This window comes from Pediococcus acidilactici, from assembly GCF_016127815.1.
GTDB lineage: Bacteria > Bacillota > Bacilli > Lactobacillales > Lactobacillaceae > Pediococcus > Pediococcus acidilactici.
Window position 1 is genome coordinate 1666529 of sequence record NZ_CP066046.1, and the last position, 57671, is coordinate 1724199.

A 57671-nucleotide genomic window follows, 5' to 3' on the forward strand; every position below is an offset into this window, starting at 1 on the left:
ATTCTTACTAACATCGGGCAAATGCTAATAAGAATTTTTAAATTTTTTATTTAAGCGTCAAATCTGCAACCAACGGAACGTGATCTGACGCTGTCGATTTAATAGTATGGATATTAGAAATACTGATATTTTTACTTGTGATGATATTATCAATCGAATTAACGTTCATGGTTGGATCTTCTCCAATAAAGGTATCCCGCCAGATTCCATCTTTACCGTTGGTAATGTTGAAATTCTTCTTGAAAGTTTTCCACTCTGTAGTATTTTGATCAGCATTAAAATCTCCCACCAAAACCTTATAAGGAGTTTTATCCTTCCTCATCGCCTTTGCCAACGCTTTGAACTGCTTTTGCCGAATCTTCGTCGACTCGTAGCTTAAGTGAGTGTTATAAAACGCAATTTTCTTGCCATCTTTTTCAACAACCGAGCGCTGATAGACCCGGGGCTCAACTAATTTTTTACCATATTTGGCAGTTAACTTATTCAAATTTTTCACCGTTGATTTCTTATCTGGATTATATTCACGATAGGCCTTTTTTAGTTTTTGGAGATGTTTCCCAGCCTCACTACTGTATAGCTTTACAGTTTTAGAATCTTTCAGTGGCAAAGCGGATACCGTTGCAATTCCATACCCACCTCCCGCGAAATCAATTGCGTTGCTGTAAAAAATGTTCTTAAAGTAATCATCCTTGAAGTTAGTTAACGTATTATATTTACTTTTACCTGAAAAACGGTGATTTTTATAATTAATCTCTTGAGTACCAGCGATTTCTACTTGATCATTTTCCAACAGGTCTTTTTGTTTATTAGTGTCATTTTTCTTAGGCGCCCTTAAATTATACGTTCCTACCCGGATGGTGGTGTTAGCAGAAATAATATTTTGTCCTAAACTAATTCCACCTAATAATGCTAGTCCCGCGAGTAACAACTTCCACCGTGCTTTTTTCATTGTGCTTCTCCTTTTTAGAAAGCGTTTTCTTTAACCTAAAAGGAATATACCAAGATTGTTAAGGAGAGTCAATTAGCGATTAAGGTATGACCAGAGCTTTTATTTGGCTATTTATTGCAAAATTATCTCCCTAAACTTTCCAGGAGTAAGTTTCTCGCGTGATTTAAAAGTACTAATAAAATAACTATTGGTATTAAATCCCACATTATGTCCAATTTGTTCAACGCTTAAATTGGGTTCTTTTACCAGTAATTCTTTCGATTTTCTAATACGATAGTCTGTTAGCAATTTACGTGGTGAACTATTTAAATGTTCACGGAATATTTCTAAAATATATTGTTGACTATAATTAGTTTGTGCCACAAAATCACGGTTTTTTAAATCTTTTTTGTAATTTTCTTTAATAAAATCAATTATTGGGTTAATAATTTCGATAAACACACGCTGATTTGCGCGATTTCTTATCTGATTCTTTTTAACCAAGGTTAGTAAGCGATATACCATTGCAGATGTTTGATACGAATCCGTAGGCTCTCTTTGGATTTTTTTATAACATTCATCAATAAATTGTCGTAATTCAGAATCGGGGTCTTCTACTTTAACGAAGTTTCTAATATTCAAGGTGGCCAAAATTTCAACAATTAGTTCTCCTCCGAAAGTTAGATATGCTGTAATCCACTTACCTTTGGATGAATGATATGCGTGCGGAACATCCCTATCTATTAAAATTCCTTGCCCTTTATCTAAGGAAAATTCCTTATTATCAATTAAAATTGTTCCCGCTCCTTCTATACACTGTAGCCAATGAACATACGGATAACCTTGATAACGATTAATGTCTTCTTGCTCCCAATAGTTACTTAAACTTTCAATATACAAGGGTAAGGAATAATCAGTTATTCCAAAACTATATCGCATTCTTTAGTTCCTCAGTCTTATTTTAAATAATGTCTTAACAAACTAACGTATTCTGTATAATAGTTGCATTTATCAAATGAGAAATCTTCAATCATGTCACTTAAGTCTTCCCAACTAATATTTTTCAGTAAGGGAATTAATATACTTTCTTGTTGATACCTATAAAGAATCCCTCTAATTCTGAATTGTGATTCATATTCTAGATCTGCGTTGTGATAACCGAACATTTCAGAGATTCCTTCTACAATTTCATTTGCTTGGTTCATTTCTTCATAATGGGTCCATCTTTTGTGTATTTCTTTGACTAAATGCATCCATTTAGAATCTTTATCTGGATGCACTAAGCCCATAAAGCAAGCATCTTTATACGCCCATAAGCACCACGAAACATGTTGTTCTTCAAAAATGTCAATAGTGTCCTTTAATAAATCCATTGAAAACTTGACATTTTCCGGATCAATATCATAACCCGCTTCACCACAAATAAGTGGATAATTAAGATGTTCTGTGGTACTAAGTAATTTTTCTAATCCTTTTGCAAACTCTCTCTTTCGCACTTTATAATCCAAGTCTTTATCCAATAAATTCTGCTTCCATACTGTAGGGTAATAGTGGAAGCTAAGAATAGTTTTATTGTCCTGAACGCTCTCTAGACCTGTAAAGTCCATAGCAAAATGGTTGCTTTCTAAAATAATTGCATGATTTTGATCATACTTTCTTATTGCTTCAGTAGTATTTTTAAAATATTCATTTAGTTGTTTCCAACCTGCCATTGCCGGTTCGTTTAATAAATCATATCCCAGTAAGTAACTGTATTTATCACCAAATCTTTTAGCAATCTCCGTCCAAATGCTAACTAACTGATTACGTAATTGCTTAAATTGCCAAAATTCAGGTACTCCCGTTCTATTATCACTATGCCAATCTGGATTTTGCCCACCCGGTGCAGTGTGCATGTCAAGCATGCAAAAGATTTTATATTTTTCGCAAAAATCCAAAAGTTTTTTAACTTTCAAAAAACCGAAATCATTATACTCAAGTGTATTATCATTCATGAAAAGGCGATGATTAATCGGAACTCTAATGAAATTAATACCTTGTTCCTTCAAAAAAGCAAAATCTTTTTCATTAATGAAAGTATCCACGTATTTATCCAAAAATATTTTTGCCTTTCCAGTGCCATATACTTCATCAATGCTGTTTAAAATCATGCTTTGAGGTCCTGGCAATCCAATCATAAAATGCTCAATATTTAACCAAGTTCCTATTCCCAGCCCTCTTAACTTTAATTCTTTTCCTTTGAAAAAAAGCTGTTTGTTTTTGGTTTCAATAAATTCCATAACTATTCCTCCCAACTGTTAGCTTTAGAAAGGGGCTTAATAATTCCAAACATCAAAACACCCGCTATCACTAATCCCCATCCAAAAAATGCAAATGAATAACCCAAGTCATTAGTATTACCAATTAGCCCCAATACTAAAGGAGTAATAAAAGTACCCACATTACATCCTACAATCATCAATGAAGTAGCTAAATTTAATGATTTTTTTGGAGCAATATCTGGTCCTAAATTAAAAACATATGTAACCACCAGTCCTGATATAGTACTGTCACAAATCACTCCTGCTCCAACTATCCATGGATTAGTAGACATAACAATCATTAGCTGACTTATCCCTGTTAAAATAACCGTTATTGGTAAAAAAGAAAACCTCAATAATTTTAAAAGCTTTCCAAAAAGCAAACCAGTCAGGATACCCCCAAACTGTGCCAGACTAAGTACTACAGCTATTTGTCCTAAAGTCATGTAACCTTTCGTAGTAACTAGTTCCGTAATTCTTGTATACGAAGCGATGATTGGAATCAAATATATTGTGCAAAAAAGCGTCCAAAAAATAACTTTTCCGTTCACTTTTTGACGTTCAGTTTTCTTACTTTGATCATTAATAAATTCATTTTTCATATTATTTGAAGGTTCAGGCACGTATAGTGCAAAGAAAACTGTTAACAAAAACGCTACTCCATAAACCCAAAACGCCGCATGCCAGTTAAAAACCACTAAAAGTTCCCCAGCCATAAAGGTAAATAAACTACTTCCTAATTTTTCACACGATCCTCTGTAGCCCATCATATTGTCTCGCTCTTCACCAGAAAATAACATCCCTATCAAACTAACAGCATAAGAATTAACCAGCCCAAATCCTATTCCTAATAATAATCGCGAAATAAAAAATAAAGCATAGTTAGTTATTAATGCAGGTGTAATTCCAGCAAATCCAGCAATTAATAAACCTAAAATAACCGTCCTCTTTACCCCAATAAGCTTTGCAATCCACGTGCTAATTAAAGTTGCAAAAACTACCGTTATCGAAGGCAACGTTTCTAAAAGTTCAATACTAGCTCTTGGAATATCTGGAAAAGCTTTTAGCCAACTAGGAATTGTTGCTGCAATTGCAGTGCCAGAAGTCAAAATGACAGATATAGATAATAATGATCCCTTCATTAACCGTGAATACTTTTGCTTCGTCGCTTCTATATTTAACGCTTTTTCTTCCATAAGTTTATCCCTTCTTTTTACTAAGAATCAGTACATCAAACGGCCCTAAATTTAAAACGCTTCCAACGTTTTTGCCACCCAGAATATCAAACGATCCTGGTAACGGATTCTTTATAGCCACACTTTTATCTTGGGTATTAATAACAAAGAAATATCGGTGCATACTAGTAATTCGTTCTACCATTTCAACTTGTTCTTTTTTTTCGTTAAAAATGGGTAATCTAACGTTGTCGCAAATGGTATTTACCAAATTTTGTATTCCCTTTCCATCCAAAGAGGCCCCACAGTAATAGCTTCGTCCTTTTCCATAATTATTAACTGTTAAAGTAGAATAATCGCTATAAAAAACTTCATCTGAGTAATGTGCAATTTCTTTAGCCCCTTCTTTAATAACTAAATCACATACGCCGCTTGCTTTCCCGATTGCTTTCCCTTTTTTAATGATTTCTATAGCATCATTAATACTCCTTGTATCTCTTTCATCGATTCGAATACCTAGTACTTCTTTTAAGGGCGCTAGATACCCTCCAACAAATATATTGTCATTTTCATCTACAATTCCTGAAAGATAGGTAGTTAGAAAAGTTCCGCCATTTGCTACATAATGTTTGATATTTTGTGTAAAATTCGAATTCCACATATACATTACAGGGGCTACTACGATTTTATATTGATTTAATTGCGTACTATTTGAAACTATATCTACAGGAATACCATTATCGTAAAAGGGCTTATAAAATTTTTGAACTTCCGATACATAATTAAAATTTGCAACTGGTCCAATTGAATTTTCAATCCCCCAGTAGCTTTTCCAATCAAAAACAATCGCCACTTTTGCTTGGGAACATGTATTTAGCAATTCTTTAGGAAGTTTTTTTAACTCCTCACCTAACTGTTTCGTTTCTCGATAAGTACGAGTTCGATTTTCACTTCCCAGCGTAAGCACTGCACCATGAAACTTCTCTGCTCCGCTTCTAGATTGTTTTAATTGAAAAAAATTAATACTATTAGCGCCGTGGGCAATTGCCTGATAACTTAGCATCCTCATTTCGTTCGGACGCTTAATTTTATTGTAAGAATGCCAACTTTGTTGATTAGGAGTTTGTTCCATTAATATAAATGGCTTCCTTTTTAGACCTCGCATTAGATCATGTTCCATAGCATTCTCACTAGGTTCTGAGTCTGGCTGTGGATAGCTGTCCCAAGAAATAATATCTAATTCAGGTGCCCACTTAAAATAATCAAGATCCTTCTGGCTTCCCATAAAATTAGTAGTTATTGGATGCTTCTTGTCAAGTTTTTTAATGATATTTCTTTCCAATATAAAATTATTTAGTAAACTATCAGTTTGAAACTCTCTATAATCTATTTCTGCTCCACCTAGAACTGATTTCCCATTTGAAAACAAATCTGTTGTCATCATCGGAGGATATATTTCATCCCAATTGTTAATAGTATGACTCCAGAAGTTGCTGTTCCAAGCTTTGTTTAGTTTAGATAAACTATTATATTTTTGCTTAAGCCATTCTCGATATTTTTCCGTACAAATATCGCAATAGCAATATCCTTCGTACTCATTAGAGACATGCCAAGCCACCAAATTTTTTTCATCACTATACCTTTCTGCCAGTTTATAAACTAACTCACCAGCTAACCGGCGAAAAATTGGACTATTAGGGCAAGCGTTGTGCCTTTTACCTTGTACCTGTCTTACTCCATTAACATCTACCCTAGATACTTGTGGATATTTTTTACTAATCCAAAATGGAATTGCGCCAGTTGAAGTTGCAAAAATAATATTAAAATCATTTTTCTTCAAAAGGGATACAATCTTGTCCAGCATCTCAAAATGATACTCTCCTTGCCTTGGCTCTATTATCGACCATGAAAAAACATTAATTGTTGCCGCATTAATATTTGCGGATTTTAGCTTATTTATGTCAGTTTGCCATTCTTCTTCTGGCCATTGTTCTGGATTATAATCACCCCCAAAAATAATTGGCACATTTTCAAACATATCAACATCAACCACCTCTCTGATAAAGAAAACGTTTTCTTGAATTCATTGTATATCCTTATACATTTTTAGTAATTAAACAAAATTCTGTTTAAATAACAGAAAATGAAACTAATTGAAGAAGATTTTATATAGAGCATCCGTTTTTTCACAAAAAAAATCATTGCCAAACCCGTTTAAGGTACGCAATGATTTTTTATTTTTAGTTTCAGTATTGGTAGTGAATCATATCTTGATATTCGTTAAAAAGCTCCCGATTTTTATCATCGCCTCCATCTAAATTTGCTGAATAAAATACTGGCGCATCACCTTTCCCATCATTCACTAGTTGCTGACTAGCTTCTACAATTATTGTGTTGAGGATGCTAGCACCGATTACTGTTGAAGTTGGTCCAACTTTTTGAGGAGCTCCCTTTAATTGGCAAGCTGCATCACCAATATCGCCATGATTATCAATCACTACATCAGACACCTCAAAAAGACGTTTCCCAGAAGAATGCCGGCTAGTTACCGACTTAGAGTATTTAATATTAGTTAAGCCAATAATCTGAACTCCCTTCTGCTTAGCGGCTAATGCGAGATCAATAATAATTGGATTTCGCCCTGAAACAGAGTGTAATATCAAAACATCATCAGGCTTAAAATTAACAGTATTAGCTAATGTTGTTCCATACCCTTCTAGACGTTCCATCTTACTAGTAAATGTAATTGGTTTTCGATCTAGCATCACTTCACGACCAAAGATTGCATTAATTGTTATCATCCCACCAGCACGATAAAACATCTCTTCTGAAAGAATTCCAGCGTGGCTTGCACCAAAACTATATATTGAATTTTTATTTTCGTTTGCTTGTACAATCAATTCAATTGCTTGATTAATATTTTCTTTTTCGCTTGATTCTACTTCGTCTAAAATATTTTTAACTTTATTTATATATTGATACATTTTAAAAACCTCCGATTATCGAAGTAACTAGTTTACTAATAATCGCCCATAATGATAAATCATTACCCCCAAAAATTAATATCCAGTTTTTAATAGTGTCACCCATCATTGCAGCAGAAACACCAACTAATGCAATCATCGCGAATGAAGCTACTGCCGTTCCAATAACGGCTCCTCGAACTCCGCCTTGTCCTTCACCAACGATAGCTGCACCACCACATTCAAAGAAACAAGTAATTACCATCGGTACAACTAATACACCGAACAAATTGGTAGTATTAGCAATTAACACCAAAATAGTTGATGTAATAAATGCTGAAATAAAACCAATAATTACAGCATTCGGTTTGTAGTTAAATAAGATTGGTACATCAAATGCAGGTTTGGCACCGGGCACAAGTTTTTCTGAAATACCCTGAAATGCAGGAATAATTTGGTTAACGAGCAAACGAACTCCGTAAAGCAAAATTAAAAGTCCACCTCCAAATGTTAAGCCCGCGTTCAATGCCACCATAAACAAATTGCCACCTTTAGGGACCAAAGCAGGCGCAATTAGGCCAACTACTATGTCAACTAAGAACATTACCAATCCACCGCTAATAGAAATTTCTCTGAAAAATGATAAACCTTGGGGTACATTAATATTTTCTGTGGAGTGTTCTTTATTACCAACTCGTTTAGCTACAAATCCAGAAATTAGCGATAAAATAGTTGTTGGATGCCCAATTAAGAAAGAGTCATCCCCGGTAGCTGCCCATATATACTTTCGTAAGATCCAAGGGGCAACTGAAAAGTAAAGCGCTGACATAATTGCACTTACAATAATTAATATAGGTCCTCTTAGTCCGCCTTCTACTCCGCCAGCAACAATAACAAATGGTACCCACCATAACATGTGTCCTGTAAGAAAAATAGTTTTTACTGGTGTAAATCTTGCAATAATTAAATGAATGATAAGAGCCAAAAACATTGCCATTCCAACAGCACCGCCATAATCTGCAGTAAATGTCGCATCAGACAATCCTTTAGCCACACTAATACCCATTTTTGCTTGCACAGAGGTGTTAATAGCCGAAACTACTCCGGTAAGCATATTAACTCCCTCAGTTAAAATAACCATCCCGAAGGCTGCCGTAACACTGCCTTTTACAATTTCAGAAATTGGCTTACGTTGCACGATTAAGCCAATCATAGCGATTAGTCCTAATAAAACTGGAGGATCTTGTAATACGTTATTTAAAACAAAATCCATTACAGTTTTCAAAATGTCCATAGTTTAATTTTCCTCCCTTTCTTTTAGATACTCCTTCATTTTTTCCATCACTTCGTTTTTATCCATATAACGTTTAATTGGATATATAGGATTATTTGTTGATTCCTTCAGATCTGGTGCTAATTCTGCACTCGTGAAATATACATCTGCATTAGTGGCCTTTGCGGTAGCAATATCTGTATTAGTCACCTCAGCATCAATACCCAGATCTTTAACTACCTTATCCAAGGTCATTTTTAATACCATTGAACTACCTACACCAAAACCACAAACAGCTAAAATTTTCATTTCTATTCCTCCTTCTCCTTAAATAAAGAAATAATTTTTTCTTTTCTCCCATTTAAAATAATTTGATATGATTCCTCATCCATAAAAACAGACATGATACGTTGTAAACTCTCTAAATGGCTTTTATTATCAATTGCTGCCATTACAAAGAAAATTTTGACTGGCTTACCAGATAAATCCACTGGCCTTTTTACAACCAATAAGCTCATTCCCAATTTATTAACACCAAACCCTGGGCGCGCATGCATTAAAGCAAAATAGTCCGCTAGCACCATATATGGTCCATTCTTTTTTACACTAGCAATCATATTTTCCACATATTCAGTAGTAATTGCTCCTGAATTTAACAATGGTTCGCTTGCTTTTTTTATTGCACCTTGCCAATCATTTACCGAATCAACAACTTGAATATTTTCTTCATTCAAAAAACTGTCAATCAATCTCACTTTGCCTCCATCATTTTATTAATAAACCACTTTTTGTTTTTTATCCCTTTCATAACAAGATTCATAAATGGTTTTAGAATTTGTTTATCTTCGTTACGAATCATCAATAAAGAAATTACATCAACTTTATTATTTCCCCAATCGATCGGCTTATCTAAAATCAGTACTGAAATAGCGCTATGTGCCACCAGTTTAGGATCACCATGCGGAATAGCAAACCCATTTCCTAAATAAGTCGATTGCAACCGCTCACGATTGTGTACAGACTGACAGTATTTATTTCTAGCCTCTTTAGAAGGCCAATTGTTAGTTTTTAATAAATAATCAATTGCTATCGTCTTAGAAGAAACATTCTTAAAGTGAACATGTCCCTTTATGTTTTCTAACGCATAACCAATTTCAGCTGTTTCAGTGCTTGTAATTGAATTACTCATAGTGATTTCAAGATACTGATTCACAATAGTTTTCATATCTTCTAAAGTTAGCATAGGCGATATTTTAGCGACTGGAACTGACATTTTTGGCAAGGAAACTGTCGAAATGATTAAATCGACATCATCTAGGTTTTGTTGCGCTAATTCCGCAGTTGAAACTACTTCAATCATCGTTACACTAGGCAAAATTCGATGCATTTTTGCAGAAATTAAGGAGCTAGTCCCTATTCCATTTGGACACACAAACAATATTCTTTTAATATTTTTAAGCCGTTCAATAGCTGCTTGAAAATGAATAGTTACAAAGGCAACCTCATCGTCTGAAATTGTTAATTTATTAGTACTTCCAAATTCACGCAATGCGTACCATACGACACCGTATAAGCGTGCGTAATTATGTTTAATCTCGTTTAACAGCGGATTAATAACTGTCATCCCCGCTTTCAATCGTAAAACCATTTGATAAAGGTGTAATAGTAAATCTGACTCTAGTTTAGTTTCTTGTGTAAAATCAATTCCTATATCAGCACCAACATTAGCAATTAACTTTTTTACCTCATTTTGAAAATTCTTAGGAATAGAGGCATTTTTCATAAAAATTTTGAAGCCATTACCTAAAACAATATATGACAAGTAACGCAACTCATCTGCAGAAAACTGATATATACCTTCTTTTTCTACTGTAGTTAGTAACTCATAGACCAATGGATATTTTTCAAATTGAAAGAATATATTGCCTAATTGGTTTCTATCATTTTGTTGAAGATGAAAACCTCTGGCACCGCGACTTACTACAATAGACGTTGAAATTACGATGTCATCTAAATAATTTTCTGGAATTTCTAACGACCATTCTTTAGTTTTTCGTTCAAAAGCTTTTTTGATTTTCCGGAATGTATTAGTATCAATAAATTTTTCTATAATCCGATTATTTGAATTAGTTTCCCTCATAAAGTTCGTAACAATTCGCTTTAAAATTTTCTGCTTACTTTGCTCATCTCCTCTTATATACGTCCCTTCATTATCAAAGTCTAGCGGCACATTATCCTTTGAAAGTAATTCCTTAACAAAAGTTATATCGTTTGCAATACTGCTACGCGACACAAAATAAGTGTCAGCTAATTGCTGATAACTCACATGTTCTCCGTCTAGAAGTCTTGCTAATATAAAATATTTTCGTTCTTTACTTGTTGGAATTTCATTTGCACTCAAGTCATCACCTTCAACTTTAATTTTAAGTAACCGCATACATGCGCAGAAGACCAATTATTTAACAGGAAAATAGCAAAAAAACTGAACACCTTTTTATCAAAATGATAATTTTAGACATTGTACATTTAAAAGGATTCCTCGACTATTTTTCAGCTTAGTACTGGCTTTAATATTGTTTTGAGACAAATAAAAAAGACGTCTTTAAGGACGCCTTTTTATTTGTACATAGTAAATATAGATTTATCTCAATAAAATCATTCCCTTACAACAACTGTCCCCTCCAAGGATCCATCCCTTGGTAAAGATCAGCTTTATCAAGCGAGTCAAAGAGTTCATTTTTGTGATGTACTACTTCTTTAGCTGCTTCAATTGCCTTAGGGAACAAATTATTTGGATCCCAGCCATCATCTTCTTTGAGAATTTTACGTGCTTCTTTAAAGAATGCATATTTGTAATCCGATGAAATGTTAACTTTTGAAATACCATTGTGTACGGCATCAGCAATTTGACTATCTGGGTTTGAAGATCCTCCATGCAAAACTAAAGGTATATCAACAACATCCGTAATTTGCTTTAGAATATCGATTCTGATTTTAGGCTCAACATCAGTAGGATAAATTCCATGTGCCGTTCCGATTCCCACCGCGAGGGTATCTACTCCTGTTTCATCTACGAAGCGTTCTGCATCTTCTGGCTTAGTATAGATTCCATTTTGCAAATGTTCTTTAATATGATTTCCAGTTTGTCCGATCGTACCCAATTCTGCTTCTACTGATACTCCAACTAAATGACACATATCAACTGTTTTTCTTGTAATATCAACGTTATTTTGCCATTCTTCTAATGAAGCATCAATCATTACTGAACTAAAACCATTGTGAATCGCTCTTGCTACATTTTCTAAAGTATCACCATGATCCAAATGTAATACAAATGGTATTTTACTATTTCTAATTCGTTGTAATACGTATGCAAAGAAGTCATCTTTTGCATAGGCCATTTCTGTTGGATGTACGGCTATAATTGCTGGAGCATTATCTGCTTCACATTGCTCAACAGCAGATTTTAATAATTCCGCATTAGACACATTGTAAGCTCCTACAGCAAAATTGTTTTTCTTAGCTACTGATAATAATTGATTCATATTAATTAACATAAAATTTTTCCTCCAATTTTTGTTACAAACTTTAAATTTATAAAGTTACTGATGTCTTATTAGTTGAGCCAACAACATCGATATATTCATCAACAGCCTTTTCAGCTTCGGTCATCGTTATCTGCAGTAAATCTACATAGTCCATATATCTATCCTCTTGTTGTACATAGACAGCTTCCGATTGTGCTTTTAAAATGTCTGACCCTACGTTAACTTTATTTATTCCCACTGAAACGGCTTTTGCAATATTGTCTTTTCCGCATCCTGATCCACCATGCATAACGAGCGGAATTCCCGTTGCCTTCTTAATTTCTTTGACGATATCAAAGTTAAACTTTGGAATAAAATCCTTAGGCATCACACCATGGGATGAGCCAAACGATATCGCTAAAGCGGTTACATTTGTTCGCCTAATAAATTTGATTGCTTCCTTTGGATCGGTATACATCTCCTGCTTTGTAAATTGGTCGTTCTTCACGGCTCCCATATTACCGACTTCAGCTTCCACACCAATATTTTTAGGTAGGGCACAGTCCATAATCTCTTTTGTAATTCGAACATTATCTTTAAAATTTCTTTCTGACTGGTCAATCATAACGCCTGTAAATCCATCTACTATGCACTCTTTTACGTAATCTACCGATTTACCATGGTCAAGATTAATTGCTACGTCTACGGTAGCCAGTTTTGCCATCTTCACCACTGAAGGTAATAATATTTCTTTCGCAATATGCTTTTCCATATGTTCTTGCAGTAAATCAATAATGATGGGCGATCGTCTTTTTTCAGCTGCTTTGACCGTTGCACAAGCGCTTTCCAAATTAAAGCAGTTTATAGCTAGTACCGCATATTTTCCTCGATTAGCAGCACTTAGTATATCTTTCATCGAAACGAGCATCACTTTCCTCCATTCAATTAATTTTAATATCGTCTAAGTCAATATTTTCTTCTTCCTCTGCAACAGTTGTCTCAGATTTCTGAGTTTTTATATTCTTCTTGAGAAGAATTAGCAAGCTAGCAGTAACTACTGAACCGATTAACAACGCCAGTATAAATAGCAAAGGTTTATTCATCGCCGGTACAATGAACATCCCACCAGATGGAACAGGACTTTTAATACCCCATGACATTGATAAACCTCCACCAACTGCAGCACCAAAGCTACAACTTAGTATCATTCGAAAAAGATCTACTGCTGCAATGGGGATTACTCCTTCTGTAATCATGACAATTCCCATTGGAAAAGCGATTTTAATATTGTCAATTTCTTGGGTTGTATAAATATTTTTGTGAATAAGCTTAGATAGTACCCATGATAACGTCACTCCAAAAGGAGGAATCATTGATGCCATTACCTTTACTGCTTCTGGTTGTTGAACGCCTTGTAACAGCATCCCATCTGCAAATAGCGATGCAACTTTATTAACCGGTCCTCCAAAATCAAAGGCTGCCATTCCACCTAAGATAAATCCAAAAATGAAGCGTGCTGAGCCTTCCATACTATTAAGAAACTCCGTTAAAGCATTTGTTGCTAGTACAATGGGCTGTCCTACTATATAAAACATTAAGATTGCCATAATTACTGATGAAATTAGTGGTATCACCATCATTGGTTTCAAGCCTTCTGCCCATTTTGGTACTTTTATATATTTCACCAGAAGCAACACAATCCATCCGGCAATAAATCCGCCCAACATTCCGCCTAAAAATCCTGCACCGATTTTATAAGCAATCATTCCACTCAATAAACCTGGAGCAATCCCCGGACGATCAGCAATTGAATAGGCAATTGCTGCCGAAATCACTGGTGCAAGCAATCCCATCCCCAAAACGCCTAGCGTTGTTAAGGCAGATGGAATACCATAACTACCATTAAAATTAGTTAATTCATGTCCTCCAGTTAAATTTCCAATAGCGATTAATAAACCCGAAGCCACCACAAGAGGAAGCATATATGAAATCGCAGTCATTGCATGCTTTTTAAGTTGCAACTTTTTCATAGCTTTATCCTCCGTTAAGGCCTAACTTCTCAACAATTGTTTTCAATAATTTGGTAGGTGCTTTTATTGCTGTATTTGTAGGTACTTCAACAACTTTTTTACCAGTAAACCGTTCTTTTCCGTTAACCTTAATATCCACGGCTAGTAAAACAAAGTCTGCTTCCTTAATATCTGTAGCTGTTAACTCATCTTCCGTACCGATTGTTCCTTGAGTTTCCATGTGAATCTCATATCCTAATTTTTGAGCTGCCTTTACTATTTTTTCTCTAGCAATGTAAGTGTGGGCAATTCCCGACGTACATGCTGCTACACCAACAATTTTCATTAACTATCCATCCCCTTCCTTTGAATTTTTTAGTAATTTCAAAAGATCGTCTTTAGTTTCTGCGTTGTGTAAATCATTAATAAAATCATCGTCTGATAAGAATCTGGCGACATTTTGGAGCAACTTAATATGAACAGTGCTTGCATCAGTATCCCGAACTGCGAACAGGATCACCACTCGGATAGGCGTTTCATCTAACGTTTCCCATGGAATATCATGTTCACTTTTACCAATCGCAATCGTGGTATTAATAACTGACTTCGACTTACCATGGGGAATAGCAACTCCTTGTCCAAGTCCAGTAATTCCTTCCTTTTCACGTAATAAGACGTCTTCTACAAATACTTCTAAATCATTTATATTTCCCTGTTCATATAATCTTTTCGATAATTCTCTTATTACCCCCTCTTTCGTATTTGATTTCAAATTCATTTCAATTAATTTTTCATCAATCACTTGGTTTAAAATTGTCTTTTCCATTTTTCTGGCTTAACCTTTCAATTAACTTTTCAACTCTTATTTTGTCCGTTTTCGTAAACATTGCATTCACTAATACAATTGGTTTATCAATAACCTTTTCGTTGGTTGCAATTGTAGTTAAAATCAAATCCACTTTACGATTCCACTTTTCTTTATTTTTCTCGTACATTCTAAAAGAAATCACATCTTCAATAACCAAATTAGGAAGCTCTTTTTCTATTTTTACTTTCAACAGCTCAGAAGTGCCTATACCACTGGAACACATTATTAGCGCCTTCATATTATGTCCGTGTTGCTCAATAAATTTTGCAATGTATATAGCAACAAAACCAATTTCATCATCAGAAACGTTGCTACTATAGTATTCTCGGAATATTTTTTTCATTACCATCTCGGTAGCTTGAAAAATATTTGGATATTCCAATTTAATATCTTCTAAAATAGGATTTTTAATCTCTATACCATTTATAATTCGCTTAAACATTGGCTCTACATGAAGCGATAAATCTTCCTCAATGCCATCTCCTTGAATGGTTATCTTTAAAATTTCAGAAATGTTTTTAAGAAGTAGCCTAGTTAAATTAATGAACTTTAATTCTTTATCTTTAGATTCGGAGATTAACCTTGCAGAATTCAAATATTGAAAAATGTAATATTTTTCAATCGGAGGCATTTTTACACTAATATAATCTTCCAAAGTATCAACAATGTGCCCAGCTACTGCCGATAACTTTTGGTTGTTTTCTAGCATTTCTTTTTCTACGGTGCTAATTGGTTCTCCAAATTCAAACTTTATATTTTTACTTTTATATCGTTTGATTAAAATACATAAATGATAGAAAAGATTCACGTTATACGGGAAAGAAATCGGAGACTGCAGTTTATGTTCGATATAATCCATTTGTCCAACAACGAAATCCCGATCTCGTTTAGCTAAATTTGGTATTTCTGTCCCAATTGAACTATAATCATCCACCTCCCATTTATTAACTAGTCGAATTATTAATTTTCGGATTGTCGATTCGTTTCCCTGTACCCTTAGCGTTCGGTCTCTGTTAATCAACAGCACTCCTTTTTTATTTAGCTGTTGCTTTAATATCGCTATATCAGTACTAATAACAGATTCACTAATATAAAAGTTTTCAAATAATGTGTTAATTCCAATTTTTTCCGGCGATTTAAACAGCAGTTTTAATAAAACTTCTTTTCTTCGTTCTATAGGAGAATACGCTTTAAAATTTTTCAATATATGCGCATTTCTTAAAAATGCTTCGTAATTAAGTTTGTATCCGCGTCCTTTCTTAGAACGTACTAATTCTCCTCCCGTATTTGAGTTTATTCTTTTAATCATTCTAATTATCGATCGATTTGATACATGAAGTAACGAAGCAAGTTGGTTTGATGTCACATATGCGTCACTTTTAGCTAGCGAATAAATTATTTGTGTTTCTTTTTTATCCACCCGTTTCACCTTCTTCATGGCCACAACCATATTATTTCATTTGGAACATGTCCGTGCTTATTACTAACTGTCACCTGTAGATGACAATTTATGATATATAAAAAGACTTCAAAGCGTCACCGCCTTGAAGTCTCTGAATCTAAGAGTTCATCACTATTATTTGTTTAGAATATCTTTTAGGTTCACTTTTTCATTTTGTGGCATAATTTGGATAAATGCGTCTACGCCTTTTTCAATTAAACGCTTAAAGGATTCATTTTCTTCTGCATTAGTTGAAATAGTATGATAAAGTCGTTCACGCCCCTCCTTGGCTCCCATACCACCTAAATCAATTTCATCAATGTTAATGCCGTTATCAACCATATATTCTAGCGTTTGGGGAGTTTTAGCCAAAATAATTGTGGGTGCTTCTAATGGTTCTGAGAAAAAAGTTACCGCGTCTTCTTTAGAAAAGATTCCAATTGCAATATTATCAGGTACCGCATTTTCTAAAACATTAATCATAAAGTCATCCTTGGCTACTCCATCATCAACAATTACTACTTGATCCGCACCTTTGTTCTTAATCCATGCAGTCATTACTTGCCCATGAATTAACCGATCATCAATTCTTGTTAATACTAAGTTTTCCATGTTTTCTTCCTCCTTGTTTAAAATTCAAATTTACATTTTCAATATTTGTGGACTCTGAACTTGTAGCTAACGTCGCTAACTCATCTAATGATGTTTCGGCAGTTCTCGTCGTGACTAAGGTAATCACCATTGGTACGTTCATTCCGGTAATCAACTTCATTTTAAATTTTTGACTTAAATATGCTGCTGAATTGTATGGCGTTCCACCCTTTAAATCGCAGAGCACTAAAACTCCATTAGTTGCATCGTAATTTTCAGATAAACTTTCTTGTAACCGATTTCGAAACTCCTCAGGATTCTCTCCACGCTCTAAAGATAGAGATGTAATGCCTTCTTGAGGTCCAGCAATCATTTCAATGCTTTCTAAAAGTCCTTTACTAAATGGTCCATGACTAATTAAAAATATTTTTACCATAATTTCCTCACTTAACTACTCCTAAAAGATTTAGGTATGAAAGAGCAATACCAATTATAAAAATTCCAAGAATTATCCACGTTGGGTTAACTTTTTTGGCAACCAATCGCCAAACGATTAAAGTAATTGCTAACGGTATTAATCCCGGAGCCAGCGTATTCAAAATCTCTTGTAACTTCATCGTGCTTTTTCCGATTGACCAAACTAACGGAGTATCCACCGTTATCCGGGTTGCTGCCATAGTCCCCACTACCATTAAACCTACAATACTGAAAGCATTTGTAACCTTATCGATGATTCCATTCTTCAAAATGGTAATTACAGAGCTTTTCCCTTTCTTATAGCCAAACATAAACATCAGGTAACCAATCGTGTAAATAATTGCTTCAAAAACTACCGTAAAGAAGACCGGGCCAATAAAGTTATGATCCAAAGCCATTGTTGCACCAATACTAGCTAAAATCGGAAAAATAATTCCTTGTTGGACTGTATCACCAATCCCTGCCGCTGGTCCCATTAGTCCAGTTCTAACGCCGTTGATATCCTCTGCGCTAACGTTTTGTCCATTTGCTCGAGCTTCTTCCATTGATAAAGCCACTCCGTGAATAATTGGGCCAACCATGTGTGGTTCTGTATTAAAAAACACCATGTACTTTTTCAATTCTTCTGCTTGCTTTTGAGGATCACTGTAAAGTTTTCGAATCGGATACAACATCATGTTAGTAAGTCCTAAAGCTTGCAAACGTTCATAATTATAAGCAGCTTCATCTGATTGTTGCCATAACCACGTCTTGATCAAATCCCGTTTATTCAATTGAACTTTGTAATCGTCAGTAGTAATCACACCTGCGTTATCCGTGGAGTTAGCAGCTGGTTGAACTGCTTCAGTAGCTCCTTTTCGATTATTCAACGTCAAGCGTTTTACCTTCTTTTCTTTAGGGCTATCTTCCTTCTTTTTTGCTGTTTGACTAACAAAAATCAAAAAGGCAATTGCTGCTGAAAAGATTGCTACTGCCGTTGTATCAAGTTTTAGATAAACTGCTAGGAAAAATCCAATAAAGAAATATGCATTTAAACTCTTCTTCCCTAAATAGCTTAATAGCATTGCGATTCCAAGTGCCGGCATTAGACCACCAACAACTTCTAAAGCTGTGGTTAAGCTTTCAGGAATCGCATTGATTAGTGCTGTCGCCCAGCCTTTACCAAACAATACCAAGCAAAATGCTGGCAATCCATATACCAATAAAGACACAATAAATGATGGAACAAAATTTAAAAATCGAATTTGATTTACGTTACCTTCGGCCAGTGCTTTATCTGCTCTATGTACCCAAAATGAGTTTAGCGTTTGATAAATTTGGACCATTAGTAACCCTAGTAAGCTAAACGGAATTGCAAACGTAACTGCCAACTTTGGGCTAGCACTAGATAAAATTGTTAGCGCCGTCCCATATATACCAGCTACCATAGTGTTGCTAGGCATCACACCCCCGGCGTTAATCCATCCTAGATATACTAATTGAATATTTGCTCCTGCTAGCATCCCTAACATAGGGTGGCCCATAAATATTCCAACTAAAATACCAGTAGTTAGCGGATACGTCATGCATCGCGTAATGGGTGCAAAAAACCACCATTGCGAAATTGTCGCAAGAATTGCAACTAAAATAGCGGACAAGATCATATTTGTTTTCCTCCTTTAGTCCAGCTTAAATAATTGAAAATCCCAAATCTTTTACATCGTTATTAAAACCTTGAACAGTTTCTAAGGATAATTTCTTTAAGTCTTTTCCTACCATGCCTAATTTTTTTAATACAGGAGTTGTCACCGTAATGATATCTACTCCTAAATCAGCTGCTTGTTTAATGTTTAGTACTTCTCGACAACTAGCCCACAATAGCTTAGTGTTTCCTTTGCTTTCTTTAACCACTTGTACAGACTCTTTCATTAAATTTGTTGGATCAACGCCTGTATCAGCGACTCTCCCAGCGAAGACGGAAACAATGTTTGTAGTATTTTCACTAAATGCGGGAACTACTTCTTTAACTTGATCTATTGTTAAGATAGCGGTAACGTTGATTGAAACACCCTGCTCTGACAGCTCTTTAATTAGAGGAACTGATGATTCACCCTTGGTATTGGTAATCGGAATTTTCACAAAAACATTTTTTCCTAATTCCGCTAATTTAAGCGCTTCCATTTTCATGGTTTTAAAATCGTCAGAAAATACTTCAAATGATATTGGAAGATCACCAACTGTACTCATAACTTTTCTGGCAAACTTCATGTAATCAGTTATTCCAGCTTTTTTCATCAAACTAGGATTAGTGGTAAATCCCTTAACGTTTAATCGTTCTTTAGCTTCTACCATATCGTCTACAACTGCACCATCTGCGTAAATATCAATATCAAATAAGTCCATAATTTTACTCCTCAACTTGGGGATACCGTTCCCCCTAAAAAGATTTTTAAATAAGTGATATTATTATACGTATAATATTGTTTAATTAAGGTTACCGGTAACCTTAATTTCAGGATAAGTGTAACAGCCATCTATAATGTTTGTCAATATTTTTTTGGAGGTATTTTATAACCATGAAAAATAAAGTGTCCATTCAAGACATTGCTAACCGAGCTGGGGTTTCTAAAACTACCGTTTCCAAGGTCATTAATAATACTGGTAACATTAGCATTGCTACCAGAAATAAAATTCATGCCATAATGGACGAGCTAGATTATCAGCCCAATCGGCTTGCTTCCACGTTAAAAACCGGACATACAAAATTAATCGGAATTTTAGTGCCTGATATAAGAAATGAATTCTATTCAAAAATAGTTAAAAAATGTGAAGGACTTTTATTTAAAGCGGGATACACAACCATTATTTGTAATACCGAGCGGGATTATTTTCAGGAAGAAAATTATCTAAAAGTTCTAAAAGAATTGATGGTAGAGGGAATAATTATCATTTCAGCTACTGACAGCATTAACGCTGATTTAGCCAGCCAAAATAAAAATATTGTCTACATCGATCGAGCTCCTCAATCTGATAACGAAAACATCATTAAATCTGATCACTATGCGGGAGCACAAAAAGCCACCAATGAAATCATCACAGATGGACGAGATCCCTATTTGATTTTGTCAAAAACAAATTACTCACCAACTAGAGAGCGGACTCACGGTTTTATCGACACCCTTAAAAAGAAAACTAATATTAAAAATCCCGAAAAGCATGTTTTTAGGTTGAATGTGTCTTCAAATCAATATTTAGAAGAAAATACATTGTTGGAAGAATTCTTAATCGAACATTCTTCTGACCCACAACCCTTAGGAATCTTCGCAATTAATGATTACATTGCTTTTATGGTTGTTAAAGCAGCTGCTAAATTACACATTGCAGTCCCCCAAAAACTTAGCGTAATTGGTTTCGATGACGCTTCAATCGCCAATATTGCAACGCCAACCATAACAACTATCCACCAAAACACAACATTACTAGCTGAACAAGCTGTTGACATTCTATTACAAAACATAGGGCAAAGTACTCCCACAGAGCCGCAAAAAATCATTGCCCCGATTGCAATGGTTTATCGTGAATCTTTTTTAAAAAATTAAAATCCGACAAAATAAGAGGTTGAAATTCAAATTAGAATTCAACCTCTTATTAATTAGTAATTTATCAACCTATAAATTTGAAATATTTTACATTAATTTTGTATTTCCTGATTTTGAGCTGCTAGCAATGCTTTTCTTAATTCATCATCAACGGCATAAATATAAAGCCCGTTAACTCCCCTAGTTAACAACACATTTAGCTCGTTAGGTAATAGCTGATTATATACCTTCACTTTGCTTCCATCACTTAACGTGCGATTTGATACCGCATTTTTATTCGCACTAGCACTAGGATCGTAAACGATTTTACCATCACGATATTTGACTGACGGACCAATAATTACACCACTGTAATTCAAGTCGAACCCTTGGATTGTGTAGGTAGACCCTACTTCATTAATTGTTTCTGGTCGTTCAGCCCAGGATAAATTCTTATCTTTGCTTTTGGTTTGTAGATTCCACGGCAAGCTAAAATCTTCTACCGTTACTTGATATAAATCGTGATTTTTGTCCCGTTTTTCTTTAAATTCCCAGTCAAACGTAGCCAACATTCGGGAAAGCCCCTTACTTTGGTCTCGATTTTTTTCTTTGATTGCCTTATACATTTCACCTGGGCTCTTAAAGATTTTCAGTTCGTAATCTTTATCATCCTTTGGTAAATTAGTTATTCTATTTCCATAGACTAACATTTTAATCCATTTCACAGTATCTTTTGCTGCGTTCATTCTCAATTGATTACTTAATTTAATTAAATGGCCATTCTTCTTAGCCCGGTTCTCTAATTTTTTTAACGTTTGCCCTTCAATATATTGTTGAGTTCTAAGCATTTGATGCGGATCTAAAACTGCTATAGTAATTTTAGCACGATCCATAATATCGTTAAGCTGGTTTTTCCCTTGATAAGACTGCTTTCCTTGCGTCCACAAAAGATGAGCTTCGTCAATTAAAGCAATATCCGCCTTGTCTGTAAAATTATTGATAAACTTTGTAGGCTTCATTACTTTTTCATCAAACTTCTTTTGGATACCTAGTTTTTTAGCGATATTGTTATAGACCTTCACTTGCTGATCATGATTCACTAACATGTAGGCACTTTTCCCTTTAAATTCTTCATCTTGTCCACTAAGCAAATAAAATAATGAACTTAGTAACACTGTTTTCCCTGAACCTGCTGACCCTTCCACTAGAATTAACTGATTCTCTTTTTCTTCGTTAAGCGCTTGCTTTATATGATCCAGAATAGTGATTTCAGCATTCATTTGCTCTTCTGTCAACTTGTGAAAAGGGGAAGCTTTAAATAGCGCATTTTCTTCAATTACCTTCTCAACCGGAAATAATTGATTGTTTTCTCTATGTAACTGACGCCATATTTTTGAAAAAATAGCGTTCATCTCTTCTACAGGAAAATATTTATACTGCGGGTTAGCCCGCTTGTTGGATAAATTTTTAACGGCTTTACTACCAGTCATGTAGAGCATTAACTTGTTTTCTATATCCAGTGTTAATGATTTATTGAAATGTTCATGTCCAACCACAAACATTTTGGATCTTTTAGCATAGCGCATCTCTTGAAAATGTTCTCTTGTTCGCTGCTTAATATTATTCGTCTCTCCAACATAAACGCTATAACTATCTTTGTTTTCTGCATAAATAATGTAAACAGTTGGGTAGTCTAATAAAAGCTGTTCATTTCTTTCATCTAACAATCGTAACCCGTTTTTATTAAATGAAATTTTTTCTACAACTGGATCATTTACGTTAGCCATTTTTACACCTGCAATTAATTTTTACTAATTGTATTATACATTTTCTTTTAAACAGGTGGGCTTAACATCTAAAATTCGCAAATTCTCCCCACAAAAAAACGCCCACCCCAAGGCAGACGCTAAAATAAAGCCCAATTCTTCCTAACCAATATAACAAAACTCACAGAACCCGCGAAGAACATCCCAGAAATATTCCGACGTGGTTTCTAACCGACCTCCGCCTGTCCCAGCATCTTTCGCACTGAAACCACGCTTTTAGCGCGGTGGTCGCCCAGTCTTTTTAACGGTTGTTGGGCAACAATTAATCGATGATTTTTCATATCGATGGTTTTTAAATCTGACACCGCTGGACTCTGCCGTCGCACGTGCGGGTTCTTGTTCATCACTAGGTTACGCACATTGTCATAAGTGATCACTAGCCCATCATGACTTTGCAAAAGCAGTTGGTCGGCAGTGACCGTGAACGTTCCTTCATCAATAATAAATTTAGCTGGTTGTTGGTTAGCCTCGCTAACCTTAGTCCGGTTTAAAATATATCGCCCACTTTTCCCTAAAAACAATACGTTGCTGCTTTGTGGTTCTTTATAAAAGAAGGTGCTTAGGTAAAAGTATCGTCGCTCTTGATAGATTTTAATTGCCATACCTCCAGCGATCATCGCGATTACGATCACCGCTATTCCAATGGTATCCATATTTAACAACCTCTCCAATTTAATACTTTTTCAATCATCACGTTCTCGTTTTTAAGCGTTGGTACACAGAGCATTTTAAACCAACCCATTTCAAAAATGTCGCTCCATCGAGCTTCCGAGTTCTCCCCGCTAAATCCCATCATCCGAGTCCGCATTTCGGCTAACCGGAGCATTTGGATCAAACCTTTTGATACTTGCGTGACTGGTGCTAATTAGGGCGTTAGCCAACTGATGCGCGTTCCCAAACGTTTGGAACATGGTTTCCATCAACGAAGCCAAATTACATCCCGCAACCACTTGCAGTTGCGCCACGTCTGCTGCCAATGTAGCCGCCACGTTGTACGGCGTTCCGCCAGCTAAATCAGTAAAAAACACGGTTTCCTCAAAAGGTGCAGCACCTAAGGCTTGGACGAATTCTTGATGTAATTCTTGGTCGCTCATCCCGGTCGTGAAATCAATAAATTGCCAATTTTCCGGCACCTTAATCAGTAAACTTAGGGCCGCTTGAATTCCAGACGCAAATCCGCCGTGGCCACTCACAATTACTTTAATCTCGTTCATCAATTATCTCCGTTTTATTCACTAATCACATCCAGCCAATTGCCGCCATAACAATTGACAAAGCAAAGGTCACCACAATCAACCAAATCGGGCTAATGTTCTTCCGCAACAGCCAAAACAGTAAGAATACGAAAGCAAATGGCAAAATGTTAGGAAAAATCTTGTCTAAAAGTTGCTTTTGCAGGTCAATAACGGTGTTCCCGGCCCCAATTTTAATGGTCAACTGCATCTTTACGTACGACGCAATTAGGGAACCAATTACGGTCAATCCCAGAATAGAAGCAACGTGCGAAATGACCGTCGAATTTTCTTGGATTACGTCAATAGCCTTGGTTCCCAGGTTATATCCAAGATGAGCCAGGGGCGCCCGGGACCAGAAGAGGAAGAGGTAAACCACGAAGAAGAGGATGGGGCCAAAGACGTTTCCGTTTTTAGCAATTGAGGCGCTAATCCCGCCCACAATCGGCATAATGGTAAACCAGAAAATTGCATCCCCGATTCCAGCCATCGGTCCGAACAACGCGTTCTTCAATCCTTTAATGGTGATCGAATCAACGTGTTCTTCTTCCATGGTCAATAATAATCCCATGAGGATGGGGTATAACGGTGGCGAGCTATTAATAAATTCCATGTTGTCAGTCATTACCCGCTTTAACCCCTCGGGATCGTCACGATAAATCTTCTCCCAATAGGGCAGCTGTGCCCACGTCCATCCTGGTGAATGCATTCGTTCGTAAGAAAACGAAGCCTGTACTAAGTTAGAACGAATACCGAGCATTGAAATTTCATGATTGCTGAAAATGGATTTTTTATTCTTAGATACCATCGTCCATGCCACCTCCTTGCGAACGTGCAGAAAGGTCCTTAATTTGGGCCTTTAATTCCATATTTTCCCGGGTCCGGAAGTATTCAATCGCGGCAAAAACGCCCCCGACCAATGCTACCGGCAATACGTTTGAAAATGGAATCATGCTGGCCATTACGAATCCCAAGACTAAGTACGGCATGTATTTAGGTTTCAGCATTACCTTAAGCAGCATTGCAAAACCAACCGCTGGTAAGATCCCACCAGCCAATTCAAAGCCGTGGGTCAACCAATGCGGCATCGAATTTACTAAAGCGTGCATTGGAGTTTGCGCAGCGTAGGCACTGAGGAAAGCTACCACGCCAAACGAAACAATGACAATCGTTAGCGGAATAAAATTAAGCCGTTTGAAATCACGGGCATTGCCTTCCGCTGCGTATTGGTCAAATTTAGACATGAATAGGGAAAATGATGAGTAGAAGAACAGTAAAATATACTGCATGAGCATCGCAAATGGCAACGATAAGCCAATCGCGGTGGTAGGGTTAGTATTATTCGTGGCCGCAATTACTACGGTCATGATCCCGCATAAAACTGTGTTAGGCGGTTGAGTTCCTCCCGCCGGGGTTAGTCCAGCAAAGGCTAATTCGGTCAGCCCGCCGGCAATGACCCCCAATTGTAAATCCCCTAAAATCAAACCAGTAATCGTGCAGACAATGATGGGCCGGAAAATGAAGAAAGCTTGCAGCCAAGCATCAAGGCCAGAAATCATTGCCCAAATCGCAATTAAAATACCTTGTGTGAGAGTAACCGACATTTATTTTCACCTCTCTTGATAAGCAGCGCGCAGTAGCTGAATCGTCAGGTATGTTTAAAACTAATTGGCTAAGCCCGAATACTCAAGTTACTGAGCACGTTTAGCGACATTGTTATAAAATTGGGGGGGCTAAAATCACTTCCTTTACACTAACTAGATGTTATTTCAACAATTGTTCGGTAATCGGATATTGTTTTTCACCAGGATAGTCTTGAATAAAAATTTCAATTCCCCGATTAGCTACTGCGAGGAGGTCGTGAACGTCTTGATCGTCAACGTAAACTTTTTTGGTGATTTCCCGTTTACCTTGCGCGAAATGCATGTTACCCACGTTAACTTTATTAACCGGCACGCCGCCTTCCACTAATTTAAGTAAGTCACCAGGCGTTTTTACCACCAAAAAAATGTGTTGTCGATCCGCAGCCTTGTTGATCACGTTAATCGTCTTTTCAATCGTAAAGAACCGAATATCCGCCCCGGAAGAATCCGCGGTGGTGGCCATCAACTTTTGTTGCAGTTCGTCATTGGCCGCGTCGTCATTAGCCACCACGATTAAGTTGGCCTTTACCGCCCTGGTCCAGGTCACCCCGACTTGTCCATGTACCAAACGATTATCAACTCGCGTCATTAAAATATTCGCTGCCATTACATCCATCTCCTCATCAGATAAATCCCATCTAACTTCAACAAGTGTAAACGTTTACAAATAAAGTATAACCTTTATCTAACCAAAGACAATCGTTAAATTGCCATTTTTTAATTAAAAATAGTTTGCGCTAACAACCTTATCTCTACACAATTTTTATCACCTTTAAGATGTATATACCAATTCTTGAACTTGAAAGTTTTACCAACTAAAAAAGTGCTTCTTCAGAACTTAAAAATCCTCAAGAAGCACTTTTGATGCTAATAAAGTCAGCACACCCAAATGATTTTATATTTTTTCCATCCTTCGGGTAGTGCTTAAACTACTAATCTTTACGGCCTTGACCAGCCAGCAAACTCATACAAATCCTGCGTTTAATCTTCCCGTTGAACTTCCACGACCGCCGGATTCTTCGCAATTTTCATTAAAACTGAGTCAATATCCTGCTTGTCAGTTAAAATTCCTTCCAATTCCACCGTAATCCGCTCGGTGGTTACGTTGCTGATGGAAAATGTATTCCGAGTGAACCCCACGTCATGAAAAATTGCGTGGATCGTCGATAAAGTCGTAGCGTCGTTTTTCAATAGAATCTGGCAGTGAAAATGTTTGTGCCGTAATAAATATTTTAAAACTAAATTGTCCCGGAACAAGGACTGCGAGGCCACAATCAGGAGGGCGGCCGCGATTCCGATGAAGTACAATCCCGAGCCAATTGCCATCCCGACCGCGGCAGTGGCCCACACCCCGGCGGCGGTAGTTAGGCCGTTAACACCGGCGCCCCGCACTAGGATGGTTCCGGCACCGATAAAACTAATCCCACTAATGATTTGCGCCGCAATCCGGGAAGGGTCTAACCCAATTCCAGGATGTTGCAACAAATCGTAGAAACCATATTTAGAGATTAACATGGCTAAGGCAGCTCCTAAAGCTACGATAATGTGCGTCCGAATTCCAGCATTTTTCAGCCGGGCCGACCGTTCGTAGCCAATAAAACCACCACAAATTGCCGCCACTACGAGCCGAAAACACCAGTCTAAATCCATGGCTTGCATTGTTTAACCCCCTTATAGCAATTAAGATCGTCCAAATTCTTCGCTTCAATTTTACCACTCTAAATAAAAACACGGTTCCCAGTAGCCTTTTGCCACCAAGAATCGTGTTTGGTTCGTTTAGAAATTGCTTTTAATAATCCTGCGAGACTTCGTCAACTGATCTACGTTATCTTCAAAATGTAATTTTAAAAAGGAGTAGTAGAGTAGATCAACCACGTACAGTTGGGCCATTAGCGAGGTCGTCGCCGCGCTTCGCAGTTGGTTACCTTCCCCGCTATCACTATGGGCAAGGACCACCGTGCTTTGTCGGGCCAGAGGACTGCTCAGTACCCGGGTAATCGCCACTACGGGCAAATCTAACGCCCGGGCTGCACTTAGTAATTGTAACGTCTCTTTAGTTTCTCCCGAGTTAGAGATCAGCACAACCACCCCACGGCCTTTGGACATCCCCGCTGCCAACAGGTGTACGTCTTGGGTTTGGGCGACTGGTTTCCCCAGCCGCACGAACTTCTGTTGCAAATCATCCGCTACTAAATGGGACGCACCCATCCCAAAAGTGTAAACCACGTCGGCTTGATCCACCAGTTTGGCTGCATTCCGGACTGCACCGCCCTTAACCGTTCGATTGGTTTGCTCGATGGTGTGGTTAATCCGGTATTCCATCTTTTGTTTCATCACTTCAAGTGTATCTGCCGGATCGATTTCTTCAAAGAACTTGTCGTTAACCATCGTTTCGTTTTTCAGGCGTTCTTTCAGCTCGGGTAACCCGTTTTTACAAACTCGTTTGGCTAAACGAATTACCGTTGCAGCGCTCGTTCCCACTTGATCAGCAACCTGTTTGGCATTGGAATCAATTACCGCTTGCGGATACTTAATGATAAAGCGGGCAACCTGCTTTTCCTTTTTGGTAAAATCACCCAACTGATTTTTCAAGGTAAATACAACACTTTTCATCGACACCCCTCCTCACGCTGGCGTAATGAATAAGTGGCTAGCGTTGATTCTCCATTAAAATTGACGTAGCTTGGACATCGGTTTGTCCAATTTTTTTATCAACTTGATAATCACCCGAATTGGTGATGATTGTCAAGGTCACTGGTGCAAGTTGTGCTTCCCGAATTACGGACCAATCGACCTTACCAATTACGTCACCTTGGTGCACTTGGTCACCAGCTTGAACGTTAATTTCAAAGCCTTTGCCATTTAACTTCACGGTATCTACTCCGATGTGGACGAGGACTTCTTCACCAATCTCATCTTGGAAACCAACCGCGTGCTTAGTGTCAGCAACCATAGTAACTTTTCCATCTACCGGAGCGTAAATTTGGGGATCAGTTTCGTCAGGCATTACCGCTACCGATTTTCCCATCACTTCTTGGGCCATCATTGGATCAGGAACTTGATCAAGCTCGACTATTTTACCGCTAACGGGAGTTGTCACGGTCGCTGAACCGCTACGCACAGCTGTCGCGCTGCTTGGCACGTCGTTTTGAACTTCATCTTGAACTTCAGCGTTAACTTCAGCATCGCCAACGAGGGCATCTTTAGGGATTCCAAAGAAGTAGGTTGCCACGAATCCGCCGGCATATCCAGCTAAGAGTCCGAGGACGTAGGCGTAAATGTGGCCGTTAGTGATTAACGGAATTAAAGCCACTCCGGAAGGGCCGATTGCAATTGCGCCCACGTGACCGAGGCCGCCAACTACGGCACCACCGATCCCACCACCGATACATGCGGTGATGAACGGTCGTCCTAGTGGCAACGTTACCCCGTAAATTAAGGGTTCGCCAATTCCCAGAATTCCAACTGGCAGAGCTCCTTTAATTAAGTTAGTCAATTGGCGGTTCCGCCGGCATTTAATCCAGAGGGCAAAGGCCGCGCCGACTTGTCCAGCACCCGCCATGGCAAGAATTGGCAATAACGGAGTCGCCCCCGTTTTGTTAATCATTTCAATATGGATCGGGGTTAGAATTTGGTGCAAACCAAACATTACCATTGGGAGGAATAAGGCTCCCAACGCAAATCCAGAAAACGCGCCGCCAATGTTTAAAATCCAGTTAATTGCACCAACTAGGGAACTTGAAATTACGCCAGCAATTGGCATCACTAGGAAAATGGTAAATATTCCAATAACTAATAACGTAATCGTTGGGGTCACAATAATATCAATTGAATCTGGTACCCAGCGATGAAGTTGCTTTTCGACTAAGGATAGTACCCAAACGGCAAAAATCACCCCAATGATTCCACCTTGGCCAGCACTCATGGGTTGCCCGTTAAAAATGTTGTGCAACGGAGCTTCGGGAGTCATCCCGTTTAACAAGGTTACCGCCCCGATTACACCCCCTAAACCAGGAGTCGCGCCGAACTCGGTCGCACTATTAATACCAACGTAAACGGAAAGGTAGGCAAACACCCCATTTTTAATGATGTTCAGTACTAAAATTAAATCCGTCCAACTCTTACTGATATCCCCAGCCACGAGTAAGTTGGAGAGCACCGCGGCAATCCCCCCAATTAATCCAGCCCCGACAAAGGCCGGAATCAACGGAATGAAGATGTTCGAAATCGATTTCAAAACTCGTTTTACGGGAGTTTGCTTTTGCTTAGCCTTTTGGGCCGCCTTCACTTGAGTAGCCTTGGCTTCCACAATCTCCTTGTCGGTCATCTTACTTGTATCCATCACCGTTTCAGGAAAAGGATCGCCCAGTTTTACTCCAACTTCGCGGACCATTTCTTCGGCAACTTTGTTAACCGTACCCGGACCCACGATTACTTGTAAAGTATCGTCGTCCACGACTCCCATCACACCGTCAATTTGTTTTAACCCGGCCATGTTAACCAAGCTAGGATCCTTAATGGTCATGCGCACCCGCGTCATACAATGGATCAGTTTGGCTACGTTGCCGGGACCGCCCACGTTAGCGTAAATTGCCTGCGCGATTTGCTTTACTTTTGCATCCGTCATTACTTTTTCCTCCTAATCAATCGTCTTTCTAACAAAACCGTGGGCTTCTTGAAGCCGCTTTTGAGCTTCCGCTTCGTCAACCCCCGTCAAAATCATCACGATGGCAACCTTAACGTTTTGGTGGGCCTTTTCAAACACTGTGGCTGCGGTCTCGTAATCTGCATCGGTGGCTTGCATAATAATGCGTTTAGAACGTTCCACCAATTTAGCGTTAGTTGGTTTAACGTCGACCATCAAATTCTTATAAACTTTTCCAATTCCGATCATCGAAACCGTTGAAAGCATGTTTAACACTAATTTCTGCGCGGTCCCCGATTTTAACCGGGTGGAACCGGTCAAGACTTCGGGACCCACCGGCACTTCAATCGCAATTTCGGCATGTTGACTAATTTCTGCATCCGCGTTGCAGGCCAAACTAATCGTGGCAGCGTGCATTTCTCGCGCGTAGTCTAATCCGCCAATTACGTACGGTGTCCGACCGCTAGCGGCGATTCCCACTACCGTGTCTTTATCCGTTAAGCGTCGTTTTTTTAAATCTGCCGGTCCTAAAGTCAAGGAATCTTCCGCGCCTTCTACCGCCACGGTCATCGCCTTTTCGTCTCCAGCAATTAGTCCTTGAACCATTTCCGGATCAGTACCAAACGTGGGCACGCATTCGGCAGCATCCAACACGCCTAACCGGCCGCTGGTTCCTGCACCCATATAAAAAAGCCGTCCGCCTTGCTTAAAGTTTTTGACAATTTGGTCCACCGCTTGAGTAATCTGCGGGAGCGCTTTTTGTACGCTTTGCGCCACGGTTTGGTCCTCGTGGTTCATAATTTCGAGGACTTCTGCCGTTGATAATTCATCCAACCGCATCGTCTGCGGATTACGGGTTTCCGTCGTTAACCGACTTAAATCTAACATTATTCTGCACCTCCATGTATTCGCTTTCATTTGAGTTGCTTAATTGTACCGCTTTTGAAATGCCATTTCAATAAAATTTGCAAATTTATTCAAAAATATGAAACCACATTTCATTTAAAAACGAATGTGTCTGCTAAGTTACCGGTTAATGGGCAAAATGGGCTTATTTTGCCTTAAATACTTGTTAGCGTGATAGCGCTTTGATAATATTCAAATGCAAAAAAATATTGATTAGTAATCATTTCGGAGGAGATTATTTTAATATGGAAGTCAAACTGAACTACTATGATGAATTTCAGCAGCTCAGCTCAAGTCAAGTTTTTTCGGATCAGAATCGGGATATTAATTTACCATTCATCAAAGATGCACGAATTTTTAGTGATACCACCCTTTATTTGCAAGATATTAGCCATTGGCGCTGCCCCGGTTCTACCTTGATTATTGACACCGAACGACCTCCCCATATTACTAATCAATCAACTCGAAAACTTATCCGTAACTTTTTACGCGACCAGCCCTGTTGCGACATCTTTTTACGCGTGGTAACCGATTATTTAGGTATTAAGCAAGCCCGCCCGGTGGTTTTAGGTACCCAACGGGTAGTACCGCTAAACGGAACTACCCGGCGGCCCGCAAATTGGATCTTTGCCCACCACCTCAGTGATTTTTATACGGACCAGCACCATCCGCACTCTTCGTTCTTGAATTTTGATTGTAACGGCAAGTGTCTCCAACTCCAGGTGCCGTTTAAAGAAACGTACATTCGGAATAAGTTACTGATGGCCCAGCAAATGGCCGAATTAACTTACCTAATAATGAAAGGCCTTTCAGAAACGTTCGGGATGGCAGTTATCAAACCGCGAAAAGAAGTTTTCGCGCGCATGGACCATTACCTTCAAAAACCTGCTTTACCAGCTAAGCCCCTAGACGAAACCTTTATTGGATTGTCCGCGCGTTTATTTGTCACGCTTAGCGAGTCATTTTTCGACGAATCGCTCATGTCCATGGAAGAAGCCACACATAAACTCAAAAAAATGAGCAATAATTTAGAGTTAATGTAATGTTTTTTGCCCTAATTTCTTAAAACAAAGTATAATAAAATTAGTTATAATTCGTACTTTAATTTAACTAAATTTAAACGTGTTGGCTGACACCTTGGGGGATTAGTTTTTATGAACGAAACACTAAATAGATGGATAAAGAAATTCAAGCACTGGATCAATCCGCGCGATCCGTACCAAAACGAATTTGTCGAAGACGACCTGTATCGGGGGCGGCGGTCCGCTAAACGACGGCATCGGCGCTTAGTGATGCGACGTTGGTCAATTTTAATTGGTAGCATTATTTTAGTGTGCGCCGTGCTTTTTGGCGGCGGATGGGGAATCAGCAAAACGCTCTACGCTAGCAAAGTTGACCGGCTACAGACCCGGATCGACCGCTTGTACGTCGATTCCCAACATTCGGATCTAAAAAAGAACGTCACCAAGCAACAAATTACTACGCTTAAGCATGACGTCGCTCAGTTAAAAGACCGGCCGAAGAAACAAACGTTACAAAAGGCCCAAAACCAAGCTGCCAACGCTTACCAAGTTCGGCAAGATTACCAACATTTGTTCAACCGGCAAAACCGGGTCGACTTGAAGGTGACTACTAAAAAAGTCAACCACCAAATGCAGACTTTGTCGGCAAACAGCGTTCCGCAAGCTTTCGATAAAAAGTATCAACAGCGTCTACAAAAAGTACGCCAAATTGTCCAAACGGCGGATAAACTTAGTCGCCGCTACAACACCATTATTAAAGCTCACCAACAAAACCAAAAAATTAGCGTTTCCACTATTGATGGGTTAATTAAGGACATGCGGAAGAATCAGCAGTCTCAACGGACCGTCGACGAACAAACTAAGTTAATTAGTTTGCGTTCAATCGTCAATAAGGAAAATAAAGCGGCCGAAAAAGCGGCACGAGAAGCAGCCATCGCAGCCCAAAAAGAAGCTGAAGAAGAAGCCGCACGCAAAGCAGCCGAAGAATCTGCTTCTAAAGAAGCTTCTAAATCAGCTTCCAAGGCGGCGGAAGCTAGTTCTAAGGCCGCGGCAGAGTCCAGTTCCAAGGCAGCCGAAGAAAGCGCAGCTGCCGCATCTTCAGCGGAAGAAGAAAGTTCTAGCTATGATAGTAGTTATACTGATGGGACTTACACTCCCGCATATGATGGTAATTATTCATCAAATAGTTACACTAACCCTGCTTATTACAATTACACGGACAGCGAATCTGACAATGGTTCCACCCAAAGTTAATATCAAAAACACGTAGTGGAAACAAAAGCTGACTAGCTAGTCTATGAAAATTAAAAGCAGCTGAAAAAACTAGTTTATTCCGCTTAATCAAAAACAAGAGTGGGACAAAAGTCGGGTAGTTTGCGAGCATTAACCAATAATTGACTTTTGGTACACGTTTTGGCTCTGTTGAAGTCAAAAAACCAAAATAAAAACGGTTCATGAGGAAGTTTCACTTCATGAACCGTTTTTTTGATTAGAGCCTTTTGTCACAGCCCCTTTTGGATTAATACTCACAAGCTACTCGACTTTTGTCGCACTTGCTTTTTACAATTTTTAGTGACCACCTAATCTTCAGGGTGATCCTGGTCCCATTTTTCTGCTTGGCTGATGGCAATCGGGATTGCCCGGTCTTCATCATAACCTTCTTGTAACAAAGCATTTGCAATTTCAATTGCTTTGTTACGCACCCGTTCCTTGAGATTTTTCATGGAGCTGGGATAATCTTTTTTTGTCCAAGGCATCGCCATTCCTCCTTAAAGGTTGATTGGTTCGCCACCAGTTACGCCGTAGATTTGGGAAGTTACGTAACTAGCTAAGTTGGACGCTAGGAAGACGTATGCTGGGGCTAATTCAGCTGGTTGTCCAGCCCGGCCCATCGGTGAATCTTGCCCAAATTCAGGGATCGAGGATTCTGGTTGACCATGATCCAATTGGATTGGAGTCCAAATTGGTCCTGGAGCCACGCCGTTAACCCGCACCCCTTGTTCAATCAGTTGTTGCCCCAAGTTAATCGTCATGTTCGCGATTGCTGCTTTAGTTGCGGCGTAATCTAACAATTGGGTGCTTGGGTTAAACGCTTGAATCGAGGTGGTGGTAACGATCGCGCCGCCAGCCGGAAGGTGCGGTTTGGCTGCCTTCACCATGGCTAACATGGCAACCACGTTCACGTCAAAACTATCCTTAATTTGTTGGATCGGCAGGTCGTCGATTTTTTCGTGCGCAATTTGTTGGGACGCGTTTAAAATTAACGTGTCGAGTGCACCAAATTCATCGACCACCCGTTGGATAATTTCTTCGGGAGCATTTGAATCGCGTAAATCAGCCGGGAGTAAGAGCGCTTGACGCCCTGCGGAAGTGATGTAGTGTTCCACTTCTTGCGCATCGGCTTCTTCACCTGGTAAAAATTGGATGGCTACGTCGGCGCCTTCCCGGGCAAATGCGATGGCCACCGCGCGACCAATTCCGGAATCACCCCCGGTTACAAGCACCTTTCGGTTTAACAGCAAGTCGTGACCTACGTAACTAGTTTCACCACAGTCGGGTACGGGGGTCATCTTCCCTTGGATCGCTGGGGTGTCCTGTTGTTGCGCCGGAAATTTATCCGTGTGGTACAGCGTACGGGGATCCTTTAAATCTGGTTGATTCATGTGCATACAACTCCTTTCTTTTGTAATTAGCATTTTAATATAATAGAATATTTTTAAAAAGAAAAAGGCTCACGTTATGTAAACGTTTAGCGAGAAAGGAGTTTCGGCATGCCTAATCACCACGTCCAGCTCAAAATTGAAACTTTCACCAGTGTTGATTCTCTCAACAATTTAATCCAAAAACATCAATGGCCGGCAACCATTACGGCAGGCCTGCAAACTCCCGAGGTCTTTCCCCGAACCATGCGTTTCAAGCATGGTGAAGACGAAATTGCCTATTTGATCGCGGTCTGTAACCTCGCGCCTACCGATAACATCCTTGACTCCCAGGTATTGTTAGACCCTTTAATCATCGTTTCAGAGCCGGAACAACTAACCTTTTTGGTCCACGAAGAATCGGCGAGCGCCACTGAAATTCAACAGCTTTACGAAACCACCCTGTTTAATTCCAACGAAGGCCTGATTGCCTGCTTCCTCTTAAAAATTTACTCCAACTATCGCGTAAAACTCGCGCATATTAAAGAGCAGCTCGAAGAAATTGAAGCACAGTCTACGGAAACCACCAAAAATGAATATCTCATCGAAATCAAAAATATCAAAAAAGAGGCCGTCATCTTAGAGCACACCCTTGATACCCAACATCAAGCGTTAGAACGGCTTTTTAAGTTAGCGGAATTTACCGATAATTTGGCGGACGAAGCAATGATTTACAACATAAAAACCGCTGAACGCCAAATCACGAAGTTAATTGCCATTTATCGTGACTTAATTGAAGCGATCAGCGGTTTATTTACCGACATTATGAGTAATCATTTGAACCACTTGATGAAGTATTTAGATTCCGCCGCCCTGGTCATTTCGGTCCCCTCGTTAATTGCCGGACTATGGGGAATGAACACCGGCGGGCTGCCTGGTGAACACACTAAATTCGGCTTTTTAATGATGATTATCGTCAGTTTGGTGCTCGCCTTGATTACTTGGCGAATTTTACGTTCCAAAAAGTATAACGACTAGTTGTCGTCGTTTTGCAAGAGAAATTTCAAATCGTCAATTTGGCGCTTAAGTTCCATTCCGATAGTCGTATCGGCAATGTTGCGCCGGGGAAGGTCCCGGTCGATCACCCGTTTCAAGGTTGCTGAGCCAGTCGTCGAATTATACAACTCGGCCACTCCCAAAAACGGCGTATGGGTAACGATTTGGAACCCGTATGAATTGTTGATCAGCGTATAACCGGCAATTCCAGTCGCCTTCTGATAGGCCTTCGATAAGCCGCCGTCAATTACTAAAATTTGACCACCGCCCTTGATTGGCGACTCGCCGTTGCCCACCTTTACCGGAGTGTGTCCATTAATAATGTAACTGGAGCGCTCGTCCAACCCGAATTTATCTAGAATATAGTGCGCCGTGGAAAGCCGGTCGCGAAGCATGAAGTACGGATTATCGCCTTCGCGGTGGGTCTTTTTGTTGTCAATAAAGTAGCGTTCAAACGTGGTCATGGCCGTCCGCCCGAAAAGCGGTGATTTTTTACCGATCCAGCAGTACCACATTAAGTCAGTATCATCGGTTTCGGTAAAATCAGTTTTGCTGGTGGCGGCCCGGATGCGCTGTTCAAAGAAATCAAGTAATTTTCGACCGGCATACCGGTGGCCCCGGTATTCAAACTCGTCAAAGTCGCCGTCCTCGGTTAACGGAATGCAACCGTGATACAACAAGTTATTATTGTAAATTAGGTACATGCTCCCCTTTCGCAAAATAAAGTCCATGTGGGCCTTAATTTGCGGGGCATGCCGAAACGAATACCCTAAACTTTGGATAACTTCCTGCTCTTCCGCGGTCAGTTCGTAGGGGTGTTGCGGATCCACCGTTTGAAAACACCCGTGGCTTAAAGGATAGGTCCGACCGCCAATTTCAACTGCGCCGGTGACCGCTTGTTGCAAAAACAGGCGGTTTTCCATTTCAAAGTCGGGTTGCCGGGCGATAATTTGGCCTTCTAGCTTGAATTGGATAATGGTCAAGGCTTGGTGAACCTTGGACAACAAATCCGCGTTTTGCTGGTTAAATTCTCCAGCTTTCGGGTAGAAAAATGGGTCGGCTTCGTAATGTTGGTCGGCAAAGGTAAACAACGCCCGTAAATTGATTCCGTATTCCCGTTCTAAATCAAAAATGTATCCGTACCGGGTTGCAATCCGGAAAAGGGTTGCGATGCAGGCCTGCGAACCGGCGTAACCGCCCAACCAGAGGACGTCGTGGTTTCCCCACTGAAAATCCAGGGAGTGGGCATTTTCCAACAGTTCCAAAACCTGGTTAGACTTTTGGCCCCGGTCAAAAACGTCGCCCACAATGTGAATGTGATCGATTACCAGCTTTTGAATTGTAGCAGCCAAGCTTTGAACGAAATCCTGCGCCCGGTTCAATTCAATGACCTTGTTAATGATTTGTGCGTAGTACTTCTGCTTATTTTTCGGACTGCCTTCTACGTACAGCAACTCTTCAATAATGTACGCATACTTCTTGGGCAACGTCTTCCGGACCTTTGAACGTGAATATTTGCTAGCGCAATATTGGGTGACCTCAATCATCCGTGGAATAATGGTGGTATACCACTGAATTAACTCGTCGGCACTTTTACCCTGTTGCACTTTTTCAATCATGAATTTAGGGTAGGCCACCACAAAGTTTAATTCCTTTTTATCAGCCGCCGCCATTTCAGGAAAACGGAGGTTGATTTTTTCACTAATGATCCCCGCTCCAGTCTTTAAAATGTGGTTGAGTCCGTCGTATTCGCCGTGAATGTCACTGATAAAATACTCGGTCCCTTTGGGCAAATTTAAAATCGCCTCCAGGTTGACGATCTCGGTTACAATCTCATCTTCGTTATTAAATTCTTTTTTTAGCTCTTCAAAGTATTTTTCTTTATACATTGGTATATACCCTTTTACGTTTAATTATTTATTTGATACTTTGATGATAACACAAAAATAAGCGCTTACAAGTTTAATTTATTAAACACCCTCCCCGTTATGGCAAAATTGGTAAACAGCAGTTATTTCCAATGATTTTTTAGTAATTTACTATTTTTCACTAAAAAATAACCCCTCCCATCCGCAACTTCATTGTTTGCGGACGGCAAGGGGTTATATTATTTTTACGTAACTTTACTAAATCTGATCCATTTTTACTACTGCTAGGCCAGCTACCGTGGCAACTAAAACGATGGCGAGGTAAACCATGTTTTGTGCACTGCCGACCGGGTTAGCAGAAAAGGCCATCCCGTAAAGTACGGGTCCTAAAGCCGCGATGAGGTAACCACCAGCTTGAGACATGCCGGATAGTTGCGCTGTTTGATATGGCGAAGCCGTCTTCATGGCAAACATGGTCATCACGAAAACAAAGAAGAGGTTTACCGAATAACCAATTAACAAGGCTTCAATTAACCAAAACCAAGTAGCGGCGGTATTTTGCACGAAGAGCATTCCGGCTGCCCCGAGGCCCACGATCCCTGCGGATAGAATCAACCCAACCTGAGTTTGCCGACTCACCCGGGTCAAGGTTTGGGGTAAAAATACCGAGACTGGTAAGCCGATCAACGAAAAGCACGCCATGATTGCTCCAATGATGCCCGAGCCAACGTGATGGTAGGCCATTAACGACGGCATCCACGCCGTAAAAGTGTACATCATTACCGATTGACAACCGAATACCAATAGAAAGCACCACGCCCGCTTATTTTGCCAAATCACCGTTTTAGTTGGGGCTTGATTGTCCGTCGGCGTTGGCACCCGTCCGTCCATCTCTTCTGGTAAATGGGGCACGATCAACCCCCACGTTAGCAAGGTCAGTACTGGCACCACCGTTAAAATCAATAACATCGTCCACCATCCGGTCAATTTAACGATTGGCGCGGTAATCAAGTTAAAAATTGCGCTACCCATCATCATTGAAAAAGTGTAGAGCGTGGTGTATAACCCAATCCGTTGCGGAAAATAGGCCGCCACAAACGACGGCATAAAAACGTTTAGGTAGGCGATTGCCACCCCGATTAAAATTGTACCGCCAATCATCGTGGGCATCGTTACAACCATTCGTAGCGCTGATCCAAGCACTAAAATGGCTAACGCCAGCAATAGTGACCGTTTAAAGCCCATCCGTTTTAAAATTTGTGAAGCAAAATTTGAAAACACCATGAACATCACTAATGGCACAGTGGTTAAAATCCCTAAGCTTCCCTGGGCCACTCGCAAACTTTGCGCTAAATTGCCCAAAATCAAGGGAATCGTAGTAATTGGGGTGCGCATCATCGACCCCACCAAAATCACCATCACCACTAAAACCATGGCAAAAATGCCCATTTTACTTTTTCTCCAGTTCATGCGTACCCTTCCTCACCTTAAATAATCATAGTTTTATTGTACCAGAGTATTTTAGGATTCTTCGGAAGTCCTTTAGTTTTGTCTAATCAGCTCTAAGGAAGCGCTCACAAAAAAACGAGACCGGAATTTCCGAATCTCGTTTTTGGCTTTAACTAACGCTGATTTTAGAAGGGATCCTTAACCGGAAATTCTTCTAACTGGCGTTTAATCATTGCCCGATGCAATTCTTCTTGCCGTTCAATTTCTGCCTTTTGTTCGGCAGTTAATTTTTCTTCATCGACATTGCAATCCATTTTAATGGCCTCCTCTAATCTTGAATCGGGCGAACCTGAACCAATGGCCCCTTAACCCCCGGCAAGATTCCGGCTTTGACCTTATCAGTCCGCGTCACGTGCGCCAACTGGAATTTATTTTTCTTCACTAGCATGGGGGTATGGGTTTTAAATGAACTTGGGAGAGATTCATTCGTACCATTCAATACAACCACCACCGCTTTAAATCCTGCTGGCGTAACCTCAATGGGGCTATAATGCAACGTGTCACTAAACATTTCAAAGACGGTCCCTTGCGGAATGTAGAAAATTTGCGCGTCGTCAACGGCGTGGAATTCGTAATTCCGTAAATCTCGTCGCTTTCCTAACACCATAATCACGTCGGTAAAGGTGATGTTCACTTCGCTACCTTGGTGAAATTCAACGGCTGAAAAGGCATCACAGTGGCCCACACACTGGCCTGCTGAAAGTGCCATTCCGCCAAAAACATCCCTGCTGATTTCATGGATCACGCTCATTTGTTCAATTGCAGGATTTTTCGGTACGTACTGGTTTGCAGCGGTAACTGCCACCCTAGCCATGTAATCGTTAATTTCCGTTAAATCAAATTGCTTATATACGATTCCATAATCCCGAAATTGTTCGTCACCCACCTGATAAATCGTTAACTGAGGGTTCGCCTTTTGGATTTTTTCATAGTTCGTCATCTTCTGGGCCTTTTCAAATTATTTTTGTACCTTTTCAAACCAAGGGGTCGCACTCTTTGCCAAAACCTTGTTCAAGTCTTCAATGTTCTTCTTACCTTGGGTTTGCAGCCACTTGCGACCAACTTCTTCGCTTTCGCCAGCAAATGGTTCAATTGCACCGCGCCAAGTTGCCCGGCCACAAAGGACCCCATTGAATTTTGAACCCGCATCGTGCGCAAATTGGAGTTCTTCTTGGAATAATTCTGCAGAAACACCAGCACTCAAGAAGATGAATGGTAAGTCGGTAGCGTCGCTTTGTTCCTTGTAGTACTTCGCAGCTTCTTCCTTGCTGTAAACTACGTCGGCGTCATTTTCCGCAAAACCTTCTACGTAAGCTTGGTTAACTGGTACTTCCAGTTTCAAAACGTCGACGCCGTATTCGGGTTTAGAAAATTCCTTAGTCATTTCGATAACCTTGTGCGGTTTAACCTTAGCGTATTCCTTACCCTTTACGTCATCATTGTTAGCATCGTACGAAACTAGTTCCAGGAAGAACGGAATGTCTTCAGCCTTGCATTCGTCGCCGAGCCGTTGAATGAAGGCGTGCTTACGTCCGTTGATTTCTTCACCTTCGTCAACATCGTAATACAACAAGAATTTGATGGCGTCCGCACCTAATTCCTTAAGTTTACGTACTGACCATTGATCAAGGATGTCTGGAAAACGGCCTGGTTCAGTTGCGTCATAACCAGTCTTTTCATAAGCCGTTAGTAGGCCAGCGTTTTCGTCGCGAACTCGTGCTGCGGGAATGCCGTATTCTGGGTCAAGCAAAATTCCGCTTGCGTATGGAGTCAATTCGGAAGAAATCGCCACCTTAAAGTCTTCGATTTCTTTTTGACTAGCTTCGTGTCCGCTTGCCGCGCTAATCATCTTTTTCAACGAACCGCGTTGGTCGATTGCCAAAGCGCTGATTACGCCGTTTTCATCTGATAAAGCCTTCAGTCCCCGTAGTTTTCCTTCTGTCAATGTTTTCATAGTGTCCAACTTCCCCTTTTCGTTTAAAAAAATATTTTTGAATGCCCTTTCAGGTACCGCTTACAATTTTAACAAAAATTTGCACAAATTGATAATCGACCTAATTAATCGTGGTAAAATCCTTCAGCCCACTTTTCGTTTTCTTCGTCAAAGAAGTGTGGATTATCCTTTTGATCTGGGTTTGGTGTAGCAATGTGATCAATTTTGTCGATCAACTTCTTGTTTTCTTCGGTTTCCTTGTATTCTGAATCCAAGAACACCTTAATAATGTCTTCGCAGAGGTGTTCGCCAACGGTTGCGCCGCCAAAACCAATTACGTTAGCGTTAAGTTCTTCCTTAGCGTAACGTGCGGCAACTAGGTTAGAAACTAACGCAGCCCGGACACCTTCGTTCTTATCGGCCGCGGTACTAATCCCGATTCCGGTTCCACAAAGTACCACGCCAAGGTCTGCACGACCATCCGCCACGTCTTCAGCAACCCGTTTCCCGTAAATTGGGTAGTGGGTCCGGGTGGTGTCGTAAGTTCCTTCATCAATTACTTCGTGACCTAAGGATTTCAAAAAATTTGATAATTGAATTTTTACGTCTGTAACGATATGGTCGTTTCCAATTGAAATAATCATTCTATGCTTCCTCCCTAATTAAATCATTTTGTTAAGCATGTCTAAGCGGATTTGATGACGACCCCCGGCATACTCAGTATCTAGGTAATATTGCACAATGTTGTAAGCCAATTTTTCACCAACGACGCCGGCACCGATGGCAATGGCTTTGGCACCGTTATGCATGGCGGTCATGTGAGCGGTGTTTTCTTCGACTACGTTAGCCGTGACCATGCCCTTGACCTTGTTGCTAGCCATTGCTGAACCAACCCCGTATTCGTCAAACATGATAGCCTTTTCAATTTTGTCGTTCAAAACCTTATCCGTAACGGCTAAGGAAGAGTCTACGAAGTCCGCTTGGGGAGTTTCACTAACGTCAACCACTTCGTAATCATGTTCTTTAAGGTAAGTCTTTACCTTTTCCTTCAAGTCAAAACCTGCTTTATCTGCACCTACTACAACTTTCATGTTCACTGCTCCTTTTCTTATTCAATCTTTTTAGCAACGTGGACGGCGGTAATTTGCTGGTAACGTCGTAAGATTGCTGGTTTAACGCCCGCATCGGTAATCAAACCGTTAACGTTACTTAAATCATAGAAATTATAGAAATCATCGTGATCTAACTTATGGTGGTCAGCCACAATATACTTATTCTGCGATTGCTCCAAAGCAACCCGTTGCGACGCGCCTTCATCGGTATCTGCATTCATCACGCTTGTGTTCGAGATTCCGTTAACCCCCACAAATGCCTTATGCATTTTAATGTTGCGTAAAAATTCTTCCGCTAAACTCCCCACAAACGCACCGCTCCGGCGTCGGTAGGTTCCCCCAACTAAGCAAAGGTCAAAGTCGTGCTCATCTGAAAAACGTTGAAAAACTGGCAAACTGTTGGTCACGATTCGTAAATCATCGATTTCCAAATACTTGGAAACCAATTCATTCGTCGACCCCGGACCAAGAAAAACAGTTTCGTTAGGTTTAATCATACTTGCCACTGCTTTAGCGATTTCATTTTTTTCAGCTAAATGAATTTTACGTTTTTGAATATATGAGGGTTCGGTTTGCGACACTAAGTTAACGCTTTGAGCCCCGCCGAAAACTCGCACAATTTTCTCCTGCTTCTCGAGTTCGTCGAGGTCCCGCCGAATAGTCATTGACGAAACTGACAGCTTATCGACCAAATCGTTAACCGTGATCGTTCCTTTACTATTAACTGCGTTCAAAATTTTCATCATTCGTTCATTTTTTAGCACTCGCACCCCTCCTTTTTACTTTTTAAATGTTTGTTTTTGTTCATTTGTGTTACAAACTAAGAATAATATTTGCATTCCCGAATGTCAACGCTTTAATTAATCCAAGCCCAACCAAAAAAACTGGTTGACAATATGAAAGCGCTTAATTAGAATGTAGCTGTAATCAAAAATAAACAAAGGCAAACATAAATAAACTTTACCTTGCCAATGTTTGAAAGAGGTGATCTGTATATGAGCGAAACAGCAATCGAATCTCTATTTGATCCAAAGATTGTCTATGTTAGTTCAGGTACAACCAGACAGGCCGTTTTCAAGGAAGTCGCCGACGACTTAGTTGAAAAGGGATACGTTAAGGATAACTTTCTCGACAATCTGAATAGCAGAGAAGATGCTTATCCGACGGGCATGGATTTATCGGTGGTGGGATCCCAATATCCAAACGTCGCCATTCCTCATACGGAAGCCAACTTTGTTTATAAGCGCCGGATTGTTCCCGTAAAGCTCGCACATCCCGTCGAGTTTCATAACATGATCAATCCCACGCAAACCATGACCGTCCGCTTTTTATTCATGATTTTGAATAACGACCCGGAAGGTCAAGCTAACGTGCTTGCTGAAATCATGGAGTTTTTGACTCACACCCCGTGGGATAGCCTGCAACACCTGTTTGCAAGTGATTCCCCGGAAGAGATCTTTGATTTCTTGTCGACTAACTTTGATGAAAAATAATTAAATTACTTATGTGGAGGTATTTATTATGATTAAAATGTTAACTGCTTGTGGTGCTGGTGTTAATTCAAGTCATCAAATTAAGGATGCTGTCGAAGAAGAAATGAAGAACCGTGGTTACGACGTTTCTGTTGACGCAGAAATGATCAAAGACGTTACTCCTGAAAAGATGGAAGGCGTTCAAATTTTCTTACCAATCAACCATCCTGACCTTGGCTTTGACATTGATATTCCTGAAATCGATGCTGGGGCAATTCTTTACCGGATGCCCGCAATGGCTAAACCTGTTTACGACCAAATCGAAGCAGAAATCAAGAAAATCCAAGGCTAATTAACTGCTTAAACAAAGGGGAATCCCCAATTGGCTCGGATTCCCCTTATTTAATACCATTCAAGTAAGCGCCTTCATTGTTTTAGACGGCGTTCCCCATGGCTGCTCATTTTAAGCGGTCATTAATCAATCTGGTTTCAATTTTATAAATCATAACTACAACTAAATAAAGGAGTGAGATTATATGAATGGAATCATTCATTTTGCCAACCTGATTTTCAAGCCAATCATTGACTTGGGGGCTGCCCCAATCATGCTGATTGTTTTAACTTTATTGGCTTGGGCATTAGGCGTTAAGTTTTCCAAAGCCTTGGAAGGCGGTATTAAGCTCGCGATTGCTTTAACCGGGATTAGTGCCATTATTAATATTTTAACCACCGCTTACCAAGCTCCTTTGGCCGCTTTTGTTAAGTCGACAGGGATTAATCTGTCGGTTACCGACGTTGGTTGGGCTCCATTGGCTACCATCACCTGGGGCTCGCCATACACCCTGTTCTTCTTACTTTTGATGGTAATTTTGAACTTGATTATGTTGGCTTTGAAATGGACCAACACTTTGGACGTCGACGTGTTTGACATCTGGCACATTTCATTTACGGCATTGATGGCAATGTACTTTGGTGCCAATTTATTAATTGCAATTATTTTGATTTTAATTATCGGTATTCTAAAGATTATCAACTCCGACTTAATGAAGCCCACGTTTAACGATTTATTAAACGCGCCAGATGATAACCCAATGACTACTACCCATTTAAACTACATGATGAACCCGATAATCATGCTGTTCGACAAGATTTTTGACAAAATTTTCCCATGGTTAGATAAGTACGACTTTGACTCTGCTGAATTAAACAAACGGATTGGATTCTGGGGCAGCCACTTTGCCATTGGTTGCTACCTAGGGGTCTTTATCGGTCTAGTTGCTCGGCAAGATCCAAAAGAAATTTTGACTTTAGCCTTTACCGGCGGGGTCTGCTTGCAGTTATTCTCCCAAATTGGAGCTTGGTTCATCGCTGCTGTTGAACCACTTTCCCAAGGGGTTACTGACTTAGCTAACAAGCACCCTCACGGACGGAAGTTAAACATTGGTTTGGACTGGCCATTTATCGCAGGACGTGCTGAAATCTGGGCAGCTGCTAACGTTTTAGCACCAGTGATGTTGCTTGAAGCCTTAGTATTGCCTGGCAACCACATCCTTCCACTTGGTGGAATCATCGCGATGGGAGTTACTCCCGCGCTGTTGGTGGTTACCCGCGGTAAGATTATTCGGATGATCGTCATCGGGGCTATTGAAATGCCAATCTTCCTTTGGGCCGGTACTTTAAGTGCTCCATTCATTACCAACGTTGCTAAACAAGTGGGGGCTTTCCCAGCAGGTTTGAGCGCTGGTACTAAGATTGCTGAATCAACCAAGGAAGGACCAATCGAACAATTCTTAGCTTACTTAGTTGGTAAAGCTTCGACTGGTGAAATCACCTTCATGATTTACGCGTTGTTAGCACTCGCTGCTTACGTCCTCCTCTTCTGGTGGTACGCAAAACAAATGAAGAAACGCAATGCTGCTTACGCTGCTGAAAAAGCCGCTAACGCAAAATAATTTTTAACCGAAAGGAACCTGCATTATGATAAAACCAGAGCATCAAACTAAAATGTCCAGAATCATTGCTTGGGCCATGGTGGTGGTCGCCGCATCTACGGTTCCTGCCCTTTTCGGTCGTAACGTTTGGACCTTTGGTTTTCAAGCGTTGATGTGCGTGATCGCCTTCACCCAAATCTCAAAGAAACATCCCGCTGCTCCTAAAAAGTAGCCGGATAGAATTTCCCCCTTTTAATTAGATTAGCAAACCCGTCAAGTTGGTAAGGCCAACCTGGCGGGTTTTTGCTAACTACTCTATTATCGTGGACGTCGGTAGACAAACCAGCTTACGCAAGCTACCAACCCTAACGTCACTAAACCAAACTTAATTACTAGTTGGTGATCATCGCCGGCTAAAACCGTGTCTAACCGCAGCGGAAGGGGCTGACGAGCATCGTCATCTCGCAAACTCACTCCACGGATTTCTCCTAGTCTGCTTCCGGTCCCCGAAGCCTGCTTTACGGGCGTCTTACCGGTATTTTTTTCGTTGAGATTAACCCCGGTTAACTGCGCTTGGTGTTTAAAACACCGGGCCATTGAATTAGTTGCCCGTGTTTCAAAATCAATCAAGTTGGCACCATTCAAGTCACCCAACGCCACCGCAAACCGTAGTTGGCTATACTGGGTAATTCGTTTTGGCGAGCGACTTGCCAAAACTTTAAACTTGCGACCGCTCCGATCAAATTTAACCTTTTTGACCCTGATCGAATCCGGGACTAACTGTTGGTTTATCCCGACCAAGTCCGTGTACGTTACTTGTCGGAGCGGTTGCTTTGCATAATTAAGGCGTACTCGCCAATGAATTAATTGAGGATCCTTAGTATCATACCAACCCCATGAATACACCGTTTCTCGGGAATTAGGTCCCCGATGCGGTAAAATTTTATATTTTTCGGTTCGTAAACGTGGCCAACTGACAGCTACGGTGGAAGCAGGTTTGACCCGGTCGTAGTCCCATAAAAGTCCTAATTTAAAGTTGCCGTAAATGCCACCGTCATGTTGCGTAACGTAGCGCGCTAACCGCACCGTGATTTTACCGCTCCCGCGTTGTGCATCTACCCGTCCAATCACTTGCCCATGCCGGTCTTTCAGGTTGAATTGGGCGTTGCTGACCAGTCTTAAATTTCGGGGGACTTTAAAAGTGAGTTGGTCTTGCGCCTTGACCGGTACGTTGGCAGGAATTTTAAATTCCCATTTTCCAACCAGCTTATCGTACAAACCAAAACTAGTACGATCGTCGTGTTGCGCATCTCCCAAACTTACGTTAGTAATAAATTGGTCGCCCCAATCAGTGGATGAGTACGCAATGGTTTGATTGCTTTCCCAAAAATAAATAATTGCGATCACTAATCCAAGTAGCCATCTTTTCCTCACACTAATCTCCTTTTAAAACTTAACTATTCCCAAGTTGGGTCAAAATGCGTCCGGGCCCACATACTCCGTAGGATGGTTCCCACCGCTAAAATAGCAAAGAATATCGAAACGATGGCCAACCCATGATACAGGCCGTTCCAGCTAAATCCAATCCATAACATTCCGTTTTTTTGTACGTTGGTATACATTTTTATGCCTCCTTTGATTGATCAGTATTTAAGTGGTTCCAAGTCCCCGTTGACCCCTGGAGCAATTGAAGCAACGCGCCTAAGTAAGCCAGTTGTAAAAACAAGCTATACATTAGTTCCGGCAGCATCATAAGGGCAAAAAACTTAGCCTGGAAATCTTGGTCCCAAATGGTCACCACCCGCTCGGTAGCAAAAATCACGCCAATTACAAACCACAGCAAACTAAAAATCATTAAATTTTCGAGCATCAGGTACGTGGTGAACACAATCAATCCTAAAAAAGCGAACACCGAAATTAATAACATCAACTGTTGGAAAACATACGGCAACATCATTTTGTCCCAACGTCGGCGAGTCACCTGCTGAAGCGCTCCTAAATACCAGCGGCGCCGTTGTAAATATAGCAAGCGCCACGTTGGCATAATCTCAGTCGTGCAATAACACGACAATGGCGAAATCATTTTGGCCCCCGCTGCTTTTAAATCTAGCGTTAGAGCAAAATCTTCGGTAATCGAATCCTCGCGGTAAAAGGTCCCAATTCGTTGTCGAACCTTTTGCAGCGTTTCTGCTCGGATCAACGACGCGGTCCCGGTTAAGACGAAAACTTTCTTACTACGGCGAACTTGATTGGCGTAGCGATACCACTCCAACTGCTGGCAAAACTCAATCAGCTTATTGCGGTTAGCCGTTCCGTAAAAGACGGAGCCAACTGCATCATAATCTCCCTGGACAATTACTCGCTTAGCGTGTTCAATCCAGTCTTCCGTAATCACGGTATCTGCATCACAGATAAACAAATACTGGTCCGGTCGCTGCCAATCTACGTAATTCTCCAGCGCTTGGTTCAGCGCCCCCGCCTTTCGACCTTCATTTTGCACAGTTTCAAATGCGCGGGCCCCTGCCTGTTGAGCGCGTTGGTATGTATCATCATCACAACGGTCACAAACCACAATTACTTTATCAACCTGTCTTTTTAGCGCTCGGACCGCGCGTTTAATATTTCCAGCTTCGTTGTGCGCCGGAACAATTGCCGTTACGTACATAATTTTTCATTTCTCCCCCAAGTAAAAGTATCCGCAGCTACCCTCGTTAATATGAATTCCCGCCCAAATAAGGGGTCTGGTTAATTAACGAATAAATGCTGTTTGCTAATTTCATCGTGGTTTCTCGACCACGCCGGTTACCTAACAAAACGACCGCCGTTCCCGCCGAGCGATTGAAAATAATCGATGGCTCGTATCCACGTAAAATCCCATGTCCGCGGTAATATAGCCGATTTTGATAAACTCCCCCAGCATAGACGCTTTGGGTAGAAGTTTTAAAAAGCTGCTTAACCACCTTAAGCGGGATGATCTGACCGTTCACCAGTGCCGCAAAATACCGGTACAGGTCGCCTGCGGTCATAAAAAAACTTCCGGTACCAACCTCGTTACGATAAATGTAAGCCGGGTTAAGATATGCCCGACCGTTTTTGTGGTAACTTTTTGCCACGTGCGGATTTTTAAAATTGGGCATGCTCATAATTTTAATGGGCCGCCGTAATTTAATCAGCTGTTGGAAACTGTCCTGATAGTTTAGGTGAGTAAGTTGGGTAATCACACCTACCAACAAGTGAAAATTCACCGCGTCATAATCCCAACCTTTTCGCGGGTCCACCGCCAAATGGTGCACGTAATAGTTTGTAAGCTGTTTTTCGTTTAGTGCCCGTTCCGGATCACTACTTGCTTCCAATCCCGAAGTCATCGTTAACATATCGCGGATGGTAATATTTTTAGCATTAGGAATTGTCGGATAAAAACGGGCTAGCTTTGTATCAAAAGACAACTTTCCTAACTGCACCAATTTCGCCACCATGATTGAAGTCATACTCTTTTCAATCGAGGCAATGTTATATAACGTTTTTACATCGTTAGCATGGGTGGCATCTTACTTACCATAACCCTTATGTAACAACACTTTATGATCTTTAACGATTAAAGCCGTTCCGCTAAAACGATTTTTCGTTAAAGTATAGTCCACGTTGGTAACCACATCGCCACGGGCTTTTACCACGTAACGAGTGGCCCAGCGGTCACTGAAGTAGGTGTCGTGTACCATTTTTGCTACAAATAGTACTTGTAACCCAATTATTATCCAAAACCAATATCGCTTTTTAATTGCAGCGCGACCACCTTTCTAAATTAAAATGGGTAGGGATTTAGCGAAAGCCGGCTTCGCTTTTAGTTCTTGAACTGGCCAGTGAGGGACTATCCTTTTTGACCTGAATAATTGCCATATAAACACGCAGAGGCCAGAAAAAACGATTAGTTTCTTCCAGCCTCCCGTTGTCCCCATATCCTAAGCTGCTAGGATATTCAAAATGATCCCCCCTGTACTAATTCAACGATTAGTACTTTTTCATCATATAATCCGACCCCTTGACAGTAAAGACTCCTGACGTTTCACATTTTGAAATTGATTTGAAAAACTTGAGAGAATCTGTCACTACCGGGTATCAACGCGGTTCCTTTTTTAGCCAAAATTAGAATAATATTTTAAGCAAAGGCCGGGTAGTTTGTGAGGCATAACTAAAAATCGACCATTATGCTCGAATCTGGCATAATGATCGATTAGGGTTAAACAAACTGACTTTTGGCATACGTTTTGGCTCTATTAAAGCCAATATAGCAAACGATTTATTAACTCTTTCAGCCTTTTCAGTTCAAAAATCTAATTTTTTAGCAACGTGCTCCTGGACCCCGTTCCCTCCGGTTAATAAAATCCCGCCGTCAATCGCCTAAATCGCGATTAACGGCGGGATTCAATTAATCCTCGAGAACTATCCGGGTCCTTCCGCACTCTGATTCTTAATCCTCACAATCATATCTCCCAACTGCTCCCAATCCGCCGCTAACGGTGGCGACTCCCATATCATTTGTTCACAATCTAGTTCCGCAAACGATTGGTCCGAGAGGAAGATATCCGTTTCTTCCGTTAGTTCCATCATAATTTCAATATTTAGCGGTGCAAACTGCTGCAACTGCGCCACAATATACTTCGTAAAGATTGGTCCATTCGAAAAATCTACCGTAATCTTAACCGTTCGGCTTAAAAATTTCACCGGCAAATGTTCCAATAAAATCAGCATGTACGTGTAGTACAACTGGGTTAACACGTCCTGATCGATGTATAGCTGGCGGCGTTTAGCCACCTCACCCAACAACTGCTTTACCACCGCGTCAATTGCGGGGTAAGTTTCGTTAAAAAAGGGCATTTTTGTGGGATCGACGAACGTTTCACTAAAGTAAAACGGCGAGAACACCTTTGCATTCGTTTGAGTTAAGGCTCGTTTAATTCGGCCAATCGCCTTTTCCAAACTTGCGTCCGCAAAAGTGCTGTATAAAAGTTCCGTTTGACTATCCACCAAATCCTGTAAACATTCTTGTAGCTGCGGTCCACAACATTGATCAATTGAAAAATCCAGCAGCTCGTTTACTCGACAATAAATCGTTAAGTACTGTTTTTCCCGACGCAAATCCTCGTCCTCCAGCCCCCAAAACTGATTAAGGGGACCAAAATCAGGACCATCGTCATCAGCAGCCACCGGACTTAAATCGGATAACTCTGTAAGTACGTGCCCCTGTCGAATTCTTTGAGCTTGTACAAAAGCAAAATTAACCAGTCGCTTCCGTTCGGTGTATTTAAGACACATCCCACAATCCGTACAAATTTGTTCCAAAACGGTTGGTATTTCCATTCGGTATTCACCAGGGAGCCCGTCAATTCCGTTAAAAAAATGGTGAATCACACTAAACAATACCTGTCGCAACCTTGCTTCCGTCAACGAACGATAGTTGAAAATTTCTTCGGTGAAGAGTTGCCGGATTCCCATAATATTGCGATAATAAGTTGCTCGGCTTATCCCAAAACGTTTCGTGAATTGGGCTTGAGTCCCGTAAATTCCTAATTGGGAATTAATAAAAACATTTAGACGGATCGACCTTAGCGCCATTTCTTCCAAAAGCTGTTTAAGCAATGACGTCGTCAAGCCATACATGGCAATGATCCCCTTCCCATCGTAGGCCAAGTCGATGTTTTTCAGGTTAAGTGACGCAACGGTATCTTTCAGCAAATCAAAGGCCATTAGCACTTGGTGACGGCTAACGCCTAATTCACTTTGTAGATAGCTAATTGATAGCTTCTTTTCTGGATCGTGGATGTAAAGTTCGGCCATTTGGAGCACCAATTGTTGTTCGTCGTCCAATAAACGGTTAAACTTTTCGATCATAAATAAAAACTCCTTAAGATGATTTGTTGAAGATATTTTTAAAGATCCAACTCTAAAAATATGTCTGGAGGGTTCATCATCTTGGGAACAAATCACTACCAACGGTTCTATAATTACGGTCGTAAATGGTTCATCACTAGCTTAGTCGGTGTGACCATTGGACTAAACGTTATGTTGTCCCCCATTTCCGTAGCTGCTAGTGATCAAGTATCCAAATCAACTTATCCGGCATCATCTCCTCAAATTGCACCGCAAGAGGCCGCAAGCCGGCCGCCGAGGTTAGATTACTGGGGATCATCTGCTAGTGCGATCGCCTCATCATCAGCCGATCCGCACCATTATTTTTGGGGAAATAAGCACCATCACCATCATTGGCATCACCATTGCCATGCAACGGTTAGCGTACGGTACGTTGACCAGTCCGGCCATTTGCTAGGAACCGGGCAAGCGTACTATCCGCACGGCCCCCACGTTGGCGAGCCTTACGTTAGTCAGCCCCGGTCCATTAAAAATTACCGGCTAGTCGGTACTGCGCCTGATAGTCTTCCAACTCGGGGAAGACTTAACAAAGATGGCGACAACGGTATGGTTACTTATATTTACGCTCCAATATACCACTTCAAAGCTAAAACTATCAACGAAACTATACATTATGTGATAAAAATGGCCAAACGGTTGCGCCAACCCACGTAGCCCAGCCCATTACCTTTGTGTCCGTTGATAATTTAGCTGAACATGTGACAAAAAACTATTTTTCGAATACCTCGACTGATTTTCAAATGGATGATCAAGGCAATCCTCGGGATTCTGAAAATTGGCATAGTGGTACGCAAGCTACTTTTACCGAGGTACCCGACCCGTTGCCCCATGGTTACCAACTAACGGATCCAGCTAAGGATGCGGTACCGGCCACGCCCGTAACTCCTGCTAGTACCGACTTAAACATCACGGTCCGTTACCAATTAAAAAAGAAAACGGCCGTAATCCGGTGGATTGACGACCGGACGGGAAAAATAGTTTCTTCCAAAACGGTCAACGTGGATGTTAAGCATCCCCAAGCCAATTTAACTGAGACCTTCGATCATCAAGACTATCGCTTAGTCAGCAGTGATTTGCCGCAGGGATCGCTCACTTTTGATGAAATTAAGGAATCTGGTCACCTTTACGAAGTTCATTTACGTTCTCAAACGCCACCAGTCCTTCCTGCGGAGGTTAAACCTACTCCTTCGGAAATGTCGTCATCATCCCAGCCTGTAACGCCACCTACTTTGGCGCCGGCGGAGCAGCGTCCTGCGCTACCAGTCAGCCCCTTACAACGGGCAACGCCGGCGATTCAACCAGCGGTCGCCTGGCGTCATCCGCAGCAGCTAAGTAAGTCGCTTTCTAGTAGCTCAAGTCGCCCGCAGTCTGCTCAATCACAACCACGTTATCCGGTTCCTACGGGCACGATTCCGCTGGCGGTGAATGATCAGCAGCCTGCTCCGGTGCCAGATTTACTTGCCCGTTTGAATTTAAAACGGTATTTCCCAAGGGATCACCATCCCGTACTGGCTTTCGATGATTGGAATAACCACGTCCAAAAAATAATTAAGTTAAACGGAGATACAAAAAGCCACACTCAGCTGGGCCAGGTGTGGTATAAAATGTCGGGTAGGTTGGTAATGGGGCAAAGAGTGCGGAAGAGCCCGGGTAGTCTTTGAGGATAACAGAATTTCAGCATTAATCGCGGTTTTAGCGATTGATGCTGAAATTTAGTTATCCGGAGAAGACTGGGGTCTGGAGCACGTTTTGACTACATCGCAGAGAAGCACGACATTAATTGCGGTTTTAGCAATTGATGTCGTAATTTAGTTAACCGGAAGGAATTGGGTTTCCGAACACGTTTCGGCTGCATTGCAGAGCAAATCCACCGTTACCCCGGTCATATAAATGCGGGTACCAGAAATAATTATCCTTCCGTAATTTATTTCTTCAAAAATGCCAAAAAAGATTTAAAATAAAACTGGAGTTGGACATTAAGAATCCAACTCCAGTTTTTTAGCTATTTTTGAAACCCGTTTACGTAATTTAACCGGTTTGCTATAGCTACTCTGCAATTATCCCCCAATAAAAGCAAAGTTCTTCTGTATGCGTCTACTCCCCACTAAGTGGGACAAAGGTATTTTAAAAATTATTTGTTTAAGTTTACTGCGACCCCTTGGTGAATGCATTCTCGGCCAACAATCTTTAAAACTTGATTGAGGCACTATTGCGATTCGAACTTCGGAGTCCGGTTTTCCATAAAATCAAAGATATTCACTACCGTTGCTTGCCACATCCGTTTTTTCACCGGAATTGACTGCCAAAACATTGGTTTATCGGCAAGTACTTCGTTAAAAATATCTGTCAAAGCTGCTGCCGTTTGCCGCAATTTTTGCCGACTTTTGTAAATTTCAAAATCGACAACTTTGTTATTTACTTGGCTATTTTCCCTGTGAAAAATTTGTGGTCCCATGTGAATTATCCCCCTTAAAAGCTATTACCTGTAACTAATGCTACCATCACTTTAAACTTTATTTATACCTTTGATTAGTTAAAACTTAACTTGTGTTGTTATAATATACTTTAAAATTCAAAAGTGCAAGCGTTTTATAGCTCCATTTCACAAAAAGTATCAATTTCACAAACTTTCCCGCTCAAAATATTAATTTACCGGCCTTAACCATCAAGGCACTTTAGCGATTCACAAGCAAACTTTTCTTGCGTATTTCATTTTTTTACTTAGTATAGGCGTCTATTTTGAAATCTCGTTTCAAAATAGCTGACATAACAAAAAAACGTGGCCAATTTCGTAAAGAAAATGGTCACGTATTTGGGGGACATTATGTTAGTTTATTCTTTATAAAGTTAAGTTTAAAAGTAGTCACTACGTTGCTAACCTGCCAAACACTGCGCCAGTTTCTTAGCAACTAGCCACCCTTAACTTCATCACAGAAATAATTTTGTGTGTTCAGTCACTGTCTCCTGACTGCCTCACCAACTTATTGGTGTTGGTGCTTATACTTAGCTCTTCTTTCTTGGTTGATTTTCCTTAACTCTCGCTGTGCTTGAGCCAAGGTCATTTGTGGGCCGCAACCTAGAACTTCTTCCATTCCTTCACGGGTAACCAACCAACTATTTCCAAACTTGCGAATGGTTCCTTCAGGAAATACTTTTGTCCCGTTAATTTTTAAATGGCGAACAAAATTTTGCGACTTTCCCCACATCATTGCCGCTTCGCTGGCACTATATACCTCTAATTCGCGCAAATCGATGCCCATAAAAATAACTCCCTTAATTAAATCGTTGCTACATTTGTTGTTTCCGACCATAGCTCGGCCACATTTTTAAACCAGGGGTTGAAATGGATCAATTGATTATCTAAACCACGCAGTTAAACCATCATCTAATATCATAATTTTTCGCGTCGTTTGGTAAACCCCGTCTACATTAGGTAGTATATATCATCACCCGGAAGTAAATTTCTCATAATTTTTGTTTTCTAGAAAAAATGGTCACTCGGCACCATTTTCCGTCTATGCATCAGTTTACCTAGTCGAATTTAAACTTTTTGAGATTATTAACTAATTTAACTTAATTTGTACATAAAGTGATAGTTATAAAACTTATTAATTCGACATGTACTCAAAGATTTCCCGTCCCGCGTAAATAATCTAGCTAACCCTAATCCATCCCCGTTTTTCGCTAAGCGTTGCAATTTGTATCGCAGATATGTCTTATATGTCAGACAAAATTAACACTATAAAGTTTAAAAATTACTACCAACTGTTTTTAATGCCAAATTCAATTGTGACAACGTTCAACAAGCGGTATTATTACTAATAGAAGAGAGCTAGGAGGTATTTATGGATCCAATACTATTAATGGATAAAAAAGATCAATTATCTTTTGAAATTTTATCCTTAATCAACCGTGCCGCGGACGCACCTGTCAACATGGATCACGTTGCGGACAAGCTAGGAGTAAGCTCGTACAAATTAAATGCTGCGTTAAGTACCATTAACACTGATTTACGCGAACTCGCTCCCCAGCAAAACATCCACATTAACGAATTACAAAAGGGGCTGTGGCAAGCACAAAACCTTTCCAGTTTAGTAATCAATAAGATCCGATTGGTGTACGTATTACGTTCTCCCCTCTTACCTGTGTTTGAGTATTTAATGTTTTATGAAAACCTAAAGACTCCTAACCAGTACTTACAGGACACTCCAATTAGCCGATCAGTATTTTACCGACAAATTAAAATGTTGAATAAAATCATCGCTAATTATTCTAAGGACAATCCTAAAAATGGAAAAGTGGGAGAAGAATTTCATCAGCGGTTACTTTTATTTCAGTTTTACTATAGCCTTTACAACGGACTCGACTCGCCATTTCCTGAACTAAGTGACCTAGTTGACCAAATCGTTCAAGCATGCCAACCTTATTTCACGCATCCCTTACGATTAAGTCAAAAATTTAAATTGTCAATCTTTTTGCGAATCTGGATTCTTCGACATCGTAATCAAAACTACAACGAAACCTTAACCGTTGATGTTGACGAAAGTAACGACCAATATCAGCAGTTGTCTCAACGTTTACAACGCGTTCTCGGCCGTCATTTTAATCTAGATAGGTATGAAATGAGTTATTTCTACGGCTTTTTGCTTGCGAAGGGTTACATTACCGACTCTAGCAACCGGGTTATATCAAATAACTTTCCTTTAGCAACCCAGTTAACTAACAGTCTTATTCAGTGGCTAAAGGACTACCCCATTACGTCAACTTTGGACAAAAACACCGAAGAGTCCCTTCGCCACGATTTGATTAACGTTAACCTTCAATTAACTTCATTTTATATTGAGCCCTCTACTTTCGTACGGGAAAATTCCATCAAGTTTTTCGGGAAAACTTACCCATCGTTTGACATCCTAATTCATCGATTTTTACAGAGTATTCAGACTGAACACGAGATTACCCTGGACGCTCCTAAGTGGGTTAACCTTTACTACGGTTATATGTTTGCGTTAATCAATAACATCCCCGCCCGTTTATTAAAAGAACGAGTTTACGTGGCGGTTGATTTTTCTCAAGGAGATTTATATACCGAATATGTAATCAACTCTTTAGACGCATTTCATCATGCAAATATTATTATTGAGACAAACATCTCTAATAATACGGATATTTTTGTGTCCGATATTTATTCGCAATCTGTAAAGCAACCTCAATTAACTTGGGAAGACCCTCCTACACCAGAAGACTGGACTAATTTAGGGGACATCATCGAAAATGTTCGGGCTAAAAAAGCTTTTGCATTATTTAACCAACCAATTTACTAATGATTAATAAGATTAAGGAGAAATCAAAGAATGTCTAATAAAAATTCAAGTAAAAAGTTCACAACTCTTTTGCGGTCGACATTTGCCTTTTCCTTAGCTACCATGGGGATCGTTAGCGCCCCTCTGCTTAAAAACACGGTTTTACACTGCCGATTACCATTGGCAGAATTAATCGCTCATGCTGATGAAACCCCTGACTTAAGCTCCATTTACTATGACGACGATACAAATACGTTCACCAGCAGAGATAAAAGTTGGTCAGTGCAAGTTAATGGTAGGATTTACTCTTTGTTAATTAATCATTTGGGAAGCTATCGCTCTGTCACTCCCGATACTGAAGGAGTAATGCTGTTTAAGCTGGACTCCCCGCCGGTCAACGCATCCTATACTTTGTCCGTTGGCGACCAAGTTATCAATACGGGAGCTATCCATCCGATTAATTTAAACGGGCATACTTACTATGGAGCTACCCTTTCCAAAACGATTATTCAAAAATTAGTCCACGAAGTAGTGCGCACG

59 protein-coding genes and 1 pseudogene (1 of these 60 cut by a window edge) are annotated in these 57671 nt (G+C 40.2%); 12 read left to right on the forward strand and 48 right to left on the reverse strand.

The features are described 5' to 3' along the window. Positions 1–46: 46 nt before the first annotated feature. From I6H64_RS08195 to I6H64_RS08290, 20 genes are all read right to left on the reverse strand, one after another. Positions 47–949, reverse strand: a complete 903-nt coding sequence (locus I6H64_RS08195) for an endonuclease/exonuclease/phosphatase family protein (RefSeq protein WP_008841702.1) — start codon at positions 947–949, stop codon at positions 47–49. 111 nt (positions 950–1060) lie between these two features. Beyond that, entirely contained in the window at positions 1061–1867 is an 807-nt protein-coding gene (locus tag I6H64_RS08200) for a helix-turn-helix domain-containing protein (protein ID WP_008841703.1), read from the reverse strand. Between the two features lie 17 nt (positions 1868–1884). Further along, positions 1885–3207 (reverse strand): glycoside hydrolase family 5 protein, encoded by a 1323-nt coding sequence (locus tag I6H64_RS08205; RefSeq protein ID WP_008841704.1) that lies wholly within the window; start codon positions 3205–3207, stop codon positions 1885–1887. Between the two features lie 2 nt (positions 3208–3209). Continuing rightward, positions 3210–4424 (reverse strand): MFS transporter, encoded by a 1215-nt coding sequence (locus I6H64_RS08210; protein WP_008841705.1) that lies wholly within the window; start codon positions 4422–4424, stop codon positions 3210–3212. A gap of 4 nt (positions 4425–4428) precedes the next feature. Further along, positions 4429–6456, reverse strand: a complete 2028-nt coding sequence (locus I6H64_RS08215) for a beta-galactosidase (protein ID WP_008841706.1) — start codon at positions 6454–6456, stop codon at positions 4429–4431. A gap of 193 nt (positions 6457–6649) precedes the next feature. Beyond that, positions 6650–7387, reverse strand: a complete 738-nt coding sequence (locus tag I6H64_RS08220) for an SIS domain-containing protein (RefSeq protein ID WP_008841707.1) — start codon at positions 7385–7387, stop codon at positions 6650–6652. Between the two features lies 1 nt (position 7388). Next, positions 7389–8639: a PTS ascorbate transporter subunit IIC gene (locus I6H64_RS08225; RefSeq protein WP_036685455.1), complete on the reverse strand. Its 1251-nt coding sequence runs from the start codon at positions 8637–8639 to the stop codon at positions 7389–7391. A 24-nt stretch (positions 8640–8663) separates the two neighbouring features. Further along, positions 8664–8948 (reverse strand): PTS sugar transporter subunit IIB, encoded by a 285-nt coding sequence (locus tag I6H64_RS08230; RefSeq protein ID WP_008841709.1) that lies wholly within the window; start codon positions 8946–8948, stop codon positions 8664–8666. 2 nt (positions 8949–8950) lie between these two features. After that, positions 8951–9388, reverse strand: coding sequence for a PTS sugar transporter subunit IIA (locus I6H64_RS08235; protein ID WP_008841710.1), 438 nt, complete (start codon positions 9386–9388; stop codon positions 8951–8953). Between the two features lie 2 nt (positions 9389–9390). After that, positions 9391–11076: a BglG family transcription antiterminator gene (locus I6H64_RS08240; protein WP_008841711.1), complete on the reverse strand. Its 1686-nt coding sequence runs from the start codon at positions 11074–11076 to the stop codon at positions 9391–9393. A gap of 226 nt (positions 11077–11302) precedes the next feature. Then, the gene (locus I6H64_RS08245) at positions 11303–12196 is read right to left on the reverse strand and encodes a ketose-bisphosphate aldolase (protein WP_008841712.1); all 894 of its coding nucleotides are present in this window, start codon (positions 12194–12196) and stop codon (positions 11303–11305) included. A gap of 37 nt (positions 12197–12233) precedes the next feature. Next, positions 12234–13094, reverse strand: coding sequence for a class II fructose-bisphosphate aldolase (locus tag I6H64_RS08250; RefSeq protein ID WP_008841713.1), 861 nt, complete (start codon positions 13092–13094; stop codon positions 12234–12236). A gap of 13 nt (positions 13095–13107) precedes the next feature. Further along, complete coding sequence (locus tag I6H64_RS08255; protein ID WP_008841714.1) at positions 13108–14196, reverse strand: PTS fructose transporter subunit IIC; 1089 nt, start codon at positions 14194–14196, stop codon at positions 13108–13110. Between the two features lie 4 nt (positions 14197–14200). Then, positions 14201–14521 (reverse strand): PTS fructose transporter subunit IIB, encoded by a 321-nt coding sequence (locus I6H64_RS08260; RefSeq protein ID WP_002830620.1) that lies wholly within the window; start codon positions 14519–14521, stop codon positions 14201–14203. A gap of 3 nt (positions 14522–14524) precedes the next feature. After that, a complete protein-coding gene (locus I6H64_RS08265) occupies positions 14525–15001 on the reverse strand; it encodes a PTS sugar transporter subunit IIA (RefSeq protein ID WP_008841715.1) in 477 nt (158 codons plus the stop codon). Then, positions 14970–16463, reverse strand: a complete 1494-nt coding sequence (locus I6H64_RS08270; RefSeq protein WP_232623496.1) for a BglG family transcription antiterminator — start codon at positions 16461–16463, stop codon at positions 14970–14972. The genes I6H64_RS08265 and I6H64_RS08270 overlap by 32 nt, the downstream gene beginning before the upstream one ends. A gap of 156 nt (positions 16464–16619) precedes the next feature. Further along, the gene (locus I6H64_RS08275; RefSeq protein ID WP_004166505.1) at positions 16620–17096 is read right to left on the reverse strand and encodes a PTS sugar transporter subunit IIB; all 477 of its coding nucleotides are present in this window, start codon (positions 17094–17096) and stop codon (positions 16620–16622) included. Next, the gene (locus I6H64_RS08280) at positions 17068–17511 is read right to left on the reverse strand and encodes a PTS sugar transporter subunit IIA (protein ID WP_008841717.1); all 444 of its coding nucleotides are present in this window, start codon (positions 17509–17511) and stop codon (positions 17068–17070) included. Before I6H64_RS08280 ends, I6H64_RS08275 begins: the two co-directional genes overlap by 29 nt. 7 nt (positions 17512–17518) lie before the next feature. Then, positions 17519–19195, reverse strand: coding sequence for a PTS system mannose/fructose/sorbose family transporter subunit IID (locus tag I6H64_RS08285; protein WP_008841718.1), 1677 nt, complete (start codon positions 19193–19195; stop codon positions 17519–17521). A 25-nt stretch (positions 19196–19220) separates the two neighbouring features. After that, the gene (locus tag I6H64_RS08290) at positions 19221–19934 is read right to left on the reverse strand and encodes a transaldolase (protein ID WP_008841719.1); all 714 of its coding nucleotides are present in this window, start codon (positions 19932–19934) and stop codon (positions 19221–19223) included. Between the two features lie 173 nt (positions 19935–20107). Here I6H64_RS08290 and I6H64_RS08295 point away from each other — a divergent pair, with 173 nt between their 5' ends. Further along, positions 20108–21130, forward strand: a complete 1023-nt coding sequence (locus tag I6H64_RS08295; RefSeq protein ID WP_002830626.1) for a LacI family DNA-binding transcriptional regulator — start codon at positions 20108–20110, stop codon at positions 21128–21130. 92 nt (positions 21131–21222) lie between these two features. On the opposite strand, the gene I6H64_RS08300 is transcribed toward I6H64_RS08295, so the two are convergent. From I6H64_RS08300 to murQ, 10 genes are all read right to left on the reverse strand, one after another. Next, positions 21223–22896: a DUF2075 domain-containing protein gene (locus I6H64_RS08300; protein ID WP_008841720.1), complete on the reverse strand. Its 1674-nt coding sequence runs from the start codon at positions 22894–22896 to the stop codon at positions 21223–21225. Between the two features lie 206 nt (positions 22897–23102). Then, on the reverse strand, positions 23103–23588 hold the full coding sequence (locus tag I6H64_RS08305) for a hypothetical protein (protein ID WP_008841721.1): 486 nt from the start codon (positions 23586–23588) through the stop codon (positions 23103–23105). A 129-nt stretch (positions 23589–23717) separates the two neighbouring features. Next, entirely contained in the window at positions 23718–24149 is a 432-nt protein-coding gene (locus tag I6H64_RS08310) for a PTS sugar transporter subunit IIA (protein WP_008841722.1), read from the reverse strand. A 25-nt stretch (positions 24150–24174) separates the two neighbouring features. Next, a complete protein-coding gene (agaD, locus tag I6H64_RS08315) occupies positions 24175–24975 on the reverse strand; it encodes a PTS galactosamine transporter subunit IID (protein ID WP_056985159.1) in 801 nt (266 codons plus the stop codon). Beyond that, positions 24965–25771 (reverse strand): PTS galactosamine transporter subunit IIC, encoded by an 807-nt coding sequence (gene agaC, locus I6H64_RS08320; RefSeq protein ID WP_008841725.1) that lies wholly within the window; start codon positions 25769–25771, stop codon positions 24965–24967. Before agaC ends, agaD begins: the two co-directional genes overlap by 11 nt. A gap of 160 nt (positions 25772–25931) precedes the next feature. Then, entirely contained in the window at positions 25932–26426 is a 495-nt protein-coding gene (gene agaB / locus I6H64_RS08325; RefSeq protein WP_008841726.1) for a PTS galactosamine transporter subunit IIB, read from the reverse strand. Between the two features lie 365 nt (positions 26427–26791). Continuing rightward, entirely contained in the window at positions 26792–27469 is a 678-nt protein-coding gene (locus tag I6H64_RS08330) for an MgtC/SapB family protein (RefSeq protein WP_008841727.1), read from the reverse strand. A 117-nt stretch (positions 27470–27586) separates the two neighbouring features. Next, positions 27587–28423, reverse strand: a complete 837-nt coding sequence (locus I6H64_RS08335; RefSeq protein WP_008841728.1) for a MurR/RpiR family transcriptional regulator — start codon at positions 28421–28423, stop codon at positions 27587–27589. Positions 28424–28460: 37 nt separating this feature from the next. Then, positions 28461–30437 carry a glucose PTS transporter subunit IIA gene (locus I6H64_RS08340; protein ID WP_056985157.1) on the reverse strand — a complete coding sequence of 659 codons (1977 nt, stop codon included), beginning with the start codon at positions 30435–30437 and terminating at the stop codon, positions 28461–28463. Between the two features lie 12 nt (positions 30438–30449). Beyond that, on the reverse strand, positions 30450–31343 hold the full coding sequence (murQ, locus tag I6H64_RS08345; protein ID WP_008841731.1) for an N-acetylmuramic acid 6-phosphate etherase: 894 nt from the start codon (positions 31341–31343) through the stop codon (positions 30450–30452). Positions 31344–31606: 263 nt separating this feature from the next. Between murQ and I6H64_RS08350 the strand changes: the two genes are divergently transcribed. Further along, the gene (locus tag I6H64_RS08350) at positions 31607–32404 is read left to right on the forward strand and encodes a hypothetical protein (RefSeq protein WP_008842255.1); all 798 of its coding nucleotides are present in this window, start codon (positions 31607–31609) and stop codon (positions 32402–32404) included. Between the two features lie 111 nt (positions 32405–32515). Then, a complete protein-coding gene (locus I6H64_RS08355; protein WP_024862710.1) occupies positions 32516–33637 on the forward strand; it encodes a hypothetical protein in 1122 nt (373 codons plus the stop codon). A gap of 341 nt (positions 33638–33978) precedes the next feature. Here the strand turns inward: I6H64_RS08355 and I6H64_RS08360 are convergent. Next, positions 33979–34140: pseudogene (locus I6H64_RS08360) on the reverse strand (DUF2188 domain-containing protein); the annotation flags it as partial. A gap of 12 nt (positions 34141–34152) precedes the next feature. Further along, entirely contained in the window at positions 34153–35046 is an 894-nt protein-coding gene (locus tag I6H64_RS08365; protein WP_056985155.1) for an SDR family oxidoreductase, read from the reverse strand. A 108-nt stretch (positions 35047–35154) separates the two neighbouring features. On the opposite strand from I6H64_RS08365, the gene I6H64_RS08370 reads away from it, so the two are divergent. After that, on the forward strand, positions 35155–36060 hold the full coding sequence (locus I6H64_RS08370) for a CorA family divalent cation transporter (protein ID WP_008842249.1): 906 nt from the start codon (positions 35155–35157) through the stop codon (positions 36058–36060). Here I6H64_RS08370 and I6H64_RS08375 read toward each other — a convergent pair. The 8 genes from I6H64_RS08375 to I6H64_RS08405 form a co-directional block, all read right to left on the reverse strand. Then, a complete protein-coding gene (locus I6H64_RS08375; RefSeq protein ID WP_008842248.1) occupies positions 36057–37967 on the reverse strand; it encodes a fructose-bisphosphatase class III in 1911 nt (636 codons plus the stop codon). The two genes, I6H64_RS08370 and I6H64_RS08375, sit on opposite strands and share 4 nt — an antisense overlap. A 237-nt stretch (positions 37968–38204) precedes the next feature. Then, complete coding sequence (locus I6H64_RS08380; protein WP_056985153.1) at positions 38205–39416, reverse strand: MFS transporter; 1212 nt, start codon at positions 39414–39416, stop codon at positions 38205–38207. Positions 39417–39580: 164 nt separating this feature from the next. Further along, a complete protein-coding gene (locus I6H64_RS10245) occupies positions 39581–39709 on the reverse strand; it encodes a hypothetical protein (RefSeq protein WP_002830842.1) in 129 nt (42 codons plus the stop codon). A gap of 14 nt (positions 39710–39723) precedes the next feature. Next, positions 39724–40395, reverse strand: coding sequence for a DUF4867 family protein (locus I6H64_RS08385; RefSeq protein ID WP_008842244.1), 672 nt, complete (start codon positions 40393–40395; stop codon positions 39724–39726). Positions 40396–40413: 18 nt separating this feature from the next. Next, the gene (gene lacD, locus I6H64_RS08390) at positions 40414–41409 is read right to left on the reverse strand and encodes a tagatose-bisphosphate aldolase (protein ID WP_008842243.1); all 996 of its coding nucleotides are present in this window, start codon (positions 41407–41409) and stop codon (positions 40414–40416) included. A 104-nt stretch (positions 41410–41513) separates the two neighbouring features. Then, positions 41514–42032 carry a galactose-6-phosphate isomerase subunit LacB gene (gene lacB / locus I6H64_RS08395; RefSeq protein ID WP_002830646.1) on the reverse strand — a complete coding sequence of 173 codons (519 nt, stop codon included), beginning with the start codon at positions 42030–42032 and terminating at the stop codon, positions 41514–41516. Between the two features lie 18 nt (positions 42033–42050). Then, positions 42051–42479 (reverse strand): galactose-6-phosphate isomerase subunit LacA, encoded by a 429-nt coding sequence (gene lacA / locus I6H64_RS08400; protein WP_008842242.1) that lies wholly within the window; start codon positions 42477–42479, stop codon positions 42051–42053. 17 nt (positions 42480–42496) lie between these two features. Beyond that, the gene (locus I6H64_RS08405) at positions 42497–43264 is read right to left on the reverse strand and encodes a DeoR/GlpR family DNA-binding transcription regulator (protein WP_024862720.1); all 768 of its coding nucleotides are present in this window, start codon (positions 43262–43264) and stop codon (positions 42497–42499) included. A gap of 231 nt (positions 43265–43495) precedes the next feature. Between I6H64_RS08405 and I6H64_RS08410 the strand changes: the two genes are divergently transcribed. From I6H64_RS08410 to I6H64_RS08425, 4 genes are all read left to right on the forward strand, one after another. Further along, the gene (locus I6H64_RS08410) at positions 43496–43993 is read left to right on the forward strand and encodes a PTS sugar transporter subunit IIA (RefSeq protein WP_008842240.1); all 498 of its coding nucleotides are present in this window, start codon (positions 43496–43498) and stop codon (positions 43991–43993) included. A 28-nt stretch (positions 43994–44021) separates the two neighbouring features. Further along, positions 44022–44324 carry a PTS sugar transporter subunit IIB gene (locus I6H64_RS08415; RefSeq protein ID WP_002830837.1) on the forward strand — a complete coding sequence of 101 codons (303 nt, stop codon included), beginning with the start codon at positions 44022–44024 and terminating at the stop codon, positions 44322–44324. Between the two features lie 184 nt (positions 44325–44508). Further along, positions 44509–45924 (forward strand): PTS transporter subunit IIC, encoded by a 1416-nt coding sequence (locus I6H64_RS08420; RefSeq protein ID WP_056985151.1) that lies wholly within the window; start codon positions 44509–44511, stop codon positions 45922–45924. Between the two features lie 25 nt (positions 45925–45949). Then, the gene (locus tag I6H64_RS08425; RefSeq protein ID WP_024862722.1) at positions 45950–46135 is read left to right on the forward strand and encodes a hypothetical protein; all 186 of its coding nucleotides are present in this window, start codon (positions 45950–45952) and stop codon (positions 46133–46135) included. Positions 46136–46221: 86 nt separating this feature from the next. Here I6H64_RS08425 and I6H64_RS08430 read toward each other — a convergent pair whose 3' ends face one another. The 6 genes from I6H64_RS08430 to I6H64_RS08450 form a co-directional block, all read right to left on the reverse strand. Further along, positions 46222–47337: a collagen binding domain-containing protein gene (locus tag I6H64_RS08430; RefSeq protein ID WP_036685796.1), complete on the reverse strand. Its 1116-nt coding sequence runs from the start codon at positions 47335–47337 to the stop codon at positions 46222–46224. Positions 47338–47360: 23 nt separating this feature from the next. Continuing rightward, entirely contained in the window at positions 47361–47525 is a 165-nt protein-coding gene (locus I6H64_RS08435; RefSeq protein WP_002830834.1) for a hypothetical protein, read from the reverse strand. 2 nt (positions 47526–47527) lie between these two features. Next, entirely contained in the window at positions 47528–48568 is a 1041-nt protein-coding gene (locus I6H64_RS08440; RefSeq protein WP_008842235.1) for a glycosyltransferase family 2 protein, read from the reverse strand. Between the two features lie 46 nt (positions 48569–48614). After that, positions 48615–49379, reverse strand: coding sequence for a serine hydrolase domain-containing protein (locus I6H64_RS08445; protein ID WP_232623497.1), 765 nt, complete (start codon positions 49377–49379; stop codon positions 48615–48617). Positions 49380–49451: 72 nt separating this feature from the next. Further along, complete coding sequence (locus I6H64_RS10170; protein ID WP_008842233.1) at positions 49452–49622, reverse strand: hypothetical protein; 171 nt, start codon at positions 49620–49622, stop codon at positions 49452–49454. Positions 49623–50343: 721 nt separating this feature from the next. Further along, positions 50344–51792, reverse strand: a complete 1449-nt coding sequence (locus tag I6H64_RS08450; RefSeq protein ID WP_056985149.1) for a hypothetical protein — start codon at positions 51790–51792, stop codon at positions 50344–50346. An 81-nt stretch (positions 51793–51873) separates the two neighbouring features. Between I6H64_RS08450 and I6H64_RS10175 the strand changes: the two genes are divergently transcribed. Both I6H64_RS10175 and I6H64_RS10180 read left to right on the forward strand, forming a co-directional pair. Continuing rightward, positions 51874–52485 (forward strand): MucBP domain-containing protein, encoded by a 612-nt coding sequence (locus I6H64_RS10175; RefSeq protein WP_232623498.1) that lies wholly within the window; start codon positions 51874–51876, stop codon positions 52483–52485. 44 nt (positions 52486–52529) lie between these two features. Continuing rightward, positions 52530–53492 carry a hypothetical protein gene (locus tag I6H64_RS10180; RefSeq protein WP_232623499.1) on the forward strand — a complete coding sequence of 321 codons (963 nt, stop codon included), beginning with the start codon at positions 52530–52532 and terminating at the stop codon, positions 53490–53492. Between the two features lie 545 nt (positions 53493–54037). Here the strand turns inward: I6H64_RS10180 and I6H64_RS08460 are convergent. Then, a complete protein-coding gene (locus tag I6H64_RS08460) occupies positions 54038–54286 on the reverse strand; it encodes a hypothetical protein (RefSeq protein WP_002830829.1) in 249 nt (82 codons plus the stop codon). 526 nt (positions 54287–54812) lie between these two features. Further along, the gene (locus I6H64_RS08465; protein ID WP_024862726.1) at positions 54813–55091 is read right to left on the reverse strand and encodes a helix-turn-helix domain-containing protein; all 279 of its coding nucleotides are present in this window, start codon (positions 55089–55091) and stop codon (positions 54813–54815) included. 585 nt (positions 55092–55676) lie between these two features. On the opposite strand from I6H64_RS08465, the gene I6H64_RS08470 reads away from it, so the two are divergent. Together I6H64_RS08470 and I6H64_RS08475 are read left to right on the forward strand one after the other, a co-directional pair. Further along, positions 55677–57152 (forward strand): BglG family transcription antiterminator, encoded by a 1476-nt coding sequence (locus tag I6H64_RS08470; RefSeq protein WP_056985147.1) that lies wholly within the window; start codon positions 55677–55679, stop codon positions 57150–57152. Positions 57153–57182: 30 nt separating this feature from the next. Beyond that, on the forward strand, positions 57183–57671 hold the beginning of the coding sequence (locus I6H64_RS08475) for a hypothetical protein (protein ID WP_056985145.1). 1878 nt of this gene lie beyond the right edge of the window; only the first 489 of its 2367 coding nucleotides appear in the window; the start codon lies at positions 57183–57185; its stop codon lies beyond the right edge, outside the window.

Coding starts and splice junctions, on each gene's coding strand:
- I6H64_RS08195 (WP_008841702.1), bottom strand. CDS start 949: ATGAAAAAAGCACGGTGGAAGTTGTTACTCGCGGGACTAGCATTATTA.
- I6H64_RS08200 (WP_008841703.1), bottom strand. CDS start 1,867: ATGCGATATAGTTTTGGAATAACTGATTATTCCTTACCCTTGTATATT.
- I6H64_RS08205 (WP_008841704.1), bottom strand. CDS start 3,207: ATGGAATTTATTGAAACCAAAAACAAACAGCTTTTTTTCAAAGGAAAA.
- I6H64_RS08210 (WP_008841705.1), bottom strand. CDS start 4,424: ATGGAAGAAAAAGCGTTAAATATAGAAGCGACGAAGCAAAAGTATTCA.
- I6H64_RS08220 (WP_008841707.1), bottom strand. CDS start 7,387: ATGTATCAATATATAAATAAAGTTAAAAATATTTTAGACGAAGTAGAA.
- I6H64_RS08225 (WP_036685455.1), bottom strand. CDS start 8,639: ATGGATTTTGTTTTAAATAACGTATTACAAGATCCTCCAGTTTTATTA.
- I6H64_RS08230 (WP_008841709.1), bottom strand. CDS start 8,948: ATGAAAATTTTAGCTGTTTGTGGTTTTGGTGTAGGTAGTTCAATGGTA.
- I6H64_RS08240 (WP_008841711.1), bottom strand. CDS start 11,076: ATGCGGTTACTTAAAATTAAAGTTGAAGGTGATGACTTGAGTGCAAAT.
- I6H64_RS08245 (WP_008841712.1), bottom strand. CDS start 12,196: ATGTTAATTAATATGAATCAATTATTATCAGTAGCTAAGAAAAACAAT.
- I6H64_RS08250 (WP_008841713.1), bottom strand. CDS start 13,094: ATGCTCGTTTCGATGAAAGATATACTAAGTGCTGCTAATCGAGGAAAA.
- I6H64_RS08255 (WP_008841714.1), bottom strand. CDS start 14,196: ATGAAAAAGTTGCAACTTAAAAAGCATGCAATGACTGCGATTTCATAT.
- I6H64_RS08260 (WP_002830620.1), bottom strand. CDS start 14,521: ATGAAAATTGTTGGTGTAGCAGCATGTACGTCGGGAATTGCCCACACT.
- I6H64_RS08265 (WP_008841715.1), bottom strand. CDS start 15,001: ATGGAAAAGACAATTTTAAACCAAGTGATTGATGAAAAATTAATTGAA.
- I6H64_RS08275 (WP_004166505.1), bottom strand. CDS start 17,096: ATGGAAAACTTAGTATTAACAAGAATTGATGATCGGTTAATTCATGGG.
- I6H64_RS08280 (WP_008841717.1), bottom strand. CDS start 17,511: ATGGTAAAAATATTTTTAATTAGTCATGGACCATTTAGTAAAGGACTT.
- I6H64_RS08285 (WP_008841718.1), bottom strand. CDS start 19,195: ATGATCTTGTCCGCTATTTTAGTTGCAATTCTTGCGACAATTTCGCAA.
- I6H64_RS08290 (WP_008841719.1), bottom strand. CDS start 19,934: ATGGACTTATTTGATATTGATATTTACGCAGATGGTGCAGTTGTAGAC.
- I6H64_RS08295 (WP_002830626.1), top strand. CDS start 20,108: ATGAAAAATAAAGTGTCCATTCAAGACATTGCTAACCGAGCTGGGGTT.
- I6H64_RS08300 (WP_008841720.1), bottom strand. CDS start 22,896: ATGGCTAACGTAAATGATCCAGTTGTAGAAAAAATTTCATTTAATAAA.
- I6H64_RS08305 (WP_008841721.1), bottom strand. CDS start 23,588: ATGGATACCATTGGAATAGCGGTGATCGTAATCGCGATGATCGCTGGA.
- I6H64_RS08310 (WP_008841722.1), bottom strand. CDS start 24,149: ATGAACGAGATTAAAGTAATTGTGAGTGGCCACGGCGGATTTGCGTCT.
- agaD (WP_056985159.1), bottom strand. CDS start 24,975: ATGGTATCTAAGAATAAAAAATCCATTTTCAGCAATCATGAAATTTCA.
- agaC (WP_008841725.1), bottom strand. CDS start 25,771: ATGTCGGTTACTCTCACACAAGGTATTTTAATTGCGATTTGGGCAATG.
- agaB (WP_008841726.1), bottom strand. CDS start 26,426: ATGGATGTAATGGCAGCGAATATTTTAATGACGCGAGTTGATAATCGT.
- I6H64_RS08330 (WP_008841727.1), bottom strand. CDS start 27,469: ATGCAAGCCATGGATTTAGACTGGTGTTTTCGGCTCGTAGTGGCGGCA.
- I6H64_RS08335 (WP_008841728.1), bottom strand. CDS start 28,423: ATGAAAAGTGTTGTATTTACCTTGAAAAATCAGTTGGGTGATTTTACC.
- I6H64_RS08340 (WP_056985157.1), bottom strand. CDS start 30,437: ATGACGGATGCAAAAGTAAAGCAAATCGCGCAGGCAATTTACGCTAAC.
- murQ (WP_008841731.1), bottom strand. CDS start 31,343: ATGTTAGATTTAAGTCGGTTAACGACGGAAACCCGTAATCCGCAGACG.
- I6H64_RS08350 (WP_008842255.1), top strand. CDS start 31,607: ATGGAAGTCAAACTGAACTACTATGATGAATTTCAGCAGCTCAGCTCA.
- I6H64_RS08355 (WP_024862710.1), top strand. CDS start 32,516: ATGAACGAAACACTAAATAGATGGATAAAGAAATTCAAGCACTGGATC.
- I6H64_RS08365 (WP_056985155.1), bottom strand. CDS start 35,046: ATGAATCAACCAGATTTAAAGGATCCCCGTACGCTGTACCACACGGAT.
- I6H64_RS08370 (WP_008842249.1), top strand. CDS start 35,155: ATGCCTAATCACCACGTCCAGCTCAAAATTGAAACTTTCACCAGTGTT.
- I6H64_RS08375 (WP_008842248.1), bottom strand. CDS start 37,967: ATGTATAAAGAAAAATACTTTGAAGAGCTAAAAAAAGAATTTAATAAC.
- I6H64_RS08380 (WP_056985153.1), bottom strand. CDS start 39,416: ATGAACTGGAGAAAAAGTAAAATGGGCATTTTTGCCATGGTTTTAGTG.
- I6H64_RS10245 (WP_002830842.1), bottom strand. CDS start 39,709: ATGGATTGCAATGTCGATGAAGAAAAATTAACTGCCGAACAAAAGGCA.
- I6H64_RS08385 (WP_008842244.1), bottom strand. CDS start 40,395: ATGACGAACTATGAAAAAATCCAAAAGGCGAACCCTCAGTTAACGATT.
- lacD (WP_008842243.1), bottom strand. CDS start 41,409: ATGAAAACATTGACAGAAGGAAAACTACGGGGACTGAAGGCTTTATCA.
- lacB (WP_002830646.1), bottom strand. CDS start 42,032: ATGATTATTTCAATTGGAAACGACCATATCGTTACAGACGTAAAAATT.
- lacA (WP_008842242.1), bottom strand. CDS start 42,479: ATGAAAGTTGTAGTAGGTGCAGATAAAGCAGGTTTTGACTTGAAGGAA.
- I6H64_RS08410 (WP_008842240.1), top strand. CDS start 43,496: ATGAGCGAAACAGCAATCGAATCTCTATTTGATCCAAAGATTGTCTAT.
- I6H64_RS08415 (WP_002830837.1), top strand. CDS start 44,022: ATGATTAAAATGTTAACTGCTTGTGGTGCTGGTGTTAATTCAAGTCAT.
- I6H64_RS08420 (WP_056985151.1), top strand. CDS start 44,509: ATGAATGGAATCATTCATTTTGCCAACCTGATTTTCAAGCCAATCATT.
- I6H64_RS08425 (WP_024862722.1), top strand. CDS start 45,950: ATGATAAAACCAGAGCATCAAACTAAAATGTCCAGAATCATTGCTTGG.
- I6H64_RS08435 (WP_002830834.1), bottom strand. CDS start 47,525: ATGTATACCAACGTACAAAAAAACGGAATGTTATGGATTGGATTTAGC.
- I6H64_RS08440 (WP_008842235.1), bottom strand. CDS start 48,568: ATGTACGTAACGGCAATTGTTCCGGCGCACAACGAAGCTGGAAATATT.
- I6H64_RS08445 (WP_232623497.1), bottom strand. CDS start 49,379: ATGGTGGCGAAATTGGTGCAGTTAGGAAAGTTGTCTTTTGATACAAAG.
- I6H64_RS10170 (WP_008842233.1), bottom strand. CDS start 49,622: ATGGTACACGACACCTACTTCAGTGACCGCTGGGCCACTCGTTACGTG.
- I6H64_RS08450 (WP_056985149.1), bottom strand. CDS start 51,792: ATGATCGAAAAGTTTAACCGTTTATTGGACGACGAACAACAATTGGTG.
- I6H64_RS08460 (WP_002830829.1), bottom strand. CDS start 54,286: ATGGGACCACAAATTTTTCACAGGGAAAATAGCCAAGTAAATAACAAA.
- I6H64_RS08465 (WP_024862726.1), bottom strand. CDS start 55,091: ATGGGCATCGATTTGCGCGAATTAGAGGTATATAGTGCCAGCGAAGCG.
- I6H64_RS08470 (WP_056985147.1), top strand. CDS start 55,677: ATGGATCCAATACTATTAATGGATAAAAAAGATCAATTATCTTTTGAA.